61 protein-coding genes and 1 pseudogene are annotated in these 57,224 nt (G+C 51.7%); 9 read left to right on the forward strand and 53 right to left on the reverse strand.

Going from position 1 to position 57,224, the window contains the following annotated elements:
- Nucleotides 1–56: 56 nt before the first annotated feature.
- From NFS31_RS13935 to NFS31_RS13975, 9 genes are all read right to left on the reverse strand, one after another.
- Complete coding sequence (locus NFS31_RS13935) at nt 57–434, reverse strand: MerR family transcriptional regulator (protein WP_251496112.1); 378 nt, start codon at nt 432–434, stop codon at nt 57–59.
- Between the two features lie 125 nt (nt 435–559).
- Nucleotides 560–1,528, reverse strand: coding sequence for a serine hydrolase domain-containing protein (locus NFS31_RS13940; RefSeq protein WP_172518824.1), 969 nt, complete (start codon nt 1,526–1,528; stop codon nt 560–562).
- 21 nt (nt 1,529–1,549) lie between these two features.
- Nucleotides 1,550–2,404, reverse strand: a complete 855-nt coding sequence (locus NFS31_RS13945; protein WP_172518825.1) for a MerR family transcriptional regulator — start codon at nt 2,402–2,404, stop codon at nt 1,550–1,552.
- Nucleotides 2,405–2,511: 107 nt separating this feature from the next.
- Nucleotides 2,512–2,703: a hypothetical protein gene (locus NFS31_RS13950; RefSeq protein ID WP_251496114.1), complete on the reverse strand. Its 192-nt coding sequence runs from the start codon at nt 2,701–2,703 to the stop codon at nt 2,512–2,514.
- Between the two features lie 169 nt (nt 2,704–2,872).
- Nucleotides 2,873–3,763, reverse strand: coding sequence for a vWA domain-containing protein (locus NFS31_RS13955; RefSeq protein WP_251496117.1), 891 nt, complete (start codon nt 3,761–3,763; stop codon nt 2,873–2,875).
- Nucleotides 3,764–3,963: 200 nt separating this feature from the next.
- Nucleotides 3,964–4,431, reverse strand: coding sequence for a JAB domain-containing protein (locus NFS31_RS13960; RefSeq protein WP_160304520.1), 468 nt, complete (start codon nt 4,429–4,431; stop codon nt 3,964–3,966).
- Nucleotides 4,432–4,593: 162 nt separating this feature from the next.
- Nucleotides 4,594–5,076, reverse strand: coding sequence for a DUF5983 family protein (locus tag NFS31_RS13965; protein ID WP_160304519.1), 483 nt, complete (start codon nt 5,074–5,076; stop codon nt 4,594–4,596).
- 54 nt (nt 5,077–5,130) lie between these two features.
- The gene (locus NFS31_RS13970) at nt 5,131–5,418 is read right to left on the reverse strand and encodes a hypothetical protein (RefSeq protein ID WP_160304518.1); all 288 of its coding nucleotides are present in this window, start codon (nt 5,416–5,418) and stop codon (nt 5,131–5,133) included.
- A 142-nt stretch (nt 5,419–5,560) separates the two neighbouring features.
- On the reverse strand, nt 5,561–5,827 hold the full coding sequence (locus NFS31_RS13975) for a hypothetical protein (RefSeq protein ID WP_160304517.1): 267 nt from the start codon (nt 5,825–5,827) through the stop codon (nt 5,561–5,563).
- Nucleotides 5,828–6,292: 465 nt separating this feature from the next.
- On the opposite strand from NFS31_RS13975, the gene NFS31_RS13980 reads away from it, so the two are divergent.
- The 5 genes and pseudogenes from NFS31_RS13980 (at nt 6,293) to NFS31_RS13995 (ending at nt 10,232) form a co-directional block, all read left to right on the forward strand.
- Complete coding sequence (locus tag NFS31_RS13980; protein WP_160304516.1) at nt 6,293–6,457, forward strand: hypothetical protein; 165 nt, start codon at nt 6,293–6,295, stop codon at nt 6,455–6,457.
- A 2-nt stretch (nt 6,458–6,459) separates the two neighbouring features.
- Nucleotides 6,460–6,648, forward strand: coding sequence for a DUF6783 domain-containing protein (locus tag NFS31_RS27760; RefSeq protein ID WP_334303092.1), 189 nt, complete (start codon nt 6,460–6,462; stop codon nt 6,646–6,648).
- Between the two features lie 194 nt (nt 6,649–6,842).
- The gene (locus tag NFS31_RS13985; protein ID WP_251496119.1) at nt 6,843–8,255 is read left to right on the forward strand and encodes a recombinase family protein; all 1,413 of its coding nucleotides are present in this window, start codon (nt 6,843–6,845) and stop codon (nt 8,253–8,255) included.
- A 59-nt stretch (nt 8,256–8,314) separates the two neighbouring features.
- Nucleotides 8,315–8,809, forward strand: a pseudogene (locus NFS31_RS13990) (sigma-70 family RNA polymerase sigma factor); the annotation flags it as partial.
- 352 nt (nt 8,810–9,161) lie between these two features.
- On the forward strand, nt 9,162–10,232 hold the full coding sequence (locus NFS31_RS13995; protein WP_251496122.1) for an acyltransferase family protein: 1,071 nt from the start codon (nt 9,162–9,164) through the stop codon (nt 10,230–10,232).
- 58 nt (nt 10,233–10,290) lie between these two features.
- Here NFS31_RS13995 and sigE read toward each other — a convergent pair whose 3' ends face one another.
- From sigE to NFS31_RS14070, 15 genes are all read right to left on the reverse strand, one after another.
- Nucleotides 10,291–11,031, reverse strand: a complete 741-nt coding sequence (gene sigE, locus NFS31_RS14000; protein ID WP_251496124.1) for an RNA polymerase sporulation sigma factor SigE — start codon at nt 11,029–11,031, stop codon at nt 10,291–10,293.
- Between the two features lie 41 nt (nt 11,032–11,072).
- A complete protein-coding gene (locus tag NFS31_RS14005) occupies nt 11,073–11,855 on the reverse strand; it encodes a sigma-E processing peptidase SpoIIGA (RefSeq protein ID WP_251496127.1) in 783 nt (260 codons plus the stop codon).
- Between the two features lie 1,576 nt (nt 11,856–13,431).
- Nucleotides 13,432–14,676 (reverse strand): cell division protein FtsZ, encoded by a 1,245-nt coding sequence (ftsZ, locus tag NFS31_RS14010; protein WP_251496129.1) that lies wholly within the window; start codon nt 14,674–14,676, stop codon nt 13,432–13,434.
- 175 nt (nt 14,677–14,851) lie between these two features.
- Nucleotides 14,852–15,589: a cell division protein FtsQ/DivIB gene (locus NFS31_RS14015; protein WP_251496131.1), complete on the reverse strand. Its 738-nt coding sequence runs from the start codon at nt 15,587–15,589 to the stop codon at nt 14,852–14,854.
- A gap of 119 nt (nt 15,590–15,708) precedes the next feature.
- The gene (gene murA, locus NFS31_RS14020; RefSeq protein ID WP_251496287.1) at nt 15,709–16,992 is read right to left on the reverse strand and encodes a UDP-N-acetylglucosamine 1-carboxyvinyltransferase; all 1,284 of its coding nucleotides are present in this window, start codon (nt 16,990–16,992) and stop codon (nt 15,709–15,711) included.
- 143 nt (nt 16,993–17,135) lie between these two features.
- Nucleotides 17,136–18,299 (reverse strand): FtsW/RodA/SpoVE family cell cycle protein, encoded by a 1,164-nt coding sequence (locus NFS31_RS14025; protein WP_251496133.1) that lies wholly within the window; start codon nt 18,297–18,299, stop codon nt 17,136–17,138.
- 81 nt (nt 18,300–18,380) lie between these two features.
- The gene (murD, locus tag NFS31_RS14030; protein ID WP_251496290.1) at nt 18,381–19,733 is read right to left on the reverse strand and encodes a UDP-N-acetylmuramoyl-L-alanine--D-glutamate ligase; all 1,353 of its coding nucleotides are present in this window, start codon (nt 19,731–19,733) and stop codon (nt 18,381–18,383) included.
- A gap of 5 nt (nt 19,734–19,738) precedes the next feature.
- On the reverse strand, nt 19,739–20,695 hold the full coding sequence (gene mraY, locus NFS31_RS14035; protein ID WP_251496135.1) for a phospho-N-acetylmuramoyl-pentapeptide-transferase: 957 nt from the start codon (nt 20,693–20,695) through the stop codon (nt 19,739–19,741).
- A gap of 111 nt (nt 20,696–20,806) precedes the next feature.
- On the reverse strand, nt 20,807–22,522 hold the full coding sequence (locus NFS31_RS14040; protein WP_331482658.1) for a peptidoglycan D,D-transpeptidase FtsI family protein: 1,716 nt from the start codon (nt 22,520–22,522) through the stop codon (nt 20,807–20,809).
- Between the two features lie 101 nt (nt 22,523–22,623).
- Nucleotides 22,624–24,906, reverse strand: coding sequence for a penicillin-binding transpeptidase domain-containing protein (locus tag NFS31_RS14045; protein WP_331482659.1), 2,283 nt, complete (start codon nt 24,904–24,906; stop codon nt 22,624–22,626).
- A complete protein-coding gene (locus NFS31_RS14050) occupies nt 24,872–25,354 on the reverse strand; it encodes a septum formation initiator family protein (protein ID WP_251496137.1) in 483 nt (160 codons plus the stop codon). The genes NFS31_RS14045 and NFS31_RS14050 overlap by 35 nt, the downstream gene beginning before the upstream one ends.
- A complete protein-coding gene (locus NFS31_RS14055; protein ID WP_251496139.1) occupies nt 25,329–25,472 on the reverse strand; it encodes a hypothetical protein in 144 nt (47 codons plus the stop codon). The genes NFS31_RS14050 and NFS31_RS14055 overlap by 26 nt, the downstream gene beginning before the upstream one ends.
- Nucleotides 25,459–26,394: a 16S rRNA (cytosine(1402)-N(4))-methyltransferase RsmH gene (gene rsmH, locus NFS31_RS14060; RefSeq protein ID WP_251496141.1), complete on the reverse strand. Its 936-nt coding sequence runs from the start codon at nt 26,392–26,394 to the stop codon at nt 25,459–25,461. Before rsmH ends, NFS31_RS14055 begins: the two co-directional genes overlap by 14 nt.
- Nucleotides 26,391–26,816: a division/cell wall cluster transcriptional repressor MraZ gene (gene mraZ / locus NFS31_RS14065; protein ID WP_251496143.1), complete on the reverse strand. Its 426-nt coding sequence runs from the start codon at nt 26,814–26,816 to the stop codon at nt 26,391–26,393. Before mraZ ends, rsmH begins: the two co-directional genes overlap by 4 nt.
- A gap of 291 nt (nt 26,817–27,107) precedes the next feature.
- Nucleotides 27,108–27,263, reverse strand: coding sequence for an aspartyl-phosphate phosphatase Spo0E family protein (locus tag NFS31_RS14070; protein WP_251496146.1), 156 nt, complete (start codon nt 27,261–27,263; stop codon nt 27,108–27,110).
- Nucleotides 27,264–27,808: 545 nt separating this feature from the next.
- Here NFS31_RS14070 and ychF point away from each other — a divergent pair.
- The gene (ychF, locus tag NFS31_RS14075) at nt 27,809–28,906 is read left to right on the forward strand and encodes a redox-regulated ATPase YchF (RefSeq protein WP_251496150.1); all 1,098 of its coding nucleotides are present in this window, start codon (nt 27,809–27,811) and stop codon (nt 28,904–28,906) included.
- A gap of 112 nt (nt 28,907–29,018) precedes the next feature.
- On the forward strand, nt 29,019–29,456 hold the full coding sequence (locus tag NFS31_RS14080; RefSeq protein ID WP_251496153.1) for an FMN-binding protein: 438 nt from the start codon (nt 29,019–29,021) through the stop codon (nt 29,454–29,456).
- 142 nt (nt 29,457–29,598) lie between these two features.
- Here the strand turns inward: NFS31_RS14080 and NFS31_RS14085 are convergent, their stop codons facing one another.
- The 25 genes from NFS31_RS14085 to NFS31_RS14200 form a co-directional block, all read right to left on the reverse strand.
- The gene (locus NFS31_RS14085) at nt 29,599–31,386 is read right to left on the reverse strand and encodes a methyl-accepting chemotaxis protein (protein ID WP_251496156.1); all 1,788 of its coding nucleotides are present in this window, start codon (nt 31,384–31,386) and stop codon (nt 29,599–29,601) included.
- 481 nt (nt 31,387–31,867) lie between these two features.
- Nucleotides 31,868–32,833 (reverse strand): glycosyltransferase family 2 protein, encoded by a 966-nt coding sequence (locus NFS31_RS14090; RefSeq protein WP_251496159.1) that lies wholly within the window; start codon nt 32,831–32,833, stop codon nt 31,868–31,870.
- A 343-nt stretch (nt 32,834–33,176) separates the two neighbouring features.
- A complete protein-coding gene (locus NFS31_RS14095) occupies nt 33,177–33,653 on the reverse strand; it encodes a hypothetical protein (RefSeq protein WP_251496162.1) in 477 nt (158 codons plus the stop codon).
- Nucleotides 33,598–34,827: a hypothetical protein gene (locus NFS31_RS14100; RefSeq protein WP_251496165.1), complete on the reverse strand. Its 1,230-nt coding sequence runs from the start codon at nt 34,825–34,827 to the stop codon at nt 33,598–33,600. Before NFS31_RS14100 ends, NFS31_RS14095 begins: the two co-directional genes overlap by 56 nt.
- Nucleotides 34,828–34,832: 5 nt before the next feature.
- Nucleotides 34,833–35,117: a hypothetical protein gene (locus NFS31_RS14105; RefSeq protein WP_251496167.1), complete on the reverse strand. Its 285-nt coding sequence runs from the start codon at nt 35,115–35,117 to the stop codon at nt 34,833–34,835.
- A 166-nt stretch (nt 35,118–35,283) separates the two neighbouring features.
- Nucleotides 35,284–35,769 (reverse strand): hypothetical protein, encoded by a 486-nt coding sequence (locus tag NFS31_RS14110; RefSeq protein WP_251496169.1) that lies wholly within the window; start codon nt 35,767–35,769, stop codon nt 35,284–35,286.
- A 201-nt stretch (nt 35,770–35,970) separates the two neighbouring features.
- Nucleotides 35,971–36,687 (reverse strand): hypothetical protein, encoded by a 717-nt coding sequence (locus NFS31_RS14115; RefSeq protein WP_251496172.1) that lies wholly within the window; start codon nt 36,685–36,687, stop codon nt 35,971–35,973.
- Between the two features lie 264 nt (nt 36,688–36,951).
- The gene (locus NFS31_RS14120; protein ID WP_251496174.1) at nt 36,952–37,128 is read right to left on the reverse strand and encodes a hypothetical protein; all 177 of its coding nucleotides are present in this window, start codon (nt 37,126–37,128) and stop codon (nt 36,952–36,954) included.
- Nucleotides 37,129–37,254: 126 nt separating this feature from the next.
- Nucleotides 37,255–37,590: a GFA family protein gene (locus NFS31_RS14125; RefSeq protein WP_251496177.1), complete on the reverse strand. Its 336-nt coding sequence runs from the start codon at nt 37,588–37,590 to the stop codon at nt 37,255–37,257.
- A gap of 258 nt (nt 37,591–37,848) precedes the next feature.
- A complete protein-coding gene (locus NFS31_RS14130) occupies nt 37,849–38,097 on the reverse strand; it encodes a hypothetical protein (protein WP_251496179.1) in 249 nt (82 codons plus the stop codon).
- Between the two features lie 4 nt (nt 38,098–38,101).
- Entirely contained in the window at nt 38,102–38,653 is a 552-nt protein-coding gene (locus NFS31_RS14135; protein ID WP_251496182.1) for a DUF3990 domain-containing protein, read from the reverse strand.
- Nucleotides 38,637–38,849, reverse strand: a complete 213-nt coding sequence (locus NFS31_RS14140; RefSeq protein ID WP_251496184.1) for a DUF3791 domain-containing protein — start codon at nt 38,847–38,849, stop codon at nt 38,637–38,639. The genes NFS31_RS14135 and NFS31_RS14140 overlap by 17 nt, the downstream gene beginning before the upstream one ends.
- A gap of 148 nt (nt 38,850–38,997) precedes the next feature.
- Nucleotides 38,998–39,432, reverse strand: coding sequence for a UvrD-helicase domain-containing protein (locus NFS31_RS14145; RefSeq protein WP_251496186.1), 435 nt, complete (start codon nt 39,430–39,432; stop codon nt 38,998–39,000).
- Nucleotides 39,416–40,594: an ATP-dependent nuclease gene (locus tag NFS31_RS14150; protein WP_251496190.1), complete on the reverse strand. Its 1,179-nt coding sequence runs from the start codon at nt 40,592–40,594 to the stop codon at nt 39,416–39,418. The genes NFS31_RS14145 and NFS31_RS14150 overlap by 17 nt, the downstream gene beginning before the upstream one ends.
- Nucleotides 40,554–40,763, reverse strand: a complete 210-nt coding sequence (locus NFS31_RS28350; protein WP_416389467.1) for an AAA family ATPase — start codon at nt 40,761–40,763, stop codon at nt 40,554–40,556. Before NFS31_RS28350 ends, NFS31_RS14150 begins: the two co-directional genes overlap by 41 nt.
- Before the next feature lie 255 nt (nt 40,764–41,018).
- On the reverse strand, nt 41,019–41,471 hold the full coding sequence (locus NFS31_RS14155) for a SpoVA/SpoVAEb family sporulation membrane protein (protein ID WP_251496193.1): 453 nt from the start codon (nt 41,469–41,471) through the stop codon (nt 41,019–41,021).
- A gap of 69 nt (nt 41,472–41,540) precedes the next feature.
- Entirely contained in the window at nt 41,541–41,993 is a 453-nt protein-coding gene (locus tag NFS31_RS14160) for a stage V sporulation protein AB (protein WP_251496196.1), read from the reverse strand.
- Nucleotides 41,983–42,609, reverse strand: a complete 627-nt coding sequence (locus NFS31_RS14165; protein ID WP_251496199.1) for a stage V sporulation protein AA — start codon at nt 42,607–42,609, stop codon at nt 41,983–41,985. The genes NFS31_RS14160 and NFS31_RS14165 overlap by 11 nt, the downstream gene beginning before the upstream one ends.
- Complete coding sequence (locus tag NFS31_RS14170) at nt 42,606–42,773, reverse strand: hypothetical protein (protein WP_251496202.1); 168 nt, start codon at nt 42,771–42,773, stop codon at nt 42,606–42,608. Before NFS31_RS14170 ends, NFS31_RS14165 begins: the two co-directional genes overlap by 4 nt.
- 293 nt (nt 42,774–43,066) lie before the next feature.
- Nucleotides 43,067–43,780 (reverse strand): SigB/SigF/SigG family RNA polymerase sigma factor, encoded by a 714-nt coding sequence (locus NFS31_RS14175; protein WP_251496205.1) that lies wholly within the window; start codon nt 43,778–43,780, stop codon nt 43,067–43,069.
- Between the two features lie 4 nt (nt 43,781–43,784).
- Nucleotides 43,785–44,219 (reverse strand): anti-sigma F factor, encoded by a 435-nt coding sequence (gene spoIIAB / locus NFS31_RS14180; RefSeq protein WP_251496296.1) that lies wholly within the window; start codon nt 44,217–44,219, stop codon nt 43,785–43,787.
- A gap of 46 nt (nt 44,220–44,265) precedes the next feature.
- On the reverse strand, nt 44,266–44,610 hold the full coding sequence (locus NFS31_RS14185; RefSeq protein ID WP_251496207.1) for an STAS domain-containing protein: 345 nt from the start codon (nt 44,608–44,610) through the stop codon (nt 44,266–44,268).
- A 368-nt stretch (nt 44,611–44,978) separates the two neighbouring features.
- Nucleotides 44,979–46,526: a tetratricopeptide repeat protein gene (locus NFS31_RS14190; protein WP_251496210.1), complete on the reverse strand. Its 1,548-nt coding sequence runs from the start codon at nt 46,524–46,526 to the stop codon at nt 44,979–44,981.
- Nucleotides 46,527–46,541: 15 nt separating this feature from the next.
- Nucleotides 46,542–46,691 carry a hypothetical protein gene (locus NFS31_RS14195; protein ID WP_251496212.1) on the reverse strand — a complete coding sequence of 50 codons (150 nt, stop codon included), beginning with the start codon at nt 46,689–46,691 and terminating at the stop codon, nt 46,542–46,544.
- Nucleotides 46,688–48,067 carry a bifunctional folylpolyglutamate synthase/dihydrofolate synthase gene (locus tag NFS31_RS14200; RefSeq protein WP_251496214.1) on the reverse strand — a complete coding sequence of 460 codons (1,380 nt, stop codon included), beginning with the start codon at nt 48,065–48,067 and terminating at the stop codon, nt 46,688–46,690. Before NFS31_RS14200 ends, NFS31_RS14195 begins: the two co-directional genes overlap by 4 nt.
- Before the next feature lie 251 nt (nt 48,068–48,318).
- On the opposite strand from NFS31_RS14200, the gene NFS31_RS14205 reads away from it, so the two are divergent.
- On the forward strand, nt 48,319–49,914 hold the full coding sequence (locus tag NFS31_RS14205; RefSeq protein WP_251496216.1) for an AAA-like domain-containing protein: 1,596 nt from the start codon (nt 48,319–48,321) through the stop codon (nt 49,912–49,914).
- 56 nt (nt 49,915–49,970) lie between these two features.
- Here NFS31_RS14205 and NFS31_RS14210 read toward each other — a convergent pair whose 3' ends face one another.
- Genes NFS31_RS14210 through NFS31_RS14220 form a run of 3 tightly spaced genes read right to left on the reverse strand, consistent with a single transcriptional unit; the run spans nt 49,971 to nt 55,787 of the window.
- Entirely contained in the window at nt 49,971–52,472 is a 2,502-nt protein-coding gene (locus NFS31_RS14210; protein WP_251496217.1) for a coiled-coil domain-containing protein, read from the reverse strand.
- Nucleotides 52,469–54,826, reverse strand: coding sequence for an efflux RND transporter permease subunit (locus NFS31_RS14215; RefSeq protein WP_331482662.1), 2,358 nt, complete (start codon nt 54,824–54,826; stop codon nt 52,469–52,471). Before NFS31_RS14215 ends, NFS31_RS14210 begins: the two co-directional genes overlap by 4 nt.
- A gap of 16 nt (nt 54,827–54,842) precedes the next feature.
- Entirely contained in the window at nt 54,843–55,787 is a 945-nt protein-coding gene (locus NFS31_RS14220; RefSeq protein WP_251496218.1) for a cell surface protein, read from the reverse strand.
- A gap of 358 nt (nt 55,788–56,145) precedes the next feature.
- Here NFS31_RS14220 and NFS31_RS14225 point away from each other — a divergent pair, with 358 nt between their 5' ends.
- Nucleotides 56,146–56,766, forward strand: coding sequence for a TetR/AcrR family transcriptional regulator (locus NFS31_RS14225; protein ID WP_251496219.1), 621 nt, complete (start codon nt 56,146–56,148; stop codon nt 56,764–56,766).
- A 213-nt stretch (nt 56,767–56,979) separates the two neighbouring features.
- On the opposite strand, the gene NFS31_RS14230 is transcribed toward NFS31_RS14225, so the two are convergent.
- Nucleotides 56,980–57,162, reverse strand: coding sequence for a hypothetical protein (locus NFS31_RS14230; RefSeq protein WP_251496220.1), 183 nt, complete (start codon nt 57,160–57,162; stop codon nt 56,980–56,982).
- Between the last annotated feature and the right edge of the window lie 62 nt (nt 57,163–57,224).

The following is a 57,224-nucleotide window of genomic DNA, read 5'->3' on the forward strand; positions in this document are numbered from 1 at the left end:
GGTGGTTTTGTCAATAAAATTCAGGTGGTTCGGCTAAGTGTGGCGAAAATTCATCGTCACGTTTTCGAGAATCCGGGGTACAAAGGGATATCTGAAACATGTCCCAAATTCGCTATGGTTGTTTCGATTAGATTCAATTGTTTTTGCAAATTCGCAATTTTTTCCCGCTGTTCCACCGCATGGAGTTCGAGATAATCTTTCAGTTGGTCATTGCCTGTATATTTCGCCAATATCTCCTTGATTAAATCTAATCCCAACCCCATACTTTTTAACGCCTGTATCTTGTTGGCTATCGGGAGCTGACATTCACTGTAGTATCTATATCCCGTGAAATCATCCACATGCTCAGGAATCAGCAAACCAATCTCATCATAGTGCCGGAGCATATGGATACTGATTTGTGACAAGACTGAAAATTCTCCTATTTTCAGCAAAGAAACCACCTCCTGACTTTAAGTGTAAACCCTCATATAATACGAGAGTCAATCCTTTTTCTTGGTCGATGACACTATAAATCGTCTTTGTGATAAAGTCAACTGATAATACAATTTTGTTCATCTCATAAAATAGGCTCAATGAATTTCTTGATTAATTCTATTCTGTCCCCTGCTTTGGGTACAAAGAGAGCTGCAATAGAAATCACCAGCTTTTTCTTCGTGTTTACATAAATTGTATTGCCGCCATCCCCCATTGCTGCATAGCCATCCTCATTTACCCACCATAGATATCCATAGGGCAGATTCTCTTTTTTCCATCGGCTGTGTTCTATTGTACTGTCCTCTACCCATTTTGAGGAAATGATCTGCTTCCCCTCCCACATACCGCCATTCAGATATAACTGCCCAATCTTTGCCATATCCATTGGTGTAAGCGTAAGTCCCCAGCCTGCCGCATGAATTCCCATGGAGTCTGTTACCCATCCGCTAATATCCGTAGACTGGTTAAATGCTAGTTGTTCCTCTTTGCTTTCAAATAGTAAATTGTTTTCCACTTTAATCCCAATCGGTTCAAATAAATTCTCTGTAGCAAAATCCAATACAGACTGCCCTGTTGCTTTCACTAAAATTCCCGACAAAATATCTGGTCCAATCAATGGGGCATATCGGAATATTCCTATCTTCCCACGACCGCCTAATAAATCAAGTGAAAATTTTATCCAGTCACTGCTTGTAAAGTACTTTATATAAGGTGCAAAAAAACGGTATTTATAAGGTGCCGTCATGGTCAGCATATCTTTTAGTGTAATATTCTGTATTTTTTTCTCTCTCCTTTTCACTTTATATTCCGGGAAGTAATCCAGCACTTTCTCGTCAATATTTTTAATGCATCCTTTATCCAGAGCAATCCCAATCAATATTGAAATAACACTTTTTGTCACAGAATAGACGTGAACACGACTATCCGCTGTACAACCTTTAAAGTATTTTTCATAGGATACAATTCCATCTTTTATTATGACTATACCTGTGGTATTTCCATATTGACTGTTTATTTTCTGCTCCAACTCATCAATTTTTATCTGATCCATACTTTCTTCCTCTCATGCATTTCACAATATCTGCCTGCCATTCTGGACTTTTGAAACCCTCTTTTTAACCGGATAATAGACTTCTGTAACAAGTTCACTTTCTTTTGAAACCTCTGCCGGATCTGTTACATATACCTCGTACAATGCATTGCTATTTTCATAGCCTTCTCTTTTTGCCCACTCTATTTGTTTTGCGTAAACCGAAGGAAGCTGTGAGTAAGAGCCCTGCACAACCGTTTTCAAACATAGTCCGGGACAGAAATCCCTTGTTCCAGTCGCATACTCTTTTATCGGGATTGCAAATTCCGTATCTAATCCAAATGGTGTATACTCATCGTCATGAAACAGTACCATTGGCGGAGCAGCCGCTGTTAGTTTCTTCTCTTCCATTTTCCGAAATAGTTTCCCAAAGCAGGTACCATATTCTTCTGAAAATTCATGCTCTAAAACATTCTTCCGTATCGACAGAAGATACATTATCGGTATCTCAACCAACTGCACATCAATGTTTTCCATATATGACATAATGGATTTGCCTTTCCTCAAATTTGATATATCGTTGTCTATTTGATGCAGAGTATCTTCAAACTTCTGTACCTTTACCGCAATCTCCTTTTTCTTTTTATTAAGTGCAGTAAAAAGTACCTCATCCATCAGTTCTTCCGATTCAAAAATTGATTTGATCTCTTCCAAAGAAAAGCAATAAGCCTTCAAATGATTGATCAACAGCATTTTCTCCAATTGGTTGATGGAATAATACCGGTAGCCATTTTCTGGATTAATTTCATCCGGCAGTATCAATCCTATTTCAGCATAATATCTAAGAGTTTTTGTAGATACTCTGCATATGTTTGAAAATTCTCCAATTGTAAGCATATGCGAACCCTCCTTCCATGCTTAGTATAAACTTTACCCTAAGGGGAAAGTCAACGGCACTTTTAATACCCTATCCAGCAGTTTGAATGCAGCAGAACACTCCCCCTTCAAGGTAGTAGCATTTTAGTCGAATAAAAAATTAATTGCAAGCCATATTCCTCTGCAAGATAAAATATCTCATGTTTTAATAGTGTTATCTCTACAACCATCCCATATTTATCAAAATCTGTTGATATGTTTCCGCAAAGTATAACAGCAAAAAAACCGGAAGCCGAAACAATTTTTCCAAACTGCCCCAACTCCCGGATTTCCCTGCTTCTTACACTTTTCTACTGTTTTATTTTTCCACCTATGACATCAACACAATACACTCAATTTTCTTGCAAATATTTGTGGAACCCTATCAAATTAATATATTATAGAAGTTCTCCCATCTGGATATATTTAATACAAAATTTAATCATTCGATTAAGCTAATCCAGACAAATATTTATACATAATGCTTTCACCCATTTGATTGTTATTAATGTTAATGTCCTCAACAACAGGTGCACTTTGTATACTATCTCCCTCTGAAACCATTACGCTTTGCTTTCGCTTGACATGATCTTTAATTTCCTTAAAAATAGTACCATAATCTTCTGGCATAATCATTTTATAGCGCTCACTAAAACTCTGAGGCACTTTTCCTACAGGAAACATATCTCGTAACCTTGCCATATCAGCACCTTCACCAATACCTAACGGAAACAAAAACAGTTCCCCGTTTTGTACGCGCTCTCGGACTTTTGCAAATTCTGTACGTGGGTCATCGGTAGGAGTACCATCCGTCATAAATACCAAGATAGGAGTATAGTAATCGTTATCGGCATTTTTAAGATCATTCTGCATCTCATCCAACTGTGCAAGCGCAGTACGAAGTCCATCACCCATTGCTGTTTCTGCCCTTTCAACAGAGCACTTACAAGATTGTACATCTAAAACTTCGCAATCAAGAAAATCATATCTTACACTCGCAAAACGGCTATAAGTAATAATTGAAACAGCAACTTGGCGGCAAAGTTCGCGATCAAATTTTAATTCATTCAAAAGACTGCAAAGTGTTTCATTCAATTTATCTATTTTTTTATAATGGGCATACCCAGGTCTAATATCATCTAAATTAAAATAGTTGACATTGTGACCATCAGAAAAACCGGAACCTGTGTTACGTCTTAAACCGCCTTTTTCAATCCACCACTCATCCATGGACTGACTAACATCCACACAAAAGCAGATTAATGCACGGGGATCGCCATTGATAAGCAATCTACGTTGTTGGTTATAATGTTCACTTGTATAGTAAGCTTCATTTGCCATATACGTTCTCCTAGTCTGTTATGTTTCTTCCTATTTTGCTGTCAGTTTTTCCTCCGCATCCTTTCCCTATATGCCTTTTGTACTGTTCCAGGGAAAGTATGGCTTCTGCTTCCGCTTTGTCGCCCCGCAAAAAAGAACCTGACAGTCATCAGGCCCTTTCGCGGAGCAAATCTCTTTTTATATGCATTCTACGCACTTTCTTATCTGGCAAAAAAACCATTTGCGTAAAAGCTGTAATATCCGGGAGATCCAGCTATGATATGGTCGAGCATGGGGATTTTCATCATATCCCCGGCCTCTTTCAGGCATTTTGTTACATTGATATCTTCTCCCGAAGGCGTAAAATCCCCGGATGGATGGTTATGGGCAATAGCAAAGGAACTTGCCCCGACTAACAGAAGCCGCATGAACACTTCCCGCGGCTGGATGAGTGAAACGTTCCCTGTCCCATGCGACACCTCAAAAACACCCAGGGGCCGTCCTCTGTTCGTAAAGCCGACCAGGTATATATGTTCCTCCGCAAGCTGGTTCAGCCTGTATAGGTCATTGAGCATTTTGTACAGCGAACTGCCTGTAGTCAGTGTTTCCACTGCGTAATTCACTGCGGATTCTTTTATCAGGAAATACCGCTGCTGGTCAGTTATCAGTCCGTATTTCGTTATTCTCATTCTCTTTCCTCCCGTTTTTAACTATCCATGAAAGTCAATATCCCCGCTGCAAAGCAACAGGGCATCAAGCTTGCAGCGCTGCACAGCAGCGGGTATGTGATATTCGCGGCAGTCGCCATATGTGCATGCAGGCATTCCCGCCTGGCTCTCTGCTCACAGGAATCAATCCTGATCATTCCATCCGTCTTCCTTCACCATGACGTTTTCCCCAGCAGGCAATTTTACGAGACAGATCTTTTTGCTAAAGCATTCCATGATCCGTCCGTTATGTTCGGTTCCGGTATAGGGAACTCTCAATCTCCATTCATACAAGGGCAGCCCCTGTACCGTCTTGGCATCTCCATCAAGACACAGCCAGTCACAATTATGCTCTGCGGCATATTGGACGCACGCCCTTAAATCCTCTGGAATATCCTCTCCATAAAGTTCCCATCCAATCGTCATGACCACATATCCGTATTTATCTTTCTTCCAAACAATCAGCTCTACGGCATCTGCATCCAGCAGGGAAGCCGTCTCCGGGCGAATATGTTCCGTTGATATGGTAATCACATGGCTAATCTCCGGGAAACCGTCTGTTTCACCTGCTTCACGGAAAACCTCCCCATCAATGAAATCCGGTTTCTCCCACTTTGTCTCGCTCATGTATATATTTTCCTTCTCTTTATTAGATATTTTTATTTTGATCCAGTTCGCTGATTACTCTGTGTAATCCACAATCTGATAGCGGTCTTCGTATCCGCCCCCATACAGGATAGAAACGGTTTCGTTGCTAACGTGGAGTTCGGTTACTTCTTCCTCTGCTGTCGCCTTCTCCGCAGCAGTATAAAGTTTTTCTGCTTCTTCTGTGTTTTTGGCTATGTCCAGCTCTACCAGATGTTCCACTGCCTGCTTTTTTATCTCCCGATTTGCACTTTCCTTATCCATGGGGCCGCCTGCGATCCTCATTTCCAGGTATTCATTGTTCCAATTTAAAATATATTTCATTTTTTCCTTTCTCCTGCGTTTTGATAACCTTTTTGCGCGCAGATTATTCAGATGATACACTCAGCAAGTCCGCCGACTCCACAGAGGTTTAAAAATTCCTCCAAAGTCAAATCTTTTAGTTCAGAATCATGAGAGAGCTCATTTATGTTGCAACTCCATTCCAAAGCAGGCCCCCTGTCTCCTCTACCGGCACAGCGCCAATCACTTCGTTTACCGCATCACAAAGAGAAAACTCTTTATCGCAGCCATAGTCCTCCACATCATTCTGGTACATACACCAGAGCCTTTCCATAATATCGCTGCTGCTTAAAACAGCCTCTTTTGTGGTTCCTCTCTTTTTAAATTCTTTTTCGTCCATACCCATGATATGTTCCTTCATATCATCGAGGTACTCTTTTTGCATAATCATTTGCCGTTCTCCCTTCTCTCATTTCTTGCTATAATTCTGTATATACAAGAATTATGGCTGCCCGGCCGATTTAAATTGTCTGGAAAAACGTCTGGACATATCTTACATAGATACAGATTGCAAAAACATTTACCTCTGTAGGATATCCGTAAAATACCTGAATTTCTGCGGATAAGCGTTTAGGATATGATGCAATGTATTTATTGAAATTTTTATTTTTTACGGAAATAACTGTATGCAAAACAAGTAACCGATAATTTCTTAAATATAACTGAACACAAAATTATGTAAATCATCTTCTCATCATTCAACATAAATAACACAATCCCATCTCTCCCTCTTCAATCCACAAAAATGCTTTCTCATGCCCATACTTAAAGTACAGCCGTGATCCACGGCCAGGCCCGCCAAATTTTGTATTTTTTAGTTAAAACCGGCAATAATCAAGGCAAGGAGGAACTCTATATGGCAGAAATCATCCATCGATACGTAAATGGCACAGAAATATCCTTTCATGATTTGCCCAGCTACCAAATTACAAACCAAACCATTTTAGATATTATCTGTAATGCATCCAGACGCAGCAGAAATGGGAATGATTCCAAACAAAACATATCCACTCTCCAGTAGACATGTTATTGTTCACACGTCTGCCTAGAGCGTGTTTGAAAATTCATTCCTGGCATCTGTACGCCCCACTTTGTGGGAGATTTGTGCCAAATTCACTTAACGTAGCCCACTACGCCGCGTTCATTTGGCACAAATCTCCCACAAAGTGGCACACACAGCTACCAGAAAGCAATTTGGGGACACGCTTCTAGCATTTGCCCGATATCACGCTTCACGATGGGCAAATGCCTGCTTTTGTCACGTAATCGTACGATCCAAGCACACAGACCTGTCGGAACTGTTATGAGGCATCCAATGATTGGCAAATCACTTTAACAGGCAGTGATTGTCATACAGATATTGCTATGGTATACTGTAAAAGGATGACTGCCTTGAAAGGAGCGCTATGAGACAAAAAAGAACTGCTTTAAAGGCAAAGCAAACACCGCAAACTCTGTCGGCCAGGCCTTTTGCCGCGCTTTATGTCCGCGTATCTACCGATGCGCAGGCGGAAGAAGGGTATTCCATTGAAGAGCAGCAAAAACGCCTCATCGCCCAGTGCGGGGTTTTGGGGATTGAGGATTATCAATTGTATATTGACGGCGGCTGGAGCGGCAGCACACTGGAACGTCCGGAAATGCAGCGCCTGATTCAGGATGCAAAGGAACATAAGATTACTCATGTCATCTGCTATAAGCTGGACAGAATTTCACGATCCCAGAGAGACATGCTTTACTTCATTGAAGACATCCTGCTGCCAAACAGGGTGTCTTTTGTCTCTCTGAGTGAAACCATCGACACCGGCACTCCTATGGGACGGCTGATGATCGGTATTCTGTCTGCTTTTGCCCAACTGGAGCGCGAGAATATCCGGGAGCGTACTCAAATGGGGATGCAGGCGCGGGTAGAAAGCGGTTTATGGCCTGGCGGCGACCGTATCCCTATCGGGTATGATTACAGCCCGGAGCACGGTATCCTGATTCCCAACAAAGATGCTGAAACGGTCCGAAGCTGTTTCAATCTGTATCTTCGCGGATTTTCTCCTCAGTCGATTGCGGATGTCACAGGATTAAAATATGGAAACTGGGTCCTGCAGATCCTTTCCAGAAAAACGTACCTTGGCCTGATTGTATTTCGTGACAAGGAATACAGAGGGAAGCATTTGCCCATCATAGACGAGGATATCTTCCGCCGTGTCCAGGAACGCCTGACACAGCGATCCGTCACGAGGCTCTCCTCCTCAAAATCACTGCTGACAGGGCTGATGAAATGCGGACATTGCGGCGCATCGCTCTATTACCAGAGCTGGGGAAAAGGAAAAAAGAAAATCGGGTGCTATTCCAGGCAGAAAAGCAAGAAGTATCTTGTCAGAGATCCAGACTGTCCTCAGGCTTACTATAATTCGGAAGAGATCGAGCAGGCAGTTCTCAACGATGTATTCCATTTTGCTTTAGAAGTACAGTCCCAGGACTGCGCTGCTCCCTATTCTTTCCGTACGGACGATTTGGTGAAAAACTTAGAACTGACTGACACGAAAATCAAGCGGCTGTATGGTTTATACGCTGACTCTCCGGATGAGATTCTTCTGGAGACAATCAGTGATTTAAAACAAACCAGAAGGCAAATGGAGGCCAAGCTCTTAAAACTGCAGAACGAGGATTCTTTATCAGTCATGCGCAAAGATATCCAGGATACCATTTCCAATCTGGATCAGATTTGGGATTGCCTTTCTATAGATGAACAGCGCAATATCCTGCATATCCTGATCGAATCCATCGAGATCACGGATGACAAAATTGACATTCATTACAGAATCTGAATGGTTTGCCTGATGGGAAACACATGAGACTATACGCATTACCTCGACAAGGTAATATCATCCCCATGATCTTAGGCGAGGTCAAACGCTACCTGCGGGACAACAATTCCATCCGTGTCAGCCGCTCCCTGCGGGATACGGCTTACAAAGCCATCTACACCAGGGAACATCTCCTGAAAAAGAATTTAAAAGAGCCGACGGTCTGTGAGATCGCCGATGAGCTCGGCGTCACTAAGGAAGAGGTAACCTACGCCCTGGACGCCATCCAGAGCCCGGTCAGCCTCTACGAGCCGGTCTACACCGACGGCGGCGATCCCCTGTACGTCATGGATCAGATCAGCGATAAAAAGAATTCCGAAGAGCACTGGGTAGAAGATCTCTCCTTAAGCGAGGCCATGAAGCGCCTCCCGGAGCGGGAACGCCATATCATCGACATGCGCTTTTTTGAGGGGAAAACCCAGACCGAGGTGGCGGAGGAAATTCATATCAGCCAGGCCCAGGTCAGCCGCCTCGAAAAAAGCGCCCTGCGCGCCATGAAGCATTATCTGACCTGACAGCGTATCGCGCAGCGCAGAGCCCCCGCCGGCGCGTACGCAAACGGGCTGCGTCATTTGTCTGAACCAAGGTCATTTCGTTAAACGCGCGGGATGTTATTGTTACTTTTCACACTCCTGCCGGGCTGTGCCCAGTGACACGCTTCGCGATGCACACAAACCGCAAAAAAACGCGGTTTGGCGCTGCTGCCCTCGGGTTTTCTGTGACCTCCGCTGCGCTCACAAAAAACACCTCGCAGGATACTACCCGTAAACAGTAACATGTTATTTATCATACAGGCCCTGAAAAACAGTTCCTCTTGCTTTTTTCCACTCCCTATAGTAAAATCGGCTGGTACAAGGAGGAAAACGTATGCATCAGGACGCTTCGTCCCGCTCTTTCTACTGGGATATCGTAAAAGGGCTGGGAATCATCGCGATTGTTTTAGGGCACAGCGGCTATTTTGCCGGCGCATTTGTATATCTGTTCCATCTGGCCCTCTTCTTTTTTATAACCGGGTATTTCTATAATGAAGCCAAATACGGGGACGATCCCTTTGCCTATTTCGGGGCCCGCTTATCCGGCGCCTGGCCCAGATACTTCTTTTATGCGGCCGTCTTCGTGCTCCTTCACAACTTTTTTGTCGGGCATGGGCTCTATGCGGGCCAGCCGGCTTATAACCACACCATGATGCTTTCCGCCATCTTAAGCGGCATCTCCTTTTCCTGCCCGGAGCAGATCCAGGGCGCGCTCTGGTTTGTGCCCGTCTGGCTCGTCTCCTCCGCCCTGTTCGGAGGCTGCGTCTGGTTTGGGCGCACAGCGGCCGGACGGCTCCAAAAGCCCGCCCTGCGCCTGCCCCTGATCGGCTTTCCGGCCGCTGCTGCGGGCCTTGCAGGCGTCTTTATCAACATGCGGAAATGCGGCCTGCCCTATAACCTGCAGACCGCCATCCTGGTGGTTCCCCTGTATGCAATCGCCTGGATCATGAAAACGCACTGCCCGGGGTTCCGCCGCTATACAACCTGGTACGGATGTATCATCAGCGCGTTTTTGCTGACGCAGGTCAACAGCCGTCTCCATATCTACATTGACCTGGCCGGCATGAGCATCCCAGGACTGCTCTTTTTCCCCATCTCCCTGCTGGGGATCTATTTCGTCCTCTCCCTGGCGGATCTGGTGGAAAAATGGCGCTTCCTCTCCCGCCCGCTGACCTTTTTAGGGCGCGCCTCCTTTGATATCATGGCGCTGCATTTTACAGTGTTTAAGCTCATGGATTATGCGTACGCGCGCTTTTTCCTGCGGGAACTGCCGGAGACGCTCTCCTCCTTCCCTGTCAGCTTCCGGCCGCAGCTCGGGCCGTTTTACGTGATCCTGGGACTGCTCCTGCCGGCCCTGATAAGCCGCGGCATAAGCCTCTTCACGCGCCGCCTTCTAAATCCCTGACAAAAAGCGCAATTCCGCGCAGCGGCAGCCTCAGCCGCCCTGCCGCCGCGCGTCCCCTCTACTCATACCGCACAATCTCCTTCTTCAGCCGCTTCATGATCTTCTTTTCCAGCCTCGAAATATACGACTGGGAAATCCCCAGCAGATCCGCCACCTCCTTCTGCGTCATCTCATCCTCATTCTCCGTCCCCAGCCCGAAGCGCAGCTTCACGATCCGCTGCTCCCTGGCCGGCAGACGGCTGATCGCCGTATTCAGGAGCTTCTTCTCCGTCTCATCCTCCAGATCGCGGTAAATGACATCCTCATCCGTGCCCAGGATATCTGAGAGCAGAAGCTCATTTCCATCCCAGTCCACATTCAGAGGCTCATCGATGGACACCTCCATCTTCGTCTTATTATTCCGCCGCAGATACATCAGGATCTCATTCTCAATGCAGCGGGAGGCGTAGGTAGCCAGCTTGATATTTTTATCGATATTAAACGTATTGATAGCCTTGATAAGGCCAATGGTGCCGATTGAAATGAGATCCTCGACCCCCACGCTCGTATTGTCGAATTTCTTGGCTATGTATACAACCAGACGCAGATTATGTTCAATCAGCCTTGACTTGGCCTGTGAATCCTGCTCGGTTCCAAGCTTTTGCAGCACCTGCGCCTCCTCGCGGCTGCTGAGCGGCGCAGGGAGGACATCCGCTCCGCCTATGTAATGAATCTCCCCCTCCCTGGGAAACAGCACCGACTTAAACGACGGCGCCACCTTAAGCCGGAACTGCCCCGGCATGGAAACCTTTATGATCATATTTCTTCCTCCTCATATTCAATATAAGAAATACCTGCCATTCACATCCAAATCCCCTCGTTCAGCAGCATCTGATATGTATTGTCCCGGGACAGCGCCTCCTTTGAAAAGGCGATATAAGGGCCTTCCACCACCAGCCTTACTCCCTCCTTTTCAACCTCCATGCGCTCTGCCCGCACGGCCGGAAGAACGCCCCCCTCTTTTCCAACGCTCCTAAACGGGATATACAGAACGCCGTCAAGGGCCGAAAACAGCCCGCCGGCGCTCTCTGCCGACAGGATACACACCGGTTTCCCGCTCACCGGCTCCGTCAGGCGGTTTCCCGTATCGAGAAAACCGACAAACCGTCCCATTTGTCCCCTGTATGTCACCTCCACCTGGTACAGATGGCCGTTCTTCGCAGCGCCCGCCAACGTCTGATCCCATAAAAAAACGACAAAAAAAAGGCTGCCCGGTACGGCTGCAAACATCCATGGTTTAAAAAGCAGGCCGGAAAAAGCAAGGAGCTCCATCACGCCGGCCATCAGGCATGACGCCATATAAAGCCCGGCCACGGCCTTAAAAAGCCCGCCTCTTCCCCTGATCCGAAAGGCTGCAAGAACCATCAGAACGCTCACGCCTGCATAGGTAAAAAATGCCTCCAAAGGGGCAGGCAGCGGAAAAACAGCAGCAGCCAGGGCATACAGCGCTCCCAAAAGAGCCGCCGGCGCAAGCCCCCATTTCCTCGCCTCCAGCCGCATCATCCTGCGAATCAGCCAAAGGAGCAGGACGTCCATGATAAAATTACTGGCCAGCAGGAGATCTGCATATACGGTGTATGTCATTTTATCCCACCCCTCCGGTTCAGAACGATTCTCATCCTCCCTTCCGGGCTGTGAACCGTCTGCCTCTCTGTCCGACAGTAGTCATTATAAATAGCTCTTCCTGTAATTTTTGTCAAACACGCAGAGCAGATTCCATATTTTTGTCGTCTTATTTTGACAGAATGCGTGAAAAGCGACAGAAAGCGCAATAGCGTTTGCTTCCGTCGTGAAGGGGCGCCAGAGAATGAGTTTGCTTGTCAGATATGTCGCGAGGGGGACGCCAGAGGCGGGTTCTGGTTATCAGATATGTCGCGAGAGGGACGCCAGAGGCAGGTTCTGGTTATCAGATATGCCGCGAGAGGGACGCCAAAGGCAGGTTCTATATCCAACGGAACCCCGCTTCCGCTCGGAGAAAAGCGCAGCGGACACTAAGCTCGAAAAGACCTCGCTAAGTGCCGGCGGTTTTCTACGGGTTCCTTATGGATATAGAACCTGCCTCTGGCTACGTGATCGGCCGGCCATAAAGCTCTCACATATCTCATTATAGCTGAATTATATCTAAAGGCTTATATAATTGTATTGTAAGTAGAGACTTTCAAATCCAGATGTAATCATGGTTGGCATATTCCTTCAAAAAAGTAATGAGGATTTCGCTGTATATGCAGGAGGTTATATATCATGAGACGATGAAGGACTTAGGATTTGTAGACAAATTACCACTCAAAACAAGAATGCAAAAACCTTGATTTTCTGGCTTTTCAGAGAAATGCTTTGAGTTGTTAATTTTCTACAATTCCTTATAATGTAGAATGCCCTTTATAAGTGGTTTTGTAATTGGATTAATAACATGAATTTTGAGGATATAACCGAAAGGGAAAGGATAAAAGAAATTCAAAAGGTAATGGCGCCAGTTTAGCGGATTAGTGGGAGAAATTCCGGTGGATTTTTCATTTTTCGATAAATTTCTTCTTCCGGGGTATTCCCTTCCCCCTCTAAATCGCTTGAATCATTTTCCATTAAAGAAAGCCGGGCAACACTCCCTATTTGAAGGATACTCACCTTTCGGACTGGTTTTAATTCAGATTAGTTCAGTCCCGCAGGAGTGTAAGGAGGATGTGGTCCATGTTCTTAGAAGTTCTGAGCCGTGTTAAAAGTATCTTTTCGGGCATTGTAGAAGGCTTTAACGGCCTGATCGCATGAGCCCGGAAGTGTAAAACTTACATAGAGCAACATAAGAACTTACGTTTATAACAAAATTGAAAAAATATAAAGAGCCTTTGAACCCATCTGCATCATATCGCTCTACAGCCCGCCGATCATGTAGCCCGGGACAGGTTCTATATCCATAAGGAACCCGTAGAAAACCGCCGGTGCTTAGCGAGGTCTTTTCGAGCTTAGCATCCGCTGCGCTTTTCTCCGGGCGGAAGCGGGGTTCCTTATAGATATAGAACCTGTCCCGGGCGGCCCCCTCACGATCTAGTAAAACCTTACACCACCAAACCAGAAAGGCCGGAACAAATCACCCATCCCGGCCAAATCTTTCCAACTCTTTTTCAAAAAACCCCAAATCCATCACACGCAAGCAGCTTCCCCGCCATCACCTCTTATTCTTCAGGAAATCCGGAATATTGATCTGCGTCTCCCTCTGCATCGGACGGAACGCCGGCTGCACCGGAGCTCCCTGCGGCTGCTGCCCGGCCGGTCTCTGCCCTGCGGCCGGAGTCTGCTGCTGCGCGGCGGGCGCGCCGCGGTAGGCGGGCATCTTATAGCCCGGCGCAGACGTGGCCGCCGCCTCGCGGCCCGCGCCCTGCGGCGCAAACGGAGCGGCGCCCTTTGCCTGATACGGCTTCTTAAAATCGCTCATGGCCTTCTCCACAGGCGTATTGGAAGAATCCGCGTCCAGGCCGGTGGCAATTACGGTGATGATGGCCTCATCCTGCGCATTCTCGTCGTACATCGCGCCGAAGATGATATTCGCGTCGTCCCCGGCCAGCTCCTGCACGTAGGTTGCGGCGTCATTGGCCTCGATCAGGCTGATATCGCCGGAAATATTGATGATCACATGGCTCGCGCCCTCGATGGTCGTCTCAAGGAGCGGGCTGGATACGGCCTGCTTCACGGCCTCGATGGCCTTCTCATCTCCCTTGGCGTGTCCGATGCCGATGTGCGCAATGCCCTTGTCCAGCATAACGGTCTGCACATCCGCGAAATCGAGGTTGATGAGCCCGGGAACATTGATTAAGTCTGTAATGCCCTGTACGGCCTGCTGGAGCACCTCGTCGGCCTTCTTTAAGGCGTCCGGCATGGTCGTTCGCCGATCCACGATCTCCAGGAGCTTGTCATTCGGAATCACAATCAGGGTATCCACGCTTGATTTGAGCTTATCAATACCGGACATGGCGTTGCTCATGCGGGTCTTGGCCTCAAAGCGGAACGGTTTTGTCACAACGCCGACGGTAAGGATACCCATATCCTTGGCAATCCGCGCGATCACTGGGGCTGCGCCGGTCCCTGTGCCTCCGCCCATGCCGCAGGTGACGAACACCATGTCCGCTCCCTTTAATGCCTGGGCCAGCTCCTCCTGGCTCTCCTCAGCCGCCTTCTCCCCGATCTCAGGCTTGGCCCCCGCGCCCAGCCCCTTGGTCAGCTTCTCGCCGATTTGCATCGCCGTGGATGCCTTGCAGAACTGGAGCGCCTGCTTGTCCGTGTTAATCCCAATGAATTCCACTCCGGCAATATTCTCCTCGATCATACGGTTCACCGCATTATTGCCCGCTCCGCCGACGCCGACCACGATAATTCTGGCAGAATTCTCCGATTCATTTATCTTAATCTCTAACAAGACCGTTCCTCCTTCACTTTTCCATCAATTGTACCTGTCACAGCAGCCGCCCCATAACTGTTCAGAGGATATCCGAACGGTTTCGCCGTCCCCGCAGGCTTTTAACGGTTTCCTCTCAGCCGCCTTTTAAACATATTTAGTCTACCTTATACTATATTTGATTTCTGGCAAAAAATCAATCTCTATTTTGATTTTTTTCAAATCGGAACATGGGGCTTAGATTGGCCTCATCGTATGTATCCAGATATAGTGTCCCGTTCAGGTCCGGATACTCCTTCAGAATGCTTCTAAGCTCCCCAATCTTGCCGTTCATCTGTGTATTGTCCCCCAGCTCTACCAAAAGCGTCCCGATACAGCAGCGCATCCTTCCGCTGCGCGCAAATTCAATCTGATCCACGATGATTTCATTGATCTCCAGAATCTGCGTCAGGTTTAAAAGCTCTGAGAAAATCCTCGGATCCTCCACCGGGAGAGGGCGGTGCAGCACGATATGGCCGAATTCAAGGCCGTTTATCATCGGAATGCCCGGCAGCCGCTCGCTCGTGCTCTCCACAACGACGCCGTCCTTGTCAAAATATATCATGCTGTTCATATAAGAGACATAGCCGACCACGCTCTTCTCATATACAATAATCTCCGCCCGGTTAAGGCTTCGGAATACTATCTTATAGTCTTCCACAAAAGGAATCGTCTTATGTGGCCGGAACCGATCCCGCAGATAGCAGATAACGGTATTTCTGCTTAAATTTGTATCAAAAACCGCTTCCTCCACCTGCTCCCGTGTGTAGCGGACATTTCCGCTCACCTCCACCTCGCTGATCCGCACAAAAAAGACGAACATCAGCAGCAATACCGCCGCCGCGAGGGATACGGCCAATGTAAGCCATCTTTTTACCCTGCCGTGTTTTCCCACTGGCCCCGACGCCTCCTTTTGTTGTTGCCGGCCATCCCGGCAGCCGCATCTCCTCCCGGCCTGCCTCTGCCAATCGCCCGCGTCTCTTACCGGCCCTGAATCCGCCGTCCGCCCGCGTCTTACCGGCCCGCCTCCTCCGTTCGCCCGCGCTGCCTCCAGGCGATCGACGCGCCCAGTCCGGCTAAGTCGCGGCAGATATCCTCATACCCGCGCACGATGTACTTACAGCCGCCGATCCGCGTGACCCCGTCCGCCAGAAGCCCCGCCACCGCGAGGGCCGCACCGCCGCGCAGATCCTTTGCCTCCACCGAAGCGCCATAAAGGCGCTCCCGGCCGCGGATGCGGGCCGTATCGCAGTCAAGCCGGATGTCCGCGCCCAGCTTTGCGAGCTCTCCCGCCGTGGCAAAGCGGCTCTCAAACACCGTCTCGCGCACCGCGCTCTCCCCGTCCGCCACGCTTAAGACCGCCATCAGGACAGACTGCAGATCGGTCGGGAATCCGGGATGCGGCCCTGTCACGGCTGTAAGCGCCGCCGGGCGGCCCTGGCTTTTGAAGAAAAGAAGGCCCTCCTCCTCGTACAGGAAGCCGCCCAGGCGCTTCAGCGCGCACAGCACCGGGCGAAGCTGCCCCGCACCGATCCCGGTCAGCGCGATCTCCCCGCCGGTCCCGGCCGCCGCCAGAAGATACGTCCCGGCCACGATCCGGTCCCCGCCCGCCCGGTAATGGCAGTCATGAAGCGCCAGGCCGCCCTCAATTGTAATCACCGGGCTCCCCGCGCCGCGGATTAAGGCTCCCATCCGGGTCAGGAAACGGCACAGCTCCTCAATCTCCGGTTCTCTGGCGCAGCCCGTGAGCACCGTCCGCCCCGAAGCCGCCACAGCGGCGCAGATCGCGTTTTCCGTCGCGCCCACGCTCGGGTAAGGGAATTCGATCGCCGCGCCGGAAAGCCTCTTTGCCCTGGCCGTAAGGGGCTTTCCTTCCCCACCCTCTTCCACCGCGGCCCCCAGGCGCTTTAAGGCCATCAGGTGCAGATCGATCGGGCGCTTTCCGATCATACAGCCGCCCGGCTCATAGACCGACGCCTCTCCCAGACGCCCCAGAAGCGGCCCTAAGAGCAGGATGGAGGAGCGCATGGTTTCCATATCGTTCCGGGAAATGGAAGCGCCCCAAAGGCCCGCTGCGTTAATCTGAAGCCGGTGCTGGCGCAGCGTGCAGCAGCAGCCCAGAGAATCAAGTATCCCCATCATACAAAACACATCCTGTATTCTGGGGACATTATCAATGACGGTTATTCCTTTATTCAGCACGGACGCGGCCATCATGGGCAGCACCGCATTCTTGGAGCCCTGCACGATCAGCTCTCCCTTTAACGGGCGTTGTCCCCGGACTTCGATCACAGACACCTTTTTCATCCCTCCTGCGCTTCTTATACCTTTATACTATGCAGGAAGGCGCGCGGCGGTTCCACCGGGAGCGCGCGGACAGCGAAGCGGATCATCCGGACCCTAACAGCTTAAGCAATCCGGACGGCTGCCCGGGAAAGGCTCTACTGCTCTGCCCGGATCTGATTGGAGACGCTGAGAACCAGCCCCTGCTCCAGCATCAGAAACAGCACCGAGGTTCCGCCGTAGCTGATAAACGGAAGCGTCACGCCCGTATTGGGAATGGAATTCGTCACAACTGCGATATTTAAAATAACCTGGATCGCGATGTGGGCCATCACGCCCACCACGAGCATCGCCCCCAGCAGATCCGGGGCATTGCCGGCGATCACCATGAAGCGGTAAATCATAAACATAAAGATCAGGATCAGGCTGACCGCCCCAAACAGCCCCAGCTCCTCGCAGATGATTGTGAAAATCATATCATTCTGCGCCTCAGGGACAAAGCCCATCTTCTGTAAGCTCTGTCCAAGCCCCTTTCCAAAGAGGCCGCCGGAGCCGATGGCATAGAGGCCCTGCAGCACCTGGAAGCCGCCGGAGCGGGCATAGTCAATGGGGCTCTTCCACACATTGATCCGCCCGAGCTGGTAATCCTTCAAAATGTGCATCTTGACCAGCGCTTCCCCGATATAGGGGGCCAGGGCCAGAAGCCCCACGCCTCCCCCGACGCAGGCAAAAAACGGCCACGTGATCTTGCAGGCCACAAACAGCATCACAAACACGATCCCGCAGATGATGATGCCGGAGCTTAGGTTGTTTGCCGTGACCAGAAGGGCCAGCGGGGCGGACAGCCCGATCACCAGCCCCGCGGCCTTTAAGCGGTTTACCTTTGGCCCCAGCTTGGAGATCAGCACGGCCAGCAGAAGGATCAGGGATATCTTCACCAGCTCCGTCGGCTGGAACTGCATCATGCCCGGCCCCACCTTAAGCCACCGCTTTTTACCGTGCGAGGCCACGCCCAGGGGGCTGAACATGGTTAGGAGCATGGTGATATAGGACATGATATAACCAGTGGTCGCAAATCTGGCATACCAGTGATAATCAATCCGCGACACCACATACATCAGCACAAAACCGCCCGCCGCAATCGCTGCCTGGCGGATCATAAAATGCCCCGGATTCCCGAAATCCATCTGAGCCTTGTAAGCGCTGGCGCTGTAAATCATAATGAGCCCGAACACGGTCAGAAAAATGACAGTAAACAGCAGACTGTAATCGTAAAAACGGCGTGTCTTCTTTTTCTTCTTCTTTTTCCCGGCTTCAGGCATACTCCACTCCTAACCGTAAGGGCCCTCGCGCGCTGGCGCCGGCCGCTTCCCTAAAAGCGCGGCCGGCGGCGGGATCTCCCGTTACAGGCCCCTTACATAATCCTTAAATTTTCGTCCCCGCTCCTCATAGTTCTTAAACTGCCCCCAGCTCGCGCAGGCCGGGGAAAGAAGAACATTATCTCCGGGATTTGCATAAGAAGCGCAGACCCTGACCGCCTCCTCCAGATCCTCTGCGTACATGATATCTCTGAATCCATGGCGCTTTGCGCAGTCCGAGATCTTATCCCTCGTCTGGCCAATCAGCACCAGGTAGCGTACCTTGCCGTCAAAGCTCTCGATCCACTCGTCAAACTCCGAGTGCTTATCATAGCCCCCGGCAATCAAAAGCGTCGGCCCCGGCATGGCCTTGATGGCCTGCATAGCCGCATCCGGATTCGTCCCCTTGGAATCATTGTAATATTTCACGCCGAAGCGCTCGGTCACGAACTCAATCCGGTGCTCCACGGCCTCAAATTTCTTCACCGCCTCCCGGATCTTCTCCAGCGGGACGCCCATGCCGGTTGTGATCGCCACGGCGGCCATCACATTCTCATGGTTATGGCGGCCGATGAGCTTAAGATCGTCAAGCCGCACAATCTCTGTCACGGTCTTGCCGTCATTATAGACAATCGCGCCGTCCTTCACATAATACCCCTTGGAGAGCTCCTCCCGGCTGGAAAACCAGGCGACCCGGCATTTTAAGGTCTCCCCGAATTCCCGCAGGACCGGATCATCGTGATTCAGCACGCACAGATCCTCCTCCTCCTGGTACTTCGCGATGCGCTCCTTTGTCTCAATGTAACACTCCATGGTCTTATGGCGATCCAGATGATCCGGCGTGATATTTAAAATCGCGCTGACATCCGGCCTGAAATCCATGATCGTCTCCAGCATAAAGCTCGACACCTCAGCCACGGTCGCCGTCCTTTCCGTTGTCTCCATGGCGTGCAGGCAGAACGGCTCGCCGATATTTCCCACCACAAACACGCTCTCATAGAAGGTCTTCAAAATCTCGCCTGTCAGGGCCGTCGTCGTCGTCTTTCCGTTCGTCCCCGTGATCGCCGCCAGCTTTCCCTTGGCGCACTGGTATGCGAGCTGAAGCTCTCCCCAGATCGGCACCTCCGCTTCATCCAGAACGCTCACAAACGGCGCGTCAAGCGGGATACCGGGGCTTATAACCGCCAGCTCCACGCCTAAAAGATCCGTCCGGCGCAGCTCGCCAAGGATCACGCGCACCTTCGCGCCCTCATCAAACTTTTCCCTGATCGCCTTCTCGTCCAGCGCCTCATTTCCGTCATACAGCACAACCTCTCCGCCCTTTAAGAGCAAAAGCCTGGCTGCCGCGATGCCGCTGATTCCGGTCCCTGCTACTAATACTTTCTGACTCATGTCTATTCCTCCTATAATCCTAAGTATGCTACAAGGCAAAGGATTGCCGTTATGATTGAAAAGATTGCCACGACTCTCGTCTCCGACCAGCCGCACAGCTCAAAATGGTGGTGGATCGGGGCCATCTTAAAAATACGCTTTCCATGTGTTTTCTTAAAATATGTGACCTGGATAATGACTGAGAGCACCTCCACCAGGTAAATCAGCCCCACCACTGCGATATAGAGCGGCATCTGCATCATAAACGCGCTCGAAGCCACAAAGCCGCCCAATGCCAGGGAACCGGTATCGCCCATAAATACCCGCGCCGGATACACATTAAAGAGGAGAAATCCCAGGAGGCTTCCCACCACAGCGCCTGTGATGGGGCTGATGCCGCTGTTCTCCCCAATGGCGACGATCGTAAAAAACGTGGCGACCAGGATCGTGACGCTCGTACACAGGCCGTCTAAGCCGTCCGTGAAATTCACGCCGTTATCCGTCCCCAGGACGATAAAAAACAGCGCCGGCACAAACAGCCACACCGGAAGCACGATCACGTTTCCCACAAACGGAACCAGCATCCCGGTCCCGATCTCCCCTGATGTGATAAGATAATGGGCAAAGATCCCGGTAATCACAATCTGCCCCGCCATCTTCTGGCCGGGTTTTAAGCCCTCTGAGCGCTTCATCACAATCTTGATGTAATCATCCAGAAATCCGATCACCCCAAAGCCCACGGTCACAAACAGGACGGGGATAATCCGCGGGTAATCCCGGATGTACAAAAGCGACGTGATGATAATGCTCGAAAGAATTACCAGGCCGCCCATGGTGGGCGTCCCCTGCTTCTTCAGATGGGCCTGCGGGCCGTCATCACGAACCTGCTGGCCAAATTTCAGCTTATGCAGGAACGGAATCACAATCGGGCACAGAATCGCGCTGATCACAAATGCAATAATAACTGCCAGTATTGTCTCGTTTACCATGTCACACCTCAAAATTCTTATGTAGAGCCAAAGATACCGTAACGGCTCATCCTTACGCAGCCGCTATGAATAAGGAATAGTATACGTCTTTTTTGTGGAATGATCAACCATTTAAATTCCCAGATACGGCAGAATACTCTCAAACAGCCCGCCGATCACCGGCGCCGCAATGGTTCCGCCGTAGTAGATTCCCTCCGGCTCGTCGATGGTGATTAAGGCCATTACCTGCGGATCATCCGCCGGGGCAAAGCCGAGAAAGGAGGAAATATACTTTTTCAGGCTTCTGGGGAGCTTCTCCGATGTCGCCGTCTTCCCGCCGATGCGGTAGCCCTCGACCCTGGCATTTTTCCCGCTGCCCTCTGCCACCACCTGCTCTAAAATGTAGCGCATCGAGGCGCTCGTCTCCTCTGAGAGAATCACGCCCTTATCCGGATAGGAAAATACGCGGACCGAGCCCGAGGAACGGTTGACGGCCTTCACGCCCAGATGGGGCGTCACCCGCCGTCCTCCGTTTACAATGGAGGACGCGGTTGTGATGAGCTGCAGAGGCGTTATCTGGAACGACTGGCCAAAGGACACCGTGGCCAGCTCCACCAGGCCCATATTTTCCTTTTTGTGCATGATCGTGGCCGCCTCGCCCGGCAGGTCAATCCCCGTCTTTCCCAGCAGCCCGAACTGGCTGAAATAGCGGTAATACGCATCCACGCCCAGCCGCTGGCCGACATCGATCAGCACCGGATTGCAGGAATTCATCATCCCCTGCAGGAAATTTTCACTGCCGTGGCCGCTCGTCTTGTGGCAGCGGATCTTCCGATCCTCCACGATCCGAAAGCCCGGGCATGAAAACGTGTCTGCAAGCGACACGACTCCGGCCTCCAGCCCGGCGGCGGCTGTAATGATCTTAAACGTAGAGCCGGGCTCATACGTGTCATTGATGCAGCGGTTCCTCCACATCCGGTTTAAGAGCTCCTCCGTATTTTTCCCCTCCGCGTCCGCCGCTATTCCCGGAATCAGCGTAAACGGCTCGTTGAGATCAAATTCCGGCGCGTTGACCATGGCCAGGATCTCGCCGCTCTGGGGATTCATGACAATGATGGAAACGCTTTTCGCGTGTTTCTTTTCGAGAACCTGGTAAGCCGCCTGCTCCGCGTATTTCTGGATATTCACATCCAGGCTCGTCACCAGATCATGCCCCGCCACAGGCTCCAGGCGGTCCTCCGCGGCGTTCTCAATCTCCACCCCGGCGGCGTCCGACAGCGTGAGGATCATGCCGTCCTGCCCCTTAAGCCAGGATTCATACTGCACCTCCAGGCCGATAATGCCCTGATTATCGCCGCCTGTAAAGCCAAGCACCCGGGACGCCAGGCTGCCGTACGGGTAATGGCGCCTGTAATCCTCATCCACCTTCACGCCGGCCAGCTTTGCCAGGCGGATGCGGTCCCCATCCTTTTTATCTACATTTGTCTTAATGATCTCCCTGGCCGAATACTTCTCCACCTTTTTCCGGACCGTCTCCTCATCCACCCCCAGCTCTGCGCTCAGAACCCGGATCACCTCCTCCGGCTCCTCAATCTGGTTGTGGACCACGGAAATGGTGCAGACTGTCCGGTTATCGGCGATGACCACGCCGTTCCGGTCCAGGATACGCCCTCTGGCAGCCTTGATTGTCCTCTCCCTCTGGTGGAGATCCTCGGCCATCTGGCTGTAATACTCCGCCCGGTAAACCATCAGGTAAAACAGCCGCCCCGAAAGCCCCGCCATGCACAGGCACAGCGCGATAAAGGTAAATACAATCCTTCCTCTGTGATGCGTCTGATTCCGGCTCACAGCGCGTCCCCCGCATGTCTTATTGGTAAAGTATATTGGGCAGGGGCCCGTTTTATGTTACGATTTATCACTGTCCGGGCTGTCAGCCCGTAATTCTTCCCTTATCTGCCGCTCTCCGTCCCGGGCGCAGATTCCGCGCTTCCACTCTCCGCCTCCGTCCCGGCTTCGCCGCTCCTGCCCTCCGCCGCGCTTTCCCCGGTCTCATCCGGCGTCTGTGAACCGGCGTTTCCGTCTCCGGGCGAAGTTCCAAACGCGCCGCCTCCGCTCCCGGCAGTCCCAAACGGGAATCCTCCGTAACCGTCCCCGGTCCGCTCCGGATCCGTATCCGCCCCGGCCGGCAGACGCTCCGGGTAGTAGTATTCATCCTCGCCCGGATCCAGGAATTCTTCGTCGTAGGAGTCCCAGTTTCCTTCCGTCTCATCCGGGTTTTCTTCCCCGCCTTCCTCCTGGCCGAGCCCGCTTAAGATGCCTTCTTCCTGCGCCGCCAGCTCCTCATCCTCCGGCTGCGCCGCGTCGCCGTCCGGGAATACATTCATATAAGGAAGAATCTCCCCCATGATCTTGCTGAAAATCTCGCTGGCGAAGGTGGAATGGGCCTGTTCTTTTCCCTCCAGGTGCGGCGTATCGAGAACCACATAGACCAGCACCTGCGGGTCATAGGCCGGCGCAAACCCGATAAAGGAGACAAGGTAATTCTTTTCCGAGCGCGGGTGCTTCTCCGCCGTACCCGTCTTCCCGCCCACCTCGTAGCCCTCAACCGCCGCCGCGCCCGCCGTGCCGCCTTCGCCTGACACGGTCTGGTAAAGCGCGTTACGGATGAATGCCGATGTGCTCTCTGACACCGTCTCCCTCACAAGCTGCGGGTCCTTTTTCTGCACTACCGCGCCCTGCTCGTCCAGAATGCGCTTCACCACATGGGGCTCATAATAGGAGCCTCCGTTGATCAGGGAGGAAAACGCGGCCGCCATCTGGATCATGGTGCAGTTAAAGTTCTGCCCAAAGGCATTCGTCGCCAGGGAGGACGGATCCATGTTTTCCGCCTTGTAAATAAGGCCCTCCGCCTCGCCCGGAAGATCGATGCCCGTCCTGGCCCCAAAGCCGAAAATGCTCTGGTAGCCGGCAAATTTGTCCCTGCCCTCGCGCTGCACAATGCGCATCATAACCACATTGCACGATTTCATCAGCCCCTGGGTGATGGTTAAGGGGCCATGCCCCGCGATTCTCGCCACACAGTGGATATCCCAGTCCCCGATGTGCAGCACGCCCTCGCATTTATAGGTTTCCGTCCCGTCGATCGCCCCCTCCTCCATGGCGCCCGCTACGGTCAGGGCTTTTTGCGGCGATCCCGGCTCATACGAATCGCTGATGCAGAAATTGCGCCACATCCTGTACCATGCCTCGGCCTTGGTCTGTTCATCCATGGCCGCGATCTCCGCCTCTGTATAATATTTCTCCAGATTATACGGATCATTCAAATCATATCGCGTGCTGGTGTCCATGGCCAGGATCTCCGCCGTATTGGGATCCATAACGATCACGGCCGCCACATTGCTGCCAATGCCCGCCTGCCACTCGTCAATATATTTCTGGCAGATCTTCTGGATATTGGCGTCAATTGTCAGCTCCAGCGTCTGGCCGTTGCGCGCGGACTTGACCGTCCTCTCGAGATTGGAATCGTCGTTTAAATAGCCGTACTCCCTGCCGTTCACACCGCTTAAGACGCTGTTGTAATACTGCTCCACGCCGCCCGAGGCCGTCCCGTCCTTTAAGGCGTACCCCAGGACGTGGCAGGCCAGCTCCTTATACGGATAGACGCGCCGGTACTCATCCTCAAACCAGACTCCCGCGATCCGGCGGTGGCCGCCCTCCTCAGCCGGGAGCTTACGGTATTCGTTATTGCGCTCCTGCTGGTAATTCTCAAACCGCTCCTTATCCTCAGCCGCAAGCTGTTTTGCATAGATCACATAATGCGAATCCTTCTTCTCCTCCAGAACCTTCATCAGCTCCTGCCTGTCATAGCCGAAGCACTCGACAAGCGCCTCCACTGTGGCCTCCGTATATTCGTACTGCTCATCCTTCTCCAGCATGATCTTGGGATCCAGGATCAGGTTGTAGACCTTCTCGCTGACCGCCAGATACGTCCCGTTGCGGTCCACGATACTGCCCCGCTTAAACGGGATCGTCCTGCTCTCATAATTCTGGTGGCCAAGCACAATCTGGTTATAGGCCTCCCCCCTGTCCTTCACAAGCTGGTATAAAACCCACGCAAGCGCAAACAAAGCCAGCATAATTACCAGGACGGTAACTGCCAGCTTTTCCCTCATATATTTCCGAAAAGGCTGCCCGCCATTAGTGTTCTGGGATGTCTTCATACTGCCGTACATACTCACTTTCCGTCTTATCATACAAAAGAATCTGATCCTTATTGGCATACACCATGCCAAGCTCTTCTGTAGCCACCTTAAACACATAGTCCAGGTCCAGGAACGTGTCGATACGGGTTTCCAGGGCATCATTTTCTGATTTTAAATGCTCCAGCTTAAGCTCCAGCTCCTCAATATGGCGGAGCCTTGAGGAGATCGAAGACTGCAGCTTTAAGTAATTCATGCATAAAAACAAGGTGACAACCGCCGCAATGGTCAGCGCAAATACATAAGGGCCGTCCACATAGCGGGCCTTCGCCTGGTTTCTCATCACCCTGCGGCTGTGCCTGCTCTGCTCCCGGACGCTTCGTCCCGGGGCTTCCTCATACGTATGGCGTTCTGTTTTCCTGACCGTATTGCCATCCACATAGGTCCTGGCCTGGTCAGGCCGTCTCCTCCTCGCAGCCATGGCAGTCACCTCCTGATACTCGTCTTAAGCCGTCCGGCGTCCTTTTGTCTCCGGGCGCTCCGGATATCCGTTTTCCGCCGCCGAAAACCGGGCGGACGCCCCTGTCACGCCCGTTCAAACACCCTCAGCTTCGCGCTCTTTGCCCGCTTATTCTCCGAAATCTCCTCCAGTGAAGGCAGGATGGGCTTTCGCGTCGCCACGCGCCCTTTGCTCTTCTTATTGCACATGCAGACCGGAAAATCCGGCGGGCAGGTACAGGGATTTTCATTGGACCGGAAACAGTTCTTGACAATCCGGTCCTCCAGGGAATGGAAGGTAATCACGCACAGCCGTCCTCCTGGGGACAGCCGGTCAATCATCCCGTCCAGAGAATTCTTAAGAACCTCCAGCTCCCGGTTCAGCTCAATCCGCAGAGCCTGGAAGGTGCGTCTGGCAGGATGCCCGTCCGTGGCCCGGATTCTGGCCGGAATCGCCGCCCGTATAATCTCTGTCAGCTCTCCCGTAGTCTCAATCTCCTTTTTCTCTCTATTTTGTACAATATGCTTTGCAATATTCTTCGCAAACCGATCCTCACCGTAATCCCGGATCATGCGGTACAACTCCCCTTCGCTGTACGTATTCACCAGATCCTTTGCCGTTCTTTCGCCGCGCTGATCCATGCGCATATCCAGCGGGGCGTCCTCCCGGTAAGAAAACCCGCGAAGCGGCGTATCGAGCTGATACGACGAAACCCCCAGATCCAGGCAGATCCCGTCCACCTCGCGGATGCCGAGATCGGAAAGAACCCCGCCCATCTGCTCATAATTGCTTCTCACAATCACCGCCCGGCCGCCAAACGGCGACAGGCGCTTACTGGCGGCGGCGATCGCGTCCGCGTCCTGATCCATGCCGATCAGGCGCCCTTTATCCGAAAGGCGCTTTAGGACCTCAAAGGCATGTCCGCCACCGCCCAGCGTCCCGTCCACATAGACGCCGTCCGGGCGGATCCGCAGGCTCTCGATCGTCTCCGCAAGCAGCACGGATTTATGTTCAAACATCATATGCCAAGGCCTTCCATATTTTCTGCAATCTCATCCATATCATCATACTGATTCTTCTCCTCCCAGGTCGCCTTATCCCAGATCTCAATCCGGCTTCCCACGCCTACCAGGGCAACCTCCTTCTCAAGGCCCGCAAAGGACCGCAGGACCGCGGGAAGCAGGATCCTTCCCTGCTTGTCCACCTCGCACGCCGATGCCCCGGCCAGGAAAAAACGCGAGAACTTTCTGGCGTTCGGATTCGTCAATGGGAGCTTCTGGAGCTTCTCTTCAAAGTTCTTCCACTCCGAATTATCATACACAAAGAGACAGCCGTCCAAACCCTTTGTAACCACAAATTCGTCGCCAAGCTGTTCCCGGAATTTAGAAGGAACGATCAGACGTCCCTTCGCATCAATTGTATGATTGTATTCTCCCATGAACATCGCAATCACCTGTATCTATATTGTACTCCACTTTGGAACCATTCAGAACCATTTAGAACCACTTTTCACCACTTTCCTCCACCTGTACCCTAATTTTAGTACAGATAGACGGAAATAGCAAGGAATTTTTCCGAAAAAAAAATGCAGGCGGCCCGCATGCCGCTTTGGCGGCAAACTTCCTTATGCGGTCCCGCCCGCGCGCCGGACGCCCGTGTACATAAAAAGGACGGGAAATACCTCGTATTTTCCCATCCCCGCTTTTGCTGAGTATGTAAATATATGCAATGCCGTTCAGAATTCAGTCAAAAGATATTTGTTCAAAAGTTGATCCAGCTCAAGGCTGCACTTATAAATGGTTCCATAAGCTTCTCTCTCATCGATACTCGCATTCAAACGTTCCCTTGCGTTTTCAATTTCCTGAATCAATACTTCTTTTTCGTTTGTCATACTTCTTTGATCTCCTTTTTGTTAATGCTGCCATGTCTGATACTGCGAATACCAATATCACCTCCTATCCGGCCTGCTTTTCATTCTACCCACCCATTTCTTTTCGTCTCTCCTGGCACGGCTCTAACCATGAACGGCGCATGTTTGGCAAGATTCTGCGCTGCTCGGCTGCATACCATCATTTTAATTCGTGATTCACCAAAAATCAAACAAATTCGGCCGATTTTATTCGACAAGAAGCGACGGTGACGCCGCAACAGTTCAGGCAATCTGAACTGTTGCGCGACGCCCTCAAAAATTTGCCTGATTCAGAGTAAATCTCTTTTCTTTCCCTGCATTCTATGGTATCCTTGTATACGTCGGCCCCGGGCCGCAGCCCTGTTTTTCCCGGCCGTCCGGCCAGGACTGCATTTTGGGCCAATATGACCTGTCACCGCACAAACCGGAGCCTCTGCTGCGTACGCCCCTCCCGGGCCGTACATGGCGGCGCTCATATGAAGCGGCGCTCCCACTTGCGCCGTATATAAGAGAAAGGATGAACTGCCATGAAATTAGGAATCGTTGGACTGCCCAATGTAGGCAAAAGCACACTGTTTAACTCTCTGACAAAGGCCGGCGCGGAATCTGCCAATTACCCGTTCTGCACCATTGATCCCAATGTGGGCGTTGTCCCTGTCCCGGACGCCCGTCTGGGGCGCCTTGCCGCCCTCTATGACTCCGAAAAGATCACCCCTGCTGTCATTGAATTCGTGGACATCGCCGGCCTTGTAAAGGGCGCTTCCAGGGGCGAGGGCCTGGGAAACCAGTTTCTCTCCAATATCCGCGAGGTGGACGCGATTGTGCATGTCGTGCGCTGCTTTGAGGATCCCAATGTCATCCATGTGGACGGGAGTGTAAACCCCCTGCGCGACATTGAAACCATCAACTTAGAGCTGATTTTTTCTGACATGGAGATCCTCGAACGCCGGATCGCCAGGACTTCCAAAAGCGCCATGGGAAATAAGACGCTGGCCAAAGAGCTTGCCGTTTTAAAGGCCCTCTACGCGCATCTGGAGGACGGGAAGCTGGCAAAGGGCTATGAGGCCGCGGACGAGGATGAGGCGGCGTTTATTGATTCCTTAAACCTGCTCACCGCCAAGCCGGTGATCTTTGCCGCGAATGTCGCGGAGGACGAGCTGGCAGGCGACGCCGCGGACGATGCGTTTGTCAATAAGGTGCGCGCCTTTGCCGCCGAAACCGGCAGCGAGGTCTTTGTCATCTGCGCCCAGATCGAACAGGAGATCGCAGAGCTTGACGAGGATGAGAAAAAGATGTTTTTGGAGGATCTGGGACTGGCCGAATCGGGCCTTGAAAAGCTGATCGCCGCCAGCTACCGCCTCCTGGGCCTTATCAGCTACTTAACCGCCGGCGAGAAAGAGACAAGGGCCTGGACGATCCGCGTGGGCACAAAGGCCCCGCAGGCCGCCGGGAAGATCCACTCGGACTTTGAGAGGGGCTTTATCAAGGCCGAGGTCGTAAATTATCAGGATCTCTTGGACTGCGGCTCGTACGCGGCCGCAAGGGAAAAGGGCCTGGTCCGCATGGAGGGAAAGGAGTACGTCGTAAAGGACGGCGATGTGGTGCTCTTCCGCTTCAATGTATAACAGATGCGCGCAGGGTAACGGCTTTGCTTCCCAAACAGTTGGAGCGCAGGTATGTGCATAAAAAAGCCTCTCCGGTAATAGATTGTATTAAATAAAACCGGGGGGCTTTTTTATGAGCTCAAAAACAAAAATTGTCGTGCTGCGCATGAAGGAAATTATTTATACCGCCATTTTTATCGGCCTGGGCATTCTTCTGATCACCCTGTTTTTCATCATGTTCCGCCCTAAAAAAGAAGCGGCCGCAGCCGCGGCGGACAGCGTTTCCTACATACCGGGCGTCTACAGCGCCTGTCTTGTCCTGGGCAGCCAAAATGTAAACGTGGAGGTCGCGGTGGATGCGGACTACATCCGGGCCGTCTCTGTAACCAGCCTAAGCGACGCGGTGGAAACCATGTACCCGCTGATGGCCCCGGCCGCCGCCTCACTGGCGGATCAGATCGTGGCCGCCCAGTCTTTAGAGAACCTCTCCTACCCGGAGGGCAGCCTTTACACCTCCCAGGCCCTGGTCAACGCGGTAAAACGGGCGCTGGACAAAGCAGCGGCAGACTGAAAACGCTCCTGCGCCAAAGCGGGCGCCACAGGAGGCAGATCACGCGCACAGACATATAGCGGCAAAAAAATCCGGCAATGCGCGGCAATGCGCGCCTTACCGGATTTTTTGTACGCTCTTAATAATGGCAACCTTTTTTCTGTCACTGTCCTATCCCAAGGGACTGATCGACATTTCTCTGAAGCGCTTTCTGGTAGTTCTCGTTCGCCTCGCGGATAAAGTCCTCGTCTCCCTGCTTTTCGGGCGGAATATAAGCGTGGCCCATCGTTCTCTGGCGGAGGTTGAACTGGTTCATCTCCTCTTCGAGAATCCTTGCATTCTCCCTCATCTCGCTGCTCGCGGCAGCCGCCTCCTGGTTTACGGACAGATTCGCCGTGATTGAATCATTGATCAGGCCGACCTGCGTGTGAATGCGCGAAATCGCCTCCTCCTGCTTGTTGGAAGAGCTGGAAATATTGGAAATCGTATCGCTGATCTGATCCAGATCGGTGACAATGTGCTGGAAGGTCTTAAATGCCTCCGAACTCGTCTGGCTGCCGTCCTTTGTAGCCTTCATCGTGGCCTCGATCAGCACCTTGCTCTCATTCGCCGCCTCCGCGCTCTTAAGCGCCAGCACGCGCACCTCATCCGCAACCACGGCAAAGCCCTTGCCGGCTTCTCCGGCGCGTGCGGCCTCCACCGCCGCGTTTAAGGCAAGGATATTCGTCTGGAACGCGATATCATCAATCAGTTTAATCACGTTCGCGATCTTCTGCGAGGACTTGTTGATCTCATCCACTGACTCGACGAGCAGGCTCATCTTGTGGTTGCTCTCCTCCATATCGCGGCGCATCGACTGAGACAGCTCCGTGGCCTGGGCCATCTGCTTGGCATTTTCATTTACAAGATCTCTCGTCTCGTCCGTGGAAGCGTTCAGCTCGCGCACGGCGTCCGCCTGCCTGGAAGCTGTATCCGCCAGCATCTGGCTCGCATTTGCAATATTCTGCGACGCGGACGCGACAGACATCGCGATGCGGATGATCTTTGCAAACATAAAATCATTTGACTGCACCAGATGGTACAGATTTTTTCCCAGCGAGTCATCCTGTGAGCGGATATTGACAAATACCGTCATATCGCCCTGGGCAAGGCGCTTTACTACCTCCACATTCTGGTGGATGCTGTCCACCATGCGCTCAAATGAGTGGATCATGGAGCCGATCTCATTCTCCTCATTGCCCGCGAGGATCTTCTTGTCAAATTCAATCTGATCCGCGCCCTCTGAAAGACGCTCAGACCACTCCGCCACCGCGGTAATCGGGCGGGAAATCTGTTTTGACGAGCGGTTTCCGTAGAATACCGCCAGTATAAACCCAATCAGGGCGCTCACAATATTCAGCACAATCATGATCAGGATCAGGCGATCCAGCTCTTCGGACGTCTCATTCGCAATCTGCTGATAACGGTTGGAGATCGTGTCAAGGCCAGCGATGACCTGTTCGGTCAGAGGCTTGATCTCCTCCTGAAATTTTGCGTACGCCGCATCCTTATCCGTCTTTGCAAGCGCCAGAATATCGGCCGCCTGCGTGTGCATCCTCTGGTGCGGCCCTATCAGGGAATCCAGCGTATCCCTGATCACCGGATCCGAGAGATCCTTGGAACTGGCCCCGGCCATCCATTTCCCCAGCAGGCAGGTATTGTAATCCAAACTTCCCGTAAACTGCGTTCCATTCTGGATGCTCTCCGTATACGTCTCCAGCCATTCGTAATGCTTGGCAAGCGCCGACTGCGTATCCGCCTGATTGTTCCGGTTGTTGGATACCACATGGTAATCCCGGCTCACACGCGTCAGCGAAATGAGGGAGACTGCCACCAACAGGCACATAACCAGGATCACCTTGCTGTATCCTGATATGATCTGCCTCCGGATCGACTTGATTTTTTTCTTCATATCACCCTTCCCCTTCTTGCAATTACTTTGATGTTTTTTGGAGTGTAAGCATGTTACGATCCAGACTCCAATCACTGTGGGGAATTATCTGTAAATTCATATTTACAAAAACCCCTCCCGAGGGAAGCAACACAAAACCGCACGTATGACATTTTTAACAGTTTATGTGCGTTATGAAGCGTGTTACTGCATACAAACCGGGCTGCAGGATGTGGACAGTAACTAAAAACACTCTGGTCTTACCCTATCTACTATAGCAAAACCTTCCAGATTGGTCAAGTGCGGATTTATGAAATGTTTACAAAATACGAGTAACGGGTGACCTTTCACGGCTTTGGACATGTCTGAAAAATGTTTCATCCATAAGGCCGCCTGACCTCCTACCATCGTATGCGATCCCGGCCTGAATGGTTCCGGACTGTAAGCAGGCCTGAACGGCGCCGGGCCAGTTCTCCAGACAGGGCGCGGCCAGGCCGCATATTTACGCGCCTTTATCCTCTTCTCTCCTGCGCCCGAGATTCGACTCCCTGCACAGGTATACAGGGCGTCTCTTGACCTCCATATAGGTCTTTGCCATATATTCCCCCAGCACGCCCATAAAGAAGAACTGGATCCCGGACACAAAGAGGATGATGCAGACCAGCGACGGCCACCCGGCCACGGGATCGCCGTAAATCATGGCTCTGATAAAGACCACAAACAGGAATAAAAAAGCCGCCGCGCAGAACACTGCGCCGAATGCGGCCGCCATCACGGCCGGAACGACCGAGAAGGCCACGATCCCGTCGATGCTGTATAAAAAGAGCTTCCAGAACGACCACTTTGTGTTCCCTTTTTCCCGTTTAATGTTCTCATAGGCAATCCACTTGACCCGGTAGCCCACCCATCCAAAGAGCCCTTTTGAAAAGCGGTTGTACTCCTTAAGCTCCAGAAGGCTTTCCACATACTGGCGCGTCATCAGGCGGAAATCCCTGGCGCCGTCCACGATGTCCACATCCGATATTTTCCGGATCAGGCGGTAAAATAAACGGGCAAAAAAGGATCGCACCGGCGGCTCTCCCTTCCGATCTTCCCGGCGCGCGGCCGCTACGTCGTATTCGCCTGATTCCAGCGCCTTTGCCATCTCCGGGAGCAGGGAGGGCGGATCCTGCAGATCCACGTCCATCACCGCCACATAATCGCCGAAGGCATGCTCAAGGCCCGCGTAAAGGGCCGCTTCCTTTCCGAAGTTCCTGGAAAAAGACAGGTATTTCACATCCGGATCCTCCCTGGCCAGCTCCCGGATCCGCTCAAGCGTCCCGTCCCTGGAGCCGTCGTCGATGTATAAAAGCTCCAGCGTGTATTTATCTGAAAAAGATTCCCTGAACACACGGCGAATCTCCTCCCGGAAGGGGCGGATGTTCTCCTCCTCGTTGTAGCAGGGAACCAGAATTGAAATCTGTTTCAAACCCTGTTCCTCCTGTGCGGTCGTATGCACTCCCAAATCTCACAAAATCAGGCGCCGTGAGATGCCTGGAGCACATTCATATGAAATGATATCGCTTGATGCGACTGCCCTTATATTTTCAGGTAAAGAACTGTTAGGAAATCACTTTTAATAGTGCTGCCGAAGAAAAAGACAGGCACTCTTAAAAGTGATTTCTTAACAGTTCCTAAGGACAGATGATCTTACCCTTTGCTATAGCATAACATCAGACGGCCGGGGACGCAAGATGAATTTGCCTTTCTTCTTTCCCCCGCCTCTCATGAAAAGAACCGCAAACAGCGCAAGCGTTCCCACAGAAATGATTTCACACAGCCTCCACAGCCTTCGTTCCCTGTAAAACACATGGATCTCCCCCCGCGCTTCCCCCGCGAAGAGCACGCGCGCCAGGCCGTCCTCCGAACGGATCACCGGAAGCTGGCCGCCGTCCGCGCTTACCGCGCGGTAGCCGGGATAATAAAACAGCGGCAGATCCGCATACCCTTCCGGCCCGGAAGCGGCGCGCGCCTCCCCACTGGCGGCTGACGGCATAGCCGCCGGCCAGGGAGAGGAAACAGAGGGCTGCGCCGACCAGACGCCAGGGAAACTGGATATAGGAGGCCGCCAGGCGGAACCATCCGAACTGCATCAGGTATTTCCACGGAAACAGCGCCAGGGAGGCAAAGGCGGCCGCGCCTCCAATCAGAAGGAACCGGCGCGCCAGAGCCTGGCCCGCATGCGCCCTGCTTTCATTTCCATCCTCTTCCTGCGCGCTCTCTCCCGCCGCCTCTTTTTTCTGCTGCATCCACTGAAAAAATAAGCAGGCCCGTGGCGGCCAGTACCGGGAAACCGAGGGCTAAGGCCATGGAATCCCTTGCCCCGTAGTCGATGGACGGCGTGGCCCCCATGGCGATGGGAAACAGCTCCAAAAGCTTGGACAGCGTCAGCGCGTATCTGTCCCCCGGGTACTGCAGCGCATCCAGGTTGATCCCCGCCCGCATATAGTCCACAAGCGGGAACAGGAACCACAGGTTGAGGCCGGCCGTAAATGCGAGGGCTTTTGTAAGCGCGGCGAAGCGCTCCCTGTTAAAGATCCGCCGGATGCAGATGAGGCCCGCGGCACAGCACGCGGCCGCTGTCAGCGCGGCGGTGATGATGTGGCTCTGCAAAACGCCGGTCAGGCCGATCGTGAGAAACGCCCACTTCTGTCCATCGCCGAAAAAGACCTCGTAAAAGCCGTATATCACGAGCGGCAGGAACATCATGGCAAGGAACTCCCCGTACGCCGAGCGCGTATAGCAGTTCCCCAGCCGGTAGATCCCCAGCGTATACAGTATACTGCACAAGCACCCCGTTATCCGGGAGCCAAACAGACGGCCGGCCGAGAAATACATGATCGCCGCCGTCCCCGCGTGGCAGAGCATGAGCCAGAGCTGCACGGCGTTTACCATCGGGACCCCGGCTTTCATCAAAAGAGCCGGGATATACAGGAACAGGTTCGGGTAAAATACCGGCTCCCCGTAGCCGAAGCCGTTAAAGGAAAAGCTGTTTAAGCGCGCCGGAAACATCCCATACCCCAGGGAATCCCTAAGCCCCAGTATGCGGTTTAAGTGGAACCGCATATCATGCCCCCGGACCAGATAAGGCAGGAACAGGGGCACGCTGGCAAACAGGACGGCCGCATACAGGAAAAACAGCTCCGCCCTGTCCTCCCGCTTCCTGCCCACAGCCAGCAGAAGAAGACCGAGGAGCAGCATCCCCCAGGCCGGGAGGTGGAAGTTCTCGCTCCCGTTTGCCTTAAAATGGCGGTTCCGTTCCATGACCACCCCGTCGTCCAGCGCATACCATTTCACAGCCGGGACGCGGATCGATGGATCCGCGAGCCCCTCAGCCGTAAACTCATACTGCGTCCCGTTTACCACGGCCTTTCCCACCGCCATGACGCCGTTTTCATCAAAATAGTACGCCCTCCCGTCCACCCGTATCAGGCCCGTCTCCCGCGCTCCGTCTCCGTTGAAAAAAAGGTCCTGCCATCCCCGAAGCGGTAAAACCCGGTCGCCATCTGCCCGTTTTCGTCAAAATAGTACCAGTCCCCGCTTTCGCTCTGATACCACTCCTCTGTCTTAAAGCTGCCGTCCTCCTCCATAAAGCGGAATTCCGGCGTCTCGATCCACCCCGCAAGGGCCCGGCCTTTGCCATGCCATACGCCTGCGGCGGTTATAAAAATCATACAGAAAAGCCATACGGCCGTCCTCTTTCGCTGCCTCATCGTCTCTTTCCCTTCTGCGCGTGATTGGCCTGGCGCAGGCGCGGCATTGCATGCATCCACGGGCGCTGTTTATCCGCGGACGCAGTCTGCCATTCCTGTGCCGGGCAATAGTTCAGGCAGCCGTTTTGGCTGCCTGAACCCGGCCCTGCCGGGCCGTCCTTCCGTATTATCCAAACATCTGAAGGGAAGCGGTTACGGTAACCGCCCCGTCCCCTGCGATACTCATGTTAAACTCTGCCTGGGACATCCCGTCTGTCAGAATCCAGATCATCATCTGCACAGCTCCGGCCACGCTGTACTGCTCGTCCGCCGACTTGCCCGGCGCGGTCGTGAACGCGGCGCCCCTTGCCTGGTACGGATTCTCCCCGCAGAGGTCATACGGGATGCCATACTGGTCAAACAGGGCCTTCCACGCCGCTCCCCTCTCCGAAACCTGCGCCCAGGCGGCCACCGTCTCCTGCGTGGAATGATACGGGAACTCTTTGCCGTCAAAAGAGGCCATAAAATTGAAAAAATCATTGAAGTCCTGATGCATCAAGGCCTCGTCCATCACGCGCGTCCCGTCCGCGTTCTCCGTCCACATCCAGAGAGCAGCCGCGCCGGCCGCGGAATCTGCCGCCGTATCCGCCGCGGCTGCGGAGTCTCCCGCCACATCCGCCGCGGCGCTCGTATCAGCCTGCTACGTCTGCGATACGGCGGCTTCCGCAGCCGGACCCGCAAAGGAAGCGGTCATAGTCCCCAATACGAGGCAGGACGCAAGCCCTGCGCATACGAAAGTTTTTATTGTCTTTTTCATTTTTGAGTTTTCCTCCTTCATAAAATCCGTTAAAATGAGTGCAGCCCGGGATTCTGTTTATCGGTTATATGTCCTCCAGGAGATTATGTCTCCTATATTATACATAAAATCTTTTTGCGCTATCTCGACGCTGTTTCCGTTAAAACGCACTTCCGGCACATAGTTTTTGGCATAAAGTTCGCCCCAATCCTGCCCGAGATAGGAATCAAACACATACGTATCGCCCTGCTTTTTCAGGACGACGACGCCTTCCGGACTATACGTAAACTTGCCAAGCACTACATGTATCGTGCTGCTGTCCACTTCTGTGATCGTAACACTGCCTGCAAAAGAAAGATCTTTGCCTGCGCCGCTTGTATCGATATTTCCCGTTTTAGCATACCATGTGCTGTAATAGCTGTATGTCCCGCTTATACCCATGCCGGCCGGCGCAGCGGTATCCTCTGCTGCTGCAGCAGGAAGCGCATTTACCTGCTGCGTCTGTACCGCGCCGTCTATCACCCACGCGCCGTCCGCGTTTACCCGGTTCCCGTCCGGCGTTATGGTGTCGGACAGCATCCAGCCCTCGCTGTCAAAATAGTAATACTCCGCCGTCCCGTCGTTATCTCCGTCGATCCACTGCCAGCCATCCCTGGCATAGGTTCCGTCCCCGTTAGAATACTGCCACCTATCCTGGTTCGGCGCCTGGCCCTTTTCCCATGTCCCGGCAAAGGCCGTGCCTGCTGAGAGCGCGGAAAGGATGGCTCCCGCGAGCATTGCTTTTGTCAATTTCATTTCCAGATTCCTCCTTTGATGCTTTTCATCTCCTCTATTGTATCCCCCCCCTGTTAAATTTTGTCAAGCTGTTTGATCACTTTCCTCCGTGCGGGGGCATAGTCGGTTATTGTTTACTCTGGCGGACACAGCTTACAAAGGCTGACTGGTTATTTATAAAAAAAGCCAGGGCGGCCCCAGGTGAATGGACAGCCGCCCTTGAAAAAAATATAAAAAATTACCGTTTCCGTTATACGCTTTTCAGCAGTAACCCTCTGTCCATGATCAATCGTTAATTCCTCTAATCGCCAGCGCCCCGTCTGACACGCCAAAGTTTATGTTTGCCGTCCCTCCATCTGAAATGGAAAATCCTGCCATACTGGGCTGAAGATGATCAATATCGGCCATTTCTATGGATGCAAGAAGTCCATCTGTAAACACTGCATCTGCGCCAAGCTTCAAAAAGTCTTCTTTGGTCTCTGCTACATTGACATCCGGCAGTCCTACATAAACCGGAAACGCGGTGAGTTCTGCAGGGGCGTCCAAATCTTTTGGGGCGGCTGCATTCTTGACTTTTTGGGCAAATTCTTATGCCGCTTTACTACCAACCGCAGGAAATCCTATCATCAGAGAAAACTGATTAACAGCTCTGATAGACAGATAAAGAGGCAATCCAACACGCTCATACAAATTCAATCCTGAGCGCCCGTCCACTCGTTTATCACATTCCGGGGTCTGTTCGGTCTTGTTGTAATGCGAAAACTTGTCCGGCTGTGAACCTCCTCTGGAACTCCAAAATACTGGCTCACCGCATTCAGGACAAAAAAACCTGTCCTTTTTCCGGGGAATATACTTATTATAAAAGATATCTGCACTAACCTCTTTCTCTGACCCTATCTCATATCTATCAATAGCGTATTTCATGGTTCCCTATCTCTTTATCTGAATAATATGTGGTCCTTGTACAAAATTTGTACACTTAAGTATGCTTTAGTCTTATTATACACATAATATTCTGCCTTTACAATCAGTAATGTTTTCTCTTTCTATCCTCTATCACCTGGCTATACGAACACATATTCCTGACCTCATCTTCGATTTCCTCTGATACATTTAATTGATAATTCTCTTTCCAAATCATCTTGTCGTCCCAGTAGCAGCCAAATCATTTTTTCTCTACATTTAATCTGTGCTTATAAATCTATACAATGCCTCTTTTCCTTTATCACATTCCATCTCACAGCACCGAATCAGAAACTCATTCGGTTCCAAATAAAGTCGAGTATCTGCATCAAGTAACAGTTCATATAATTCCATCTCCATAAGCCGCTGATACGCTTCTTCTTCTGACACACTATATTTCTTCATCAGAAATTTACTCAGCGCAACTATACACAAACCGATTGTCGTTTCAATTTTACTCTCCTTCACAATGTCATCTCCAATCTACTTCTTTCATACTCTTTATTACATGATCCACAACTTCCTGCTTCCCAATAAAATACTGGATTCCTAAGTTTTCTGTCTCCAAATTGTTCAGGAGAATCCTTTTTGCTTCAGACGAACCAACTGTTCCATATAGGCCATCCCAGTATGTTTTCAGACACAGCATAGTATCATCATCCGCTGTCGGCCCAATTACCATATCATAATCATGTGTTGTTCCTCCCTTTTCCCTGCACATGAGAACAAAATCCAGCCAATCCTCATCTGCCTGTTCAAAAAATCTTATCTTTAAAGTTTTAACTGCCACAGCATCCAATTCAATTTGATAAAGATGTTCCGTAAAATCAGAATCTCTTTTATTCCTGCTCCGTCTGACTGCCTCTTTATACTTTTTATGCATCATGCCTACTGCCTGGGCGCGAGAAACAGCCATATAAAACCCTTTTCCAAAATCTTTCCTTCCTTTTCCCTGACTTATATCAATTTTCTCAATAGTGGCGATTGTCCCGTGGTATAATACATATTTAAGATTCTGATACATATTGATCAACCTCCTCCACCATTTCCGCCTCTGTCATACTATCAAAAACATCCGGACACTCTGAAATATAATTTAAAATTTTATATTTCTTATCCAACTGCAAATACTCCTGTCTGGAGAGGCCATATTTTTTACGATAATTTTCTGTCACAAGATACATTAAAAATATTGTATTATTCAGCCTTTTTTCCGACATCAAATCCATCTTCTCCCTTACCTACAGTTTATCTTCTTACATTATCTTGCATATCGGCGAGTATAACTCTGGCTCTCACCATACTCAACTCAACCATCCAATGTTTTCCATAATATCATGTATTGTCAAATACTCATCAAATAGAATCCTATATTATTTTATTCTCTACATATCTTGCCCCAACAGTATATTGTATCTTATCAAAATCCTTTTCTGTTACCCCTTCTGGCACTAATCCCAGTTCAATCACCAGCCGTTTTAAATCTTGCGCAAATTGTCCAATAAGTTCCCATGCAAATGAATGAATTGTCATTGGCTTTATAAAATTATCTGTGCGTAATCTTGATGCGATAACATTTACCCCTGCATTAGTATATGTAATACATGCCACACTCTGTTTTTTCATCTTAAGATTTTCCCAGTAATTATCTTCCACCCATTCAATCACTTTATTTAAAGAATACGTCTTTCCCGATCCAGCCCCTGCCTCGACTCGGAAGTTCTTACCTGTCTTTAGGGTTTCTATAATTTCGGCATCTATTTCATCTGCTCTTTTCTTAGCTATTTCATATTTGCTCGACACCAATATCTCCTCCAGTGTTCTTGTCTGTTTTCGCATTTATTCTTTTTTTATAAGGTCGCCTTAATTTTTTCTTTACTTTTACAGAATCAGGAACTTTTGACTGACCATTTAACCATACAAGTCCCTTTTCAATATAAGATGGGACTTGATAATTATCTGATATGTCTCCTAAAATCAAATCCAGTGCAAAGTCTGTCTTTCTCTCTTCATTTTCATCAAAATCAATGTCCCTTTCCTCTGTTTCTATTCCATAATATTCTCGATTAACATTCATAATCGCTTCTTCCAGACTTCGCGGATAGGCCCCGTTCTCTTCCATTTGAAATTCCAGATGACGAAGTCCATTCGTTTTCTGTGCATCAGTTAAAGCAAGTATTTGTTCTAAATCAATTTTCCTCGTTAATGCTATATTAAGTATATCATGTCCCCATTTCTTTATAGTACTATTAGATGTATTATCTGCATTTTTTCGCAGAGCCTTTCTTTGATTCTTATCGACAAAATCAATATCCGTCAAAATTAAAGTGGGAATTTCCAAAAAATCCACAAAATCAAAGAAACGGTGTGCATACGCACCTCCCACTTCAATGATAGTACAGTATTGGGAGGTTAATGTAGGAGTTACTCCGGCAAATTTTCCTGCCCTCTCGCATTTCTTTATCATATCCGGCAACAACAGACGCTCTGCAGCTCCTTCTACCAAAATAGCTTTATCACAAAAATATAGATCGCACCTGCTAAGTGTCAAATACTTTCGCAGAAAATCAATGTTTTTCTCATACTCTTCTCCCATTCTGTCTTTTTCTCCACAAAACTCATTTAAATTTTTGCAGATAACCTGATTTGACTTTTTCCGTAAATACCGTATATTTTTAAATGGCACTGTATTTGCTATATGTGAAGAGTGTGTAGACATTATAATCTGAATTGGATTTCCTGAAAACTTTGAAAGAACATCTTCTAAATGTCCTACAAATACCGCCTGCAATTGAGGGTGCATATGAGCCTCAGGCTCCTCTAAAAATAGAATAGGAATAGCGCTTTTAGCGTTTTGCCTTACATCTCTGGCAAATTCTTTCAACAATAATGTGATTTTTATAAGATTCTTGTATCCTAAACCATTATGAGAACTTGGTAATGTTTCTTTTTGATCCGCTGTCATATATGATAAATCTTAATTTGCTGCCTTCAACCACCAGTTTGATCAAATTCATAAGCGTGGTTTTCCCTGCATTATTTTTTCCTACGAAAAGTGTCAAACCTTCATCCAATACTACATTATAATCCATCAACAACCTGAAGTTCTTGACCTGTATTTGCTTTAAAAACACCGTTTTACCTCCTGTCTATTTGTCTTAAGTAACTATATACGTCTTATTTGCATATTCTGGATTAATATAAAACAAACTATTCTTCACTATGATATGCACGCCTGTCTTACAGATACTTCACACTCAATATATGTCATTATAGTCTAAAAACTTTAGAAATACAATAAAAAGCAGAATAATGAACCATTTTATCCATTCATCATCCTGCTTATAAAACTAATCACCAGATTAATTATCTGTTTTCCTAACCACTTATCAAATAACCCCCATCGCTCCCCCAATCCAATAAATCACTCCAAGCACCCAGCTTGCCAATATTCCATACAGTATCACCGGCCCAGCAATGGTAAAGATCTTACACCCAATTCCAAACACCTGTCCCTCTGCCTTATACTCAAGCGCCGGCGAAGCCACCGAATTGGCAAACCCCGTTATCGGCACCAGCACGCCCGCGCCGCAGAATTTGGCAAGCTTCTGAAATACATTAAGCCCCGTCAAAAGCACGCTGAGGAAAATCAGGCACATCAGCGTCCAGGCGGACGCCGCGTCCTGCTCCATTCCATTCATCTTAAAGCCATTGATCAGCCCCTGCCCCAGCACACAGATAGCCCCGCCGCTGACAAAGGCCGCGCACACGTTTTTCAGCGTGCTGTGTACCGGCGTGATCTCCTTCACATATGCGCCGTATTCCTTTTTATTAATCTCCATGGTCTCCCGTCCTTTCTCCTGTCAGCAGTCCTTTCTTCCTGCCAACACCCTCTCTTACGCCAAAGCCCCCTACTCTCCGATTCCATGCACAAAATAGACCACCGCCCCGCACAGCTTCCCCAGCGCCACGGACAGTATAATATACTGCAGTCCCACCGCCAGCCGGATCCTCCGGCTGATCACCGGGAGCGCCTTAAGGGTCTCGGCGAGCGACATCACCAGGCAGCCCACAAAAATCCCGGAGCACACCCCGAATATTCCCAGCGCCGCATGGCCCAAAAACGGAATCCCGCTGCCGGCGGCCCCGAACGGGAACGGGATCTCATACAGATCCATCACATTTCCCGCAATACCGCCCAGAATGATGGCCGTTTCATACAAAAAAATATGCGATCCTGTCCTGGTCCGTCCCATAAGCCTGGGAAAAACGCCGATCATGGCCAGGAATGCAAAGACGCCGGCCGCGATGATGCCGCCGGCGCTGAGGCCGATCAAAAGAAGCGCGCATTCTCTAAGAAACATCGACACCCGACTCCTTTCTGCCGCTGTTCTGGATCAGCGTTTTATTCACATTTTCCTCGTACAGGCGCATCTCCACTTCCAGCGGCGTGGGATCCGTATTCAGCTTCCAGGCGGCAAAATGGTTGAAAAATATGACGATCCCGATCGCAAGCCCGATGGAATAACCGAATTCCAGCAGGGTCCGGCCATTTGACTCCGCTCCCATTGCCAGCCTGTAAATCTCATTAAAAATGTCTGTCACATTGGCGTCGTTATTAAAGGTCATGATTGCAAACGCGGCGCCTGCAAAGCAGGTCAGGCAGACAAATGCCGTTTTCAGCCACTGCCAGCCGTAATGAGGCTTTGACGGCGGGCGGTAATCGATGATAAAATCCGACTCGCCGATGCTGCTTACCTCCGCCTCCGGAACCTGTTCCCCCAGCTTTGCCACAATATCTACAATGCTTCCCATATACCGCTTTTCTTTATCGGAATGGATAGACTGCACCTTCACCGCCCTGCATCTGCTGGCCGTGGGCTTATCGCTGCAGTACACCTCTGCGATATCGCTTAAAAAAACGGCTTTTTCATGAACCTGTGTGATCTGGTTCAGCTTCACATACACCGTCTGCGTCATGCGGCCATCTCCGCCTTCATCTCAATCGCCGGAACGGCCACAAAAGTCCCGTCCATGCGATCCGGAACCTGCCCTACGCTTAAAAGGCAGTACCACACCACGGCCACAATGGCGGCCATACAGCACAACAGAAGAAAAATTCCTGTCTTTTTACCTAAACCCATTTCCATCACATCCTTTTTTATAGATTCTTTTAAGGATAGTATGGAAATAAAACGGCTGTTTTATTCATAAAAAAATGATGCGCCCCGGAAAGCATATCTGAAATCTGAAATATCCATCCCGCCGTCTGTTTTTCTCCCGGCGGGCGGACGCATTTTCAAACTTATTCCCGTGAGCAATGAGCCAGGCGGGCATGCTTGCATGCACATTTGGCGGCTGCCGCGAGGGTCAAATACCCTGCTGCTCTGCAGCGCTGCAAGTTTGATGCCCGTTGCTTGCAGCGGGGTTGTTGACTCTAAAGCATCCGCCTCATTTCCTTCAAAATCTTTCTCTCCATCCTCGAAACCTGGACCTGGGAGATGCCCAGGAGCTTTGCGATCTGCGTCTGCGTCTGATTGTAGAAATAGCGCCGGATGATGATCTCCCTCTGCTGCCGGTCGAGCGCCTTTAAAAGCTGGCCGAGGACCATGCGGTCGAGAAGTTCCTCATGCGCCTCCCGCTCCTCGGCCACGCGGTCTAAGAGCGTTAAATTATTGTCATCCCCTGATCCGGACGGGGCGTAGAGAGACTCCACCTGGCTGCCGGCCTCCAGGGAGGCAGCGACCTCCTCGCGGCTGACCCCCAGACGGTCGGCCAGCTCGTCCACCGTCGGATCCCGGCCCAGAAGGCCGGACAGCGTTTCCCTGGCCGCCGCGACGCGCACCCCCATTTCCTTGATGGAACGGCTCACCTTGATCATGCCGTCATCCCTCAGAAAACGTTTGATCTCGCCGGCGATCATCGGTACGGCATAGGTGGAAAAGCGGACCTCATACGCCGTGTCAAATTTATCGATTGCCTTGATGAGGCCAATACTCCCAATCTGAAACAAATCCTCTGTCTCACATCCTCTTCCCGTAAAGCGCCGGACAATGCTCCAGACCAGCCCTACGTTGTCCATTACCAGCCGCTCTCTGGCTGCCTTATCCCCGTTGTGAGCCATCTCAATCAGTTTCATGGTCTCATCCATTGGTTCACCTGCCGATTTTCTTTTTCATCGTCACCCGGGTTCCCCGGCCTGGCTGCGAATCCACCGCCACCTCGTCCATAAAGGCTTCCATAAAGGAAAATCCCATGCCGGATCGCTCTCCTGTGGTATCGCTTGTATACATCGGTTCCATGGCGCGCGCCACGTCCTCGATCCCCTTTCCCTCGTCCCGGATGGATATCACAAAATCGCGCCCTTCTGTCTGCGCCTCTATGTAAATCACGCCCGCGCCGCCCTCGTAGCCGTGGATCACGCAGTTCGTCACCGCCTCGGATACGGCTGTTTTCACGTCATTTATCTCCTCCAGCGTCGGATCCAGGCGGCTTAAAAAGACCGCCGCCGTCACACGGGCAAATTCCTCGTTTCTCGAGCTGCTCTCGATCTCCATTCTCATCCAGTCCCTTGCCTCACTCTGCTTCATTGCCTTTTCTTCCTCCACGTCCGCATTTCTCCTTTCACCCTCTCGCTCACGGCTTTCCCAGCGCCTCTTCCCTGGAGCGGTATTCCTGCACCAGGCGGTTTACGCCGCCGATTTTAAGGATCCGCCCAATCCTCGGCCCCACCCCGTACACGGCCACCGTGCCGCCGCTCCCTTCCATCTGCTTATACCGGCTTAAGAGCACTCCGATCCCCGAGCTGTCCATAAATTCCGTGGAGGTAAAATCAAACACAATCCGGTTGATATAATTTTCCTCCAAAAGCAGATCCGTCTCATATTTTAATGTAATGCAATTGTGGTGATCCACCTCCCCGGGCAGATGGATGATCAGCGCCGTCCCATCCGCCTCATAGCTAAACAATTCCTTTTCCATGCCAGCCACTCTCCTTAACCTGCAATAATGTAACCGTTCCGTCAGCTTAAACTTCTGCGCAGTCATCTGCCATAGCCTGCCGCATCCGGTTCCTGCCCGCGCCTTCTCCGTCCGCCGTCTTTTAACAGATCCTTACGCAAAATTCCACGCAAAAGGCGCTGCGAAAAACCACCTGCCGCCCGCGGCCTTTTTCTTTCGCAACGCCTTATTTATACTGTTTTCAGGGGATTCCCCCAGGGCCGTCCTGTATTTGAAACCATCATTCCCGCTGTATTGGCATGCCCCCATCTCTCACGAAACAGGATGAACATCCCTATCGTAAAAAGGTTGCTATTCACGGCCCGGCTAAAAAGCAGCCGTTCCGTGAACTATTCGCTTTCCGCCTCCCGGGACGCGGCCGTCTCCCCGCCTTCTTCGTCTCCTGCGCCGGTCTCACGGGCGGCCCCGCTCTCTGTTTCTCCTTCGCCTTCACCCCCGCTTTCGCTCTCCGCCGCGGATTCTTCTGTCCCTGCTTCCGTCTCCTGCGCCCCGGCCGTGCTCTCCGGCACTACGCCCTCGCCGCGGTTCACGATCGACTGGCCCGGCACGGTAGCCGGCCTTGTCTGGGGCGCCAGCTCCGCCAGCTCCTGGCTGGCCCGCTGCGCCTGCTCCGAATCCGCATACTGCGTCACAATCTGCGTAAAAAGCTCCACCGCGGCGTCTGTCTGGTTCTGGGCGCGGTTGATCATGCCCAGGTTTAAAAGCACAGCAGGGTTGTCCGGGCGGATCGCCAGGCAGGTCTGATAATACGTGACTGCCTCGCCCATGCGGCCTGCGGACCACATGGTGTAAGCCAGCGCCTCCAGTGTCTCATACCCGTTTGTCTCAATATCCTGCTTGATCCCCTCCGCCACGGCGCGCACTGTCTCGTCCGTAAAGAGGGACGGGTCAAAGCCGGGATAGAGCATGACCGCGTCGGTCAGATTGTCGCTCTGCCTGGCCTGCATCATCTTGACCAGGATCGCATACTGGCTCACCTCATTGTCGCTGCTGTTTAAATACGTGTCGAGCTGCTGCTCCGCGTACTCCTTATCATTCTCATAGCCCGCCATCATTTGGTTTAAGCCCTCGATCTCGCCGTTCTTCTGGGCGAGCTGCTCATTGTACTGCTTTAACTCCTCCACATGCTGGTTATTCAGCCGCTTCACCATGGCAGGCATGACCAGGAAAAAGATCACGGCAGCCCCCAGAAGAAGCCCGGCCCCGATATTTAAGATCGTCTGCAGCCCCGTATTCTCCTTGTAGCTGGGCGGGATGATCACGTCATCATCCTGCATCTGCCTGTGGGAAAATGCATTCTTTATCTTTTTGCGCTCAATCTCCGCCTTTCCCGTCCTGGCCTTGACAATGGACATGTACCAGTTCGCCTTGGGGTTATTCCTGTCAATGCGCAGCACCTTGTAGAGCGATTTCCCCGCCTTGGTGTAGTCCTCATGGATAATATACAAAAGAGCCAGCAAAAGATGGGCCTTTACAAATCTCGGATTTGACTCCACAACGCGGGTCAGGGACAGCACCGCCAGATCGTCGCTCCCGCTGCGGGCCTGCGACAGGGCCAGATTGTACTTTTTCACATTTTGGCTCACAATGTCCAGGCGCTCCTGCTTGCGCTGGATCTGTTCCAAATAGAAATCCGCGCGGTTGTTCTCCTCCATAAAATTCATGCTGATGACCCACTGCACCAGCGCCTCCGACACCTCGCCCATCTCATAATAGATAAGCCCCAGAAGGTTTCTGGCGTCTACCTGGTATTTGTTCAAGTTCAGGCACTTTTTCAGGCAGTAGACCGCGCCCGTCAAGTCTCTTCTCTGCGCCCGCTCCAGTCCGGCATTATAAAAGCTGTTGGCGGCCAGGCGGATTTTTTTCATCTGATCCATTTCCACCGCCTATCTCTACGCCTGCTTTAAAAGCTCCATTATGATATCCGACATATCCGTCAAATCGCTCTTTACAATCGCGTCGCCGATCGCCTCCACCTCCAGGCAGGGCTTAAACTGTTTAATCTCTTCATCAAAATTTATATTTAACGCTTCATCGCTCATGTTCGTTCCTCCTCCAAACGCCGAATCTCATCCTTTATCTCACCCGCCAGATACAGGGAACCCGCGCAAAAGATCAGATCCCCGTCCCGGGCCGCCTTCTCTGCAAAAGCCAGCGCAGAACCTGTATCCGGAAATATCCCCGCCTCCCCGCGGTCCGTCTCCTCCCCATGCGCGCCCGCGCGGGAAGACGCCTCCAAAACCCGCGAAACCACGCCGTAAAGCGTTGACAGCTCAAGTCCCCGGCTGTTCCCCACGCGCGTCAAAAGCCACATATGCGGCGCGAGCTCCTCCTGCAAAGCCTCAGCCATCCGCTCATAATCCTTATCCGACACAACTGCAAACAAAAGAATCCTGCGCCCTGCCCCGCGGCGGTCCGAGACAGCCCTCGCCGCCCGCGAAAAGGCCCGGATCCCGGCCTCATTATGCGCGCCGTCCACAAACAGGCCCGGCCGAAGCTCCTCCATCCGCCCCGGCCAGACTGTTTTGCGGATTCCGCGGCATATCGCAGCCTCTCCGATCCCCAAAAGAAGCGCGGTCCGAAACGCCAGGAGGGCGTTCACAAGCTGGTACTCTGCCGCAAACGGAATCTCCAGCCGGCAGCACTCCCGCGTCCGGCCCGGCTGTGTATACACAAAAGCCTCTATACAGCCGTCCAGAAGCTCATACTCCCTGCAAAGCCCCGCATCCACCGGCCAGGCTGGACAGCCAAGCTCCCCCGCGCGCCTGCGGATCACCTCCGACGCCTCCTCCACGGTATTGTCATACACCACCGGCGCGCCCGGCTTGATAATCCCGGCCTTTTCCCCCGCAATCTCTGGGATCGCAGCGCCCAGATACTCCGTGTGATCCAGGCTGATGGAGGTGATCACCGTGACCAGCGGACGGACAATGCAATTGGTCGCGTCCAGCCTCCCCCCCATCCCGGTCTCCAGGATCACAAAATCCGGGCAAAGCGCCTCCTCCCGCGCCATTGCCATAAACATAAAAAACAGGAACTCAAAATACGACGGATGTCCAAGGCCCTCTGCCTCAAACGATCCGATCCTCTCCCTCACCGCCTCAAACGCCTTCAGAAAAACGGCGTCCGAAACGGGCCTGCCGTTAAAGACAAACCGCTCCTTCACGGAAACCAGATGCGGGGACGTAAAAAGCCCCGTCCTGTATCCGGCCTCCCTCAAAACCGAGTCGAGGAACGCGCAGACCGAGCCCTTTCCGTTCGTACCCGCCACATGAAGGATCCGCATCCCCTCCTGCGCCGCGCCGAGCATCGAGAGCATCTGCCTGAGCTCTTCTCCTGTGTGCTTTCTCTTCGTAAATTTTGGAATATGATTCAGATATCCTGCCGCTTTCTCTACTTCCGGATGCCGTTCTCTCATCTGTACCTCCCCCGGCGGCGAAAGCCGGGGCGACTGCCTCCCCGAAACATCAGGCTACCTTACTATTATAATATAAGATCTGTTTTATGCAAGGAGTTTATTTCGGTAAAATGTTTAAATTCTCGACAGGAGGGAGCTGCTGCGGGATGCCGGGGTGTGAGCAGTAAGGAGCAGGCGGAAACTCTGGCTTGAATCCCGATGTCCGGGCGTATATAATAGAAAAAAGCCGGTTCAATGGGAGGAGCCATGTCATGAGCAAACATTTTAATACAACGGGAACGTGCTACCCGAATGAGCATTATATGATCAATATGGAAAAGCGCCTGGATGAGATTGAGCGCCTGGTGGCGTGCGGAGAATATTTTACAATCAACCGGGCCCGTCAGTATGGGAAAACAACGCTTCTCAGTCTTCTGTCGGAACGCTTGTCAGGGCGCTATTGTGTGTTCCCGATCAGCTTTGAGGGAATGAGCGATGATGTTTATGAGACAGAGACTTCGTTCGGGCAGCGTTTATGCGGCCTTTTGCACAATTCTCTTACCTATCAGGAGACAAGGGGTATTTCAGAGTCTTCACAAACCGAATGCGGGAAAATGAGCCGCAGAACTTCCCTGGATACGAATCTGTTTACGATATCCAATCTGATTTCAGAAATGTGTAAAACAGCGGATAATCCTGTGATTTTAATTATTGACGAGGTGGATCAGGCCAGCGGCCAGAGGATTTTTCTTTCATTCCTTGGGATGCTGCGGGACAAATATCTCAGAAGAAGAAAACAGCCTACCTTTCATTCTGTTATACTGGCCGGGGTTTATGATATCAAAAATTTAAAATTGAAAATGCGCCCCGATTTGGCTCATGAATATAACAGCCCGTGGAATATCGCGTCTGATTTTGCAGTGGATATGAGCTTTCAGGCCGCGGAAATCGCGGATATGCTATCCGAATACGAGCGGGACAGGCATACGGGTATGGACATAGAGGAAATGTCGCAGGCAATTTACGCTTATACGTCCGGGTACCCGTTTTTGGTGTCCCGTATCTGTAAGATTATGGATGAGATTCTCCCGCAAAAATTACAATGGCCTTCCGGAATGACGGTTTGGAACAGGGAGGGATTTACCGAAGCCATAAAAGAATTACTGGCGGAATCCAATACATTGTTTGATGACATGATTAAAAAACTAAATGATTTCGGGGAATTGAAAAAGACCCTGTATTCAATATTGTTTAACGGTGAAAAATTTCCTTATAATCCGGATGTATATGCGATCAATATCGGGCTAATATCTGGACTGATAAAAAATGAGCAGGGAACGATTGTTATATCGAACCGCATTTTTGAGACAAGGCTGTACAATCTTTTTATGTCGGAAGAGATCCTGAACAGTAAGATTTATAAAGCGGCTGTTTTAGAACGCAATCAATTTATACGGAACGGGACGCTGGATATGAAAAGGGTGCTGGAACGGTTTGTAGAAGCATTTACAGAAATTTATTCCGATGCAGAGGAATCATTTCTGGAAGAAAACGGCAGGCGTTTTTTTCTGCTTTACCTTAAACCGATCATTAATGGCGTTGGAAATTATTATATAGAAGCCAGAACAAGAAATATGCGGAGGACAGATATCATCATTGATTACCATGGCAGGCAATATGTCTGTGAACTTAAAATCTGGCGGGGAAATGAATATAATGAGCAGGGAGAAGCGCAATTATTGGGTTATTTGGATGATTATCATCTCAATGAGGGATATCTGGTCAGTTTCAATTTTAATAAACACAAAAAAGCAGGCGTCAAGGAAAGAGTGATAGATGGAAAAAAACTGATTGAGGCAGTGGTATAGAGCAGCAGTTCCGATTGTCTGAACTGCTGCTCCCCCCGCCTTTCTCCGCTCCCGCATCACCTCTCCCTGAATATCGCAATCACCGCCTCCACTATCCGCACCAGCACCCGCCACATCCGCTCAAACGGCCCTAAATCCTCGCTGTCCAGCTCCTCTGCGTCCGAGATATCGGTCGTATGATCCTCATCGCTTATCTCATCCGTCCGCAGGATGATCTGGAGGCTTCTGGGCGAACGGTTTTCCGATGACGTAAAGGATACCATATCCGCCTCGGGATCCAGGTTCAGGAATAAGTTTTCCTCCTCGAATTTATCCAGCTCCTCGTCCAGCGTCTGCTTCATGCTCTCGCTGGCCTCGCGGACCTGGGTGATATCATCCAGCACGCCGATGCTCTTATCCAGCACGCCTTTCATGCTTTTTAAGCTGTCTCTTGCGCCTGCGTCCAGGGAATCCCCGGCCCCGATCACGGTTGTGTTGACCATGCTCAGCAGCCCGTGGGCGGATCCCATGGCCTTTGTCAGGCGCCGTAAAAGCTCCTGCGTATCGCCCAGCCCGTCTAAAAGGGACGGCACATAGCCGTCTGCCGTATCGATCAGGACTCTGCCGTCATCCAGAAGGTTGATGAGCTCATCCGTCACGCCGCGCAGGGCCGATACCGTAGCGCCGGCCCGCTCGCTCGCATTTCCGGCGCTCGCGCAGACGGCGTTGATTTTGCCGATCACGGCCGCCGCGGACTGCTGGAATGAGCCTGCGCTCCCCAGAATCGTATCAATCGCTGAGAGCTGCTCCTCTGCCTGCGCCGTGTACCCGGTTCCCAGAAGGGCGGAAAGCGTCTCCTCCACCTCGTCCGCATACGGATCCAGCTCTTCGCTCCAGGTTTCAAAATCCTCCTCATTATAGCCGCCGCTGCCCGGAAGGCCCGAGGGCCCTCTGAGATCCTCAGCTTCAGTCCCAGCCGCGGCCGGATCTGTTCCAGCCATCCCGTCCGCCGCGCCTTTCTCTGACTCTGCCCCCGAAGCGGACTCAGCCTCGCCGGGAGACAGAAGCGCCTCCTGGCCGGGCATGGGAAGCGCCGTCACGGTTTGGCCAAATGCCGTGATGTCCTCCTCTTTTGTCTCTTCCGCGCCCTCTGCGTCCCCTGCGCCGTCACGGCCCTCCGGGCTGCCCTGTCCTGCCTGCGCCGTCTTTCCCTGCTCTGCTTCTTCCGGCGCTTCCTCTGCTTTTATTTCCCTCTGCGCGCGCCGGCGGTCATAGCGGAAGGCGTCCGCTTCGCTTAAGTTCTCTTTAAGCCCGCCGATCCTGGCCTTTGCCGTCTCAGACAGGCCGGTCCCGTCTGCGATGTGGCCGTCCAGGCTGCCCAGAAGGTCTTTCAGATCCTCCGTCTCCTTTTCGATCTCTTCCATCTGCTGTTTCCAGCCGTCAAAACTGACTCCGCCCTCGATCTGGCCGGCCAGGGAATTTAGGGAATTCTTAAGCCCGCCCAGGCGGTCGTAGAGGCGGTCCAGCTCATCCTGGGTGTCTTCCATGGTATTGTAAATGGCGTCGAAATTGGCATTGATATCCGTGACGGCGCTCTGGGCCGTGTCCAGATAGGGGATCAGGCGCGCGGTCTGTTCCGTGATGGACGCGAGATCCGAAACGGCCTGTGTGGAAAGGGCCTCGATCTGCTTCCGGTTCGCGCTCACGCTGGCCCTGGCCTGTTCAAGCTCCGCGACGCCCTTTGACGCGCCGGCCACGTCCCCCTTCATGGCTTCCATGGAGCGGAGAAGCTGGTTCATGCTGTCATACATCCGATCCCCCTCTTCACGCCAGGTATCCTTTGCCTCCTTAATATCCTTGATGTGATTCAGCGCGTCCATCGTGCCCGGGACCATCATCATGATCACGCCCACGCTCTCAAAGGAATCCGTCCCGATCCGGACTGTATAGTCGCCCTCCTCGCCGGGCAGAGCCGCAAACATCACGGCCGTGTTATTGCCCAGCGACTGGAGCTGGGAGCCAGGAGCCTCTACGCTGTAGGCTTTTTCCATATCCACCGGGATCACCACGGAGAGAATCATGTTGTTGCGGTAATACGCCCTGGCCTTAGGGTTCGGGACGGCCTTCACATTCAGCTCCACAAGGCCGGACGCGCCGGCCAGGCTGGCGGCGTCGGCGCTGACGCCGTTGAGCTTATAGGAAACGTCAAAGCTCCAGGGCAGCTCCATGCTGCCCTCCGGCATGGTTCCCTGATAATAAAACCGTTTATTTTCCTCAGGGAGCTGCCAGGTCACGCAGCCCTCTCCCACCTGCGGCTCTGTCTTATCCGTCATATTGACCAGCTTGTCATAAACGCCGTAATCCGTATAGGAGGCCGCGCCGTTGGACGTACAGCCTTTCACCACATTTATCTGCGTCGGCGTCCCGTAATAATCGAGATTCACATACATGGTTTCATCCACTTCCACCGCCGGGGCCGCCGCCCGCGCCGGGACCGCCATACTCATGGACAGCGTAACGCCTGCCATGAGGCCCGCCGCCGCCCTCCTTGTGAACCTCGCCCTGTTTTTCCGTCTCATTGCCTGAATGCCTCCCTGTCTGTTTCCGTCTGATCGGTGTGATCCGTTTTATCAATGCTATCCGTACCAGCCCTTTGGCCCGTCTCTTCCATACCGCCTATCCGGCCCGCCGCCGCTTCCGCGCCCGCACGCCCGGCCTCCGCATTTTTTCTATGCGGATGCGCCCCGGCCTCCTTAAGCTTCCTGGCCGCACGTTTCAGGCGTTCTAGCCGGCGGCGTCTGCGCTCCTTAAAAAAGTTGTGGATGCGCTCAAATTCATTTTCCATCAGAATCCGGTCAAACAGGACCAGAAACGCGGGCATCAGGGAGCCGACTAACAGCATGCTCATCCACGCTCCGCGCCCGATTAAGTGCCCCATATCGCCGATCGCCGCGATGGAAGAGATATAGTAAAGAATATACCCCACGATCGTCAGGATCGAACCCGAGGTCAGGATGGCCGGGATGCTGCGCTTTAACGCCAGGATCGCCGCCTCCCCCTTTTCAGCCTCCTTCCGGCACTCCAGATAGTTGTTGGTCGTCAAAATCGCGTAATCCACCGTAGCGCCGAGCTGGATACAGCTCACAATGATGTAGCCCATGAAAATCATCAGCTCTCCCTTGATGTACGGAACCGCCATATTCACGAAAATCGCCACTTCAATGGGGATCATGATAATCATGGGGATAATCAGGGATTTAAAGCTGAACATCACCACCACAAACACGCCGATCAGGGACAGGGTGTTGACCCTGCTGTAGTCCTTTGTGATCGTGGTCTCAATATCCTGCGTCGAAGGCGTGGCCCCTACCAGGTACGAATCCTCAGGATAATATTTCTTTAAGATCGCCTGAATTTCGTCCGAACAGCGGTAAGCCAGGGGGCTCTCGCCCTTGCTGCGCACATAGATCAGGATACGCGAATAATCGCCCTTATGTAACTGCTCCGTGATGCTGGCCGGCAGAAATTCCTCCGGCACTCCCTCCGGGACCGAACCCGCCATGGAGGTCACGGTTTTCGTATAGGAAAGCGCCTCCACCTCGTCCGTAAACATCTTCTCATCGATCGGGGAATCGTTCGGGACAATGGCCATCATCATATTGCTGCGGCCGAACTTTTCGAGGATCAACTGTTCGTCATTGTAAACCTGCGTGCCCTCGCCCGCGCCGACCGCGTCATTCCCGAACAGGAACGTATTCATTCCCTGCGCCGTATAGGCCGGTATGGCGAGAACCGCCACCAGCACGAGAACTCCGTAACGGATGTGGTAGATCCCGCGGCTTAACTTATGAAACTCCGGCATAAACGAGCGGTGCGCCGTTTTTTCAATCAGGGGCGTCAGCCGCAGGATCATGGCAGGCATAAAGAGAATCACGGTCAGAAGACTTAAGACAATCCCCTTTGCCAGCACGATGCCCATATCAAAGCCGATATTAAACTTCATAAACGTCAGCACCAGGAATCCGACAATGGTCGTCAGGCTGCTGGCAAAAATCGAGTTCAGCGCCTCGTTGATCGCGTTCGTCAGGGCCTCGGTCTGCTCAAACCCCTTATTTTTCTCGCGCGTAAACGCATGGATCAGGAAAATGGAGTAGTCCATGGACACCGCGAGCTGAAGCACCGCGGACACACTGTCCGTGAGGAAGGAAATCTCGCCCAGGAAAATATTGGTTCCCTTGTTGATCAGGATCGCCACGCCCATGACGATCAGGTACAGCACCGGCTCAAACCAGGAGCTGGTCGTCAGGCACAGGATCATGAAGATCATCAGCACGCCGATCGTCAGGATCATCTTCATCTCCCGGGTCACATTTTCCGCCAGGGACTTATTCTGCACCGCCATGCCCACAAAATGGCCCTTATCCCCTGTGATGGCCCGCATCTCGTCAATCGCCCGCGACGTCTTCTTGTGCGTATCCCCCTTTTCAAACACCACCTCCATCACAGCCGCCTGATCCTTATAATACTCGTCAATGCTGTCAAAATGGATAAAGGAATCCGCGCTGAATACATTCACGCCGCTGTCCAGCCACATCACCTGATCCACGCCGTCCACGGCCTCCAGCCGGTCCTTGTACGCCTTGGCCTCATACAGGCTCACGTCGTCGATCATGATGCGCGCCGTGCCCGGGTAGCCGAAGGTTTCCTCCATCAGGTTTAACCCCGCCTTGGACTGCGCCGAATCCGGCAGATACTTCGTCAGATCATAATTGATGCCCACAAACGGCGTCATCACAACGGAGATAAATACCATGACCAGGAACACAATCTCAATGGCCCTGCTCTTTTCAATAATAAAAACCGGAAGGGATACAGGCTTTCTCTGCCCTTCCTCCCTCTTTTTCTCCCTTTTTTTCAGGAATTTAGGTCTCATCGCTTCCGCTCTCCTGTTACCTCATAAAAATAACCATAAAATAATCTTTTCCGTTCACCTTCTCATGGGCAATCCCCATTTCCTTATAATAAACCGCCCGGTCAGCCCGCTTTTTCTCCTCGCTGCCGTGCTTCCTGAGAAGCTTCTCCTCCGCCGCCGCCGCGCCGTCGCAGTTGATTAAGTACACCTCCAGCGCCCGCCGCCCGTTCTGATAGCGGATGGATGTCAAATAATCCGAAAGCGTCCCCTCATCCGGGATCCGGCCGCTCCCGTACCCCTTTGAGCGCGCCGCCGCCAGACGGTGCTCCGCTATCTGCTGAAGGGTCCCGTTTAAGATAAAGCTCGCGTCCTTATCGTAATCCTTCTTATCATCCTCGTAATAATCCTCTTCCTCATCCCCGTCAAAGTCTTCCGCCTTCAGCTCATTTAAGCTGTCCGCCAGGGCCTGCGCCTCCTCATCCAAAAATCCCAGCCGGTACCCGCCGCCGCCTGTATTGCGCTTTTTCTTCGCCGCCGCAAGGCTTCCGTTCTCCCGGAACGTATACACGGTCTCATCCTCATAAAGCGTCACGTTCTGCATGGCCCCGTTTTCCTTCATATAATAATACGCCCCGTCAATGAACCGCCAGCCCGTCGCCATGGCCCCGTTCTCCTCCAGATAGTACCAGGCCCCGTCCTTTCTCTGCCAGCCCGTCAGAGGAATCCCCTCCGGCCCGATCAGATACCACGCGCCGCCCGTCTCCTGCCACACGCCGCTGTCCGCTTCCGAAGAAACACCGCCCGCCTCAGAGGGCATGACGCCATCCTCCGCCTGCGCTGCCTCATTTCCTCCCGCCGGCCCTGCCAAAACGGCCATGGGAGCGGGATGCGATAAAACCAAACCCGCTGTCAAAGCCAATCCCAGCCCCGCGCATGCCCCTGCTTTATGAAAATTCCATATGCTTTTATATTCCTTCATCATTCTCTTCTATACCTCCTGCACGATAATTACACCTGTTCTCATACCTCAAACGCCTGGTACATCCTTGCGCAAACAGCAGGCGCCGAATTCCCCATTATTTGTGCAATACTGTACTGCTTCTGACGGCCTCTCCTCCGATAGTCCTATATCAAACACAAATCTGATTAATTGACATTTGTCTATTTCTGATCTATAATGCATTATACTAAGTTATGCCGATTAATACAATAATCATTTTTCCTCAATTGTTCTATTAATCAACATTTTATCATTTTTTGTCTATTAAAATTCATTTGTCATAAAACCAGGCAGGCAAAGCCTCGCAGGCCGCTGCTGCCTGAAAAAGGAGAATACGATTATGAAAGAAGCAAACATGGACCGGCGCGTCCGCAAGACAAGGCGCGTCCTGCGGCAATGCCTGACCACGCTTTTAAAAGAAAAAAAGATACAGGAAATCACGGTCCGCGAGATTGCCGAGATGGCGGATATCAACCGCGGCACCTTTTACCTGCACTATAAAGACGTCTACGATTTGATGGAACAGATTGAAAATGAGCTCATGGCTGAGCTGGAGGAGGTCTTAAACCACCACAGCGTCCAGGATCTGATGGTTCAGCCGTCCCTTATCTTTAAAGAGCTGTACCCCATGGTACAGAAAAATTCCGATATCATTTCATTATTAATGGGGCAGAACGGAGATCTGAGCTTTGTAAACCGCCTGCAGGCCATCCTGCGCGAGCGCTTTGTCAAGCACTGGCAGAACTTAAACAACTGGGGGGATCCCGACTCGCTCGAAGCCTACTCCTCCTTTATCGTCACCGGCTGCATCGGCGTGGTCCAATACTGGCTCGATTCCGGCATGCGGGAGGGGCCGGAGCACATGGCGGCGCTCACGGAGCATTTCATCCTCAAGGGGATCGGGGGGCTGGAGAAAAAGGAGGGCATCATTGATGCTGCGAAACGGGAACATGGAGCATAGACGCCCCCGTAAGCGCAGCCAGAGCCCGCTTCTATATCCATAAGAAACCCATAGAAAACCGCAGGCGCTTAGCGCGGCCTTTTCGATCTGTATACGCTGGGCTGTACCCGGCGTCCGCTGCGCTTTTCTCCGGGCGAAAGCGGGGGGGCTTATGAATTTAGAAGCGGGCTCTGACTACGTTAGCGGCCTTCCTGCGGCATTCCTTACTCCGGGCTAAAGCGTCAGAGCTTCAATATTCACACCGAAGCTTGACAATTTTGCCACTAACCCTTTTATCTGGTAATCCAGTTCCTTGTTTTCAACTTCACCATTTGCTTTTTTTATGCGCTGTAAATTCATGTAATTGTCAATCGTCACTGTAATTAATTCTTTTTCCGTCATCCGTTCCTCCGCCATCCTTTCACCACCTTTTGATTGATCGCATAGATTACAATAAGCCCATTATAATGGAGCCGTGA

The sequence above is a fragment of the Otoolea muris genome (assembly GCF_943193115.1).
GTDB lineage: Bacteria > Bacillota > Clostridia > Lachnospirales > Lachnospiraceae > Otoolea > Otoolea muris.

Excerpts from the sequence above, each read along its gene's own strand:
- rsmH (WP_251496141.1), bottom strand. The coding sequence starts at position 26,394 with ATGATGTTTGAACATAAATCCGTGCTGCTTGCGGAGACGATCGAGAGC.
- NFS31_RS14150 (WP_251496190.1), bottom strand. The coding sequence starts at position 40,594 with ATGACAGCGGATCAAAAAGAAACATTACCAAGTTCTCATAATGGTTTA.
- NFS31_RS14165 (WP_251496199.1), bottom strand. The coding sequence starts at position 42,609 with ATGACGCAGACGGTGTATGTGAAGCTGAACCAGATCACACAGGTTCAT.
- NFS31_RS14095 (WP_251496162.1), bottom strand. The coding sequence starts at position 33,653 with ATGCAGCAGAAAAAAGAGGCGGCGGGAGAGAGCGCGCAGGAAGAGGAT.
- NFS31_RS13970 (WP_160304518.1), bottom strand. The coding sequence starts at position 5,418 with ATGAAATATATTTTAAATTGGAACAATGAATACCTGGAAATGAGGATC.
- mraZ (WP_251496143.1), bottom strand. The coding sequence starts at position 26,816 with ATGTTCATGGGAGAATACAATCATACAATTGATGCGAAGGGACGTCTG.
- NFS31_RS13945 (WP_172518825.1), bottom strand. The coding sequence starts at position 2,404 with ATGCTTACAATTGGAGAATTTTCAAACATATGCAGAGTATCTACAAAA.
- NFS31_RS13985 (WP_251496119.1), top strand. The coding sequence starts at position 6,843 with ATGAGACAAAAAAGAACTGCTTTAAAGGCAAAGCAAACACCGCAAACT.
- NFS31_RS14070 (WP_251496146.1), bottom strand. The coding sequence starts at position 27,263 with ATGACAAACGAAAAAGAAGTATTGATTCAGGAAATTGAAAACGCAAGG.
- NFS31_RS14205 (WP_251496216.1), top strand. The coding sequence starts at position 48,319 with ATGAGCAAACATTTTAATACAACGGGAACGTGCTACCCGAATGAGCAT.
- sigE (WP_251496124.1), bottom strand. The coding sequence starts at position 11,031 with ATGATCATAAAGGTTTCCATGCCGGGGCAGTTCCGGCTTAAGGTGGCG.
- NFS31_RS13960 (WP_160304520.1), bottom strand. The coding sequence starts at position 4,431 with ATGAGAATAACGAAATACGGACTGATAACTGACCAGCAGCGGTATTTC.
- NFS31_RS14160 (WP_251496196.1), bottom strand. The coding sequence starts at position 41,993 with ATGTTTCTTAGAGAATGCGCGCTTCTTTTGATCGGCCTCAGCGCCGGC.
- NFS31_RS14025 (WP_251496133.1), bottom strand. The coding sequence starts at position 18,299 with ATGCCTGAAGCCGGGAAAAAGAAGAAGAAAAAGAAGACACGCCGTTTT.
- NFS31_RS14195 (WP_251496212.1), bottom strand. The coding sequence starts at position 46,691 with ATGAGCGATGAAGCGTTAAATATAAATTTTGATGAAGAGATTAAACAG.
- NFS31_RS14220 (WP_251496218.1), bottom strand. The coding sequence starts at position 55,787 with ATGATGAAGGAATATAAAAGCATATGGAATTTTCATAAAGCAGGGGCA.
- ychF (WP_251496150.1), top strand. The coding sequence starts at position 27,809 with ATGAAATTAGGAATCGTTGGACTGCCCAATGTAGGCAAAAGCACACTG.
- NFS31_RS27760 (WP_334303092.1), top strand. The coding sequence starts at position 6,460 with ATGTTATTGTTCACACGTCTGCCTAGAGCGTGTTTGAAAATTCATTCC.
- NFS31_RS14115 (WP_251496172.1), bottom strand. The coding sequence starts at position 36,687 with ATGAAATTGACAAAAGCAATGCTCGCGGGAGCCATCCTTTCCGCGCTC.
- NFS31_RS14175 (WP_251496205.1), bottom strand. The coding sequence starts at position 43,780 with ATGGATGAGACCATGAAACTGATTGAGATGGCTCACAACGGGGATAAG.
- NFS31_RS14050 (WP_251496137.1), bottom strand. The coding sequence starts at position 25,354 with ATGGCTGCGAGGAGGAGACGGCCTGACCAGGCCAGGACCTATGTGGAT.
- NFS31_RS14005 (WP_251496127.1), bottom strand. The coding sequence starts at position 11,855 with ATGACATACACCGTATATGCAGATCTCCTGCTGGCCAGTAATTTTATC.
- NFS31_RS14080 (WP_251496153.1), top strand. The coding sequence starts at position 29,019 with ATGAGCTCAAAAACAAAAATTGTCGTGCTGCGCATGAAGGAAATTATT.
- NFS31_RS14140 (WP_251496184.1), bottom strand. The coding sequence starts at position 38,849 with ATGTCGGAAAAAAGGCTGAATAATACAATATTTTTAATGTATCTTGTG.
- NFS31_RS13955 (WP_251496117.1), bottom strand. The coding sequence starts at position 3,763 with ATGGCAAATGAAGCTTACTATACAAGTGAACATTATAACCAACAACGT.
- NFS31_RS14105 (WP_251496167.1), bottom strand. The coding sequence starts at position 35,117 with ATGAGGCAGCGAAAGAGGACGGCCGTATGGCTTTTCTGTATGATTTTT.
- NFS31_RS13965 (WP_160304519.1), bottom strand. The coding sequence starts at position 5,076 with ATGAGCGAGACAAAGTGGGAGAAACCGGATTTCATTGATGGGGAGGTT.
- NFS31_RS14200 (WP_251496214.1), bottom strand. The coding sequence starts at position 48,067 with ATGAGAGAACGGCATCCGGAAGTAGAGAAAGCGGCAGGATATCTGAAT.
- NFS31_RS14215 (WP_331482662.1), bottom strand. The coding sequence starts at position 54,826 with ATGAGACCTAAATTCCTGAAAAAAAGGGAGAAAAAGAGGGAGGAAGGG.
- NFS31_RS14135 (WP_251496182.1), bottom strand. The coding sequence starts at position 38,653 with ATGTATCAGAATCTTAAATATGTATTATACCACGGGACAATCGCCACT.
- NFS31_RS14190 (WP_251496210.1), bottom strand. The coding sequence starts at position 46,526 with ATGGATCAGATGAAAAAAATCCGCCTGGCCGCCAACAGCTTTTATAAT.
- NFS31_RS14185 (WP_251496207.1), bottom strand. The coding sequence starts at position 44,610 with ATGGAAAAGGAATTGTTTAGCTATGAGGCGGATGGGACGGCGCTGATC.
- NFS31_RS14210 (WP_251496217.1), bottom strand. The coding sequence starts at position 52,472 with ATGAGACGGAAAAACAGGGCGAGGTTCACAAGGAGGGCGGCGGCGGGC.
- NFS31_RS14125 (WP_251496177.1), bottom strand. The coding sequence starts at position 37,590 with ATGAAATACGCTATTGATAGATATGAGATAGGGTCAGAGAAAGAGGTT.
- NFS31_RS14230 (WP_251496220.1), bottom strand. The coding sequence starts at position 57,162 with ATGGCGGAGGAACGGATGACGGAAAAAGAATTAATTACAGTGACGATT.
- NFS31_RS13995 (WP_251496122.1), top strand. The coding sequence starts at position 9,162 with ATGCATCAGGACGCTTCGTCCCGCTCTTTCTACTGGGATATCGTAAAA.
- NFS31_RS14085 (WP_251496156.1), bottom strand. The coding sequence starts at position 31,386 with ATGAAGAAAAAAATCAAGTCGATCCGGAGGCAGATCATATCAGGATAC.
- NFS31_RS14225 (WP_251496219.1), top strand. The coding sequence starts at position 56,146 with ATGAAAGAAGCAAACATGGACCGGCGCGTCCGCAAGACAAGGCGCGTC.
- spoIIAB (WP_251496296.1), bottom strand. The coding sequence starts at position 44,219 with ATGAAGCAGAGTGAGGCAAGGGACTGGATGAGAATGGAGATCGAGAGC.
- NFS31_RS13940 (WP_172518824.1), bottom strand. The coding sequence starts at position 1,528 with ATGGATCAGATAAAAATTGATGAGTTGGAGCAGAAAATAAACAGTCAA.
- NFS31_RS14170 (WP_251496202.1), bottom strand. The coding sequence starts at position 42,773 with ATGGGTTTAGGTAAAAAGACAGGAATTTTTCTTCTGTTGTGCTGTATG.
- NFS31_RS14045 (WP_331482659.1), bottom strand. The coding sequence starts at position 24,906 with ATGTACGGCAGTATGAAGACATCCCAGAACACTAATGGCGGGCAGCCT.
- mraY (WP_251496135.1), bottom strand. The coding sequence starts at position 20,695 with ATGGTAAACGAGACAATACTGGCAGTTATTATTGCATTTGTGATCAGC.
- NFS31_RS14155 (WP_251496193.1), bottom strand. The coding sequence starts at position 41,471 with ATGGAGATTAATAAAAAGGAATACGGCGCATATGTGAAGGAGATCACG.
- NFS31_RS13980 (WP_160304516.1), top strand. The coding sequence starts at position 6,293 with ATGGCAGAAATCATCCATCGATACGTAAATGGCACAGAAATATCCTTT.
- NFS31_RS13975 (WP_160304517.1), bottom strand. The coding sequence starts at position 5,827 with ATGATTATGCAAAAAGAGTACCTCGATGATATGAAGGAACATATCATG.